The 57671-nt window shown below is 70.0% G+C and carries 40 protein-coding genes and 2 pseudogenes (2 of these 42 running past the window's edge); 24 read left to right on the forward strand and 18 right to left on the reverse strand.

The window, feature by feature from the left end:
• Both QRT03_RS23560 and QRT03_RS23565 read left to right on the forward strand, forming a co-directional pair.
• Nucleotides 1–59, forward strand: the final stretch of a protein-coding gene (locus QRT03_RS23560; RefSeq protein WP_286055528.1) for a glycosyltransferase family 4 protein. Its footprint begins 949 nt before the window's first position; the window shows 59 of its 1008 coding nt (coding positions 950–1008); the start codon falls outside the window, past its left edge; its stop codon occupies nt 57–59.
• Nucleotides 59–1309, forward strand: a complete 1251-nt coding sequence (locus QRT03_RS23565) for a lipopolysaccharide biosynthesis protein (protein ID WP_286055529.1) — start codon at nt 59–61, stop codon at nt 1307–1309. Before QRT03_RS23560 ends, QRT03_RS23565 begins: the two co-directional genes overlap by 1 nt.
• A gap of 5 nt (nt 1310–1314) precedes the next feature.
• Here the strand turns inward: QRT03_RS23565 and QRT03_RS23570 are convergent, their stop codons facing one another.
• Nucleotides 1315–2661 (reverse strand): right-handed parallel beta-helix repeat-containing protein, encoded by a 1347-nt coding sequence (locus tag QRT03_RS23570; RefSeq protein WP_286055530.1) that lies wholly within the window; start codon nt 2659–2661, stop codon nt 1315–1317.
• 101 nt (nt 2662–2762) lie between these two features.
• Here QRT03_RS23570 and QRT03_RS23575 point away from each other — a divergent pair, with 101 nt between their 5' ends.
• The 16 genes from QRT03_RS23575 (at nt 2763) to QRT03_RS23640 (ending at nt 27808) form a co-directional block, all read left to right on the forward strand.
• Nucleotides 2763–4145: a hypothetical protein gene (locus tag QRT03_RS23575; protein WP_286055531.1), complete on the forward strand. Its 1383-nt coding sequence runs from the start codon at nt 2763–2765 to the stop codon at nt 4143–4145.
• A 412-nt stretch (nt 4146–4557) separates the two neighbouring features.
• The gene (locus tag QRT03_RS23580; RefSeq protein ID WP_286055533.1) at nt 4558–5973 is read left to right on the forward strand and encodes a S8 family serine peptidase; all 1416 of its coding nucleotides are present in this window, start codon (nt 4558–4560) and stop codon (nt 5971–5973) included.
• A gap of 37 nt (nt 5974–6010) precedes the next feature.
• Nucleotides 6011–6727, forward strand: a complete 717-nt coding sequence (locus QRT03_RS23585; RefSeq protein ID WP_286055534.1) for a hypothetical protein — start codon at nt 6011–6013, stop codon at nt 6725–6727.
• A 583-nt stretch (nt 6728–7310) separates the two neighbouring features.
• Nucleotides 7311–8807, forward strand: a complete 1497-nt coding sequence (locus QRT03_RS23590) for a sugar transferase (RefSeq protein ID WP_286055535.1) — start codon at nt 7311–7313, stop codon at nt 8805–8807.
• A 64-nt stretch (nt 8808–8871) separates the two neighbouring features.
• The gene (locus QRT03_RS23595) at nt 8872–10167 is read left to right on the forward strand and encodes a glycosyltransferase (RefSeq protein ID WP_286055536.1); all 1296 of its coding nucleotides are present in this window, start codon (nt 8872–8874) and stop codon (nt 10165–10167) included.
• On the forward strand, nt 10164–10787 hold the full coding sequence (locus tag QRT03_RS23600; RefSeq protein WP_286055537.1) for an LbetaH domain-containing protein: 624 nt from the start codon (nt 10164–10166) through the stop codon (nt 10785–10787). The genes QRT03_RS23595 and QRT03_RS23600 overlap by 4 nt, the downstream gene beginning before the upstream one ends.
• A gap of 40 nt (nt 10788–10827) precedes the next feature.
• Nucleotides 10828–11787, forward strand: coding sequence for a GDP-L-fucose synthase family protein (locus QRT03_RS23605; protein ID WP_286055538.1), 960 nt, complete (start codon nt 10828–10830; stop codon nt 11785–11787).
• Complete coding sequence (gene gmd / locus QRT03_RS23610) at nt 11784–12767, forward strand: GDP-mannose 4,6-dehydratase (protein ID WP_286055539.1); 984 nt, start codon at nt 11784–11786, stop codon at nt 12765–12767. Before QRT03_RS23605 ends, gmd begins: the two co-directional genes overlap by 4 nt.
• A 1050-nt stretch (nt 12768–13817) precedes the next feature.
• Nucleotides 13818–15068 carry a lipopolysaccharide biosynthesis protein gene (locus tag QRT03_RS32215; protein ID WP_425604897.1) on the forward strand — a complete coding sequence of 417 codons (1251 nt, stop codon included), beginning with the start codon at nt 13818–13820 and terminating at the stop codon, nt 15066–15068.
• Between the two features lie 61 nt (nt 15069–15129).
• Entirely contained in the window at nt 15130–16539 is a 1410-nt protein-coding gene (locus QRT03_RS32220; RefSeq protein WP_425604898.1) for a tyrosine-protein kinase domain-containing protein, read from the forward strand.
• Nucleotides 16540–16584: 45 nt separating this feature from the next.
• Nucleotides 16585–17397: a glycosyltransferase family 2 protein gene (locus QRT03_RS23615; protein ID WP_286055540.1), complete on the forward strand. Its 813-nt coding sequence runs from the start codon at nt 16585–16587 to the stop codon at nt 17395–17397.
• A complete protein-coding gene (locus QRT03_RS23620; protein ID WP_286055541.1) occupies nt 17397–18467 on the forward strand; it encodes a glycosyltransferase family 4 protein in 1071 nt (356 codons plus the stop codon). Before QRT03_RS23615 ends, QRT03_RS23620 begins: the two co-directional genes overlap by 1 nt.
• 1746 nt (nt 18468–20213) lie before the next feature.
• Nucleotides 20214–20873, forward strand: a complete 660-nt coding sequence (locus tag QRT03_RS23625; protein ID WP_286055542.1) for an O-antigen ligase family protein — start codon at nt 20214–20216, stop codon at nt 20871–20873.
• Nucleotides 20874–21579: 706 nt separating this feature from the next.
• Nucleotides 21580–22137 carry a hypothetical protein gene (locus QRT03_RS23630; protein WP_286055543.1) on the forward strand — a complete coding sequence of 186 codons (558 nt, stop codon included), beginning with the start codon at nt 21580–21582 and terminating at the stop codon, nt 22135–22137.
• Nucleotides 22138–22976: 839 nt separating this feature from the next.
• Nucleotides 22977–26348: an Ig-like domain-containing protein gene (locus tag QRT03_RS23635; RefSeq protein ID WP_286055544.1), complete on the forward strand. Its 3372-nt coding sequence runs from the start codon at nt 22977–22979 to the stop codon at nt 26346–26348.
• 5 nt (nt 26349–26353) lie between these two features.
• Nucleotides 26354–27808 (forward strand): sugar transferase, encoded by a 1455-nt coding sequence (locus QRT03_RS23640; protein ID WP_286055545.1) that lies wholly within the window; start codon nt 26354–26356, stop codon nt 27806–27808.
• 157 nt (nt 27809–27965) lie between these two features.
• Here QRT03_RS23640 and QRT03_RS23645 read toward each other — a convergent pair whose 3' ends face one another.
• From QRT03_RS23645 to QRT03_RS23665, 5 genes are read right to left on the reverse strand one after another with little or no spacing between them, the layout of a single operon-like run.
• Nucleotides 27966–28772: a hypothetical protein gene (locus QRT03_RS23645; RefSeq protein WP_286055546.1), complete on the reverse strand. Its 807-nt coding sequence runs from the start codon at nt 28770–28772 to the stop codon at nt 27966–27968.
• Between the two features lie 57 nt (nt 28773–28829).
• Nucleotides 28830–30155, reverse strand: coding sequence for a hypothetical protein (locus QRT03_RS23650; protein WP_286055547.1), 1326 nt, complete (start codon nt 30153–30155; stop codon nt 28830–28832).
• Nucleotides 30152–31003, reverse strand: coding sequence for a hypothetical protein (locus QRT03_RS23655; protein ID WP_286055548.1), 852 nt, complete (start codon nt 31001–31003; stop codon nt 30152–30154). Before QRT03_RS23655 ends, QRT03_RS23650 begins: the two co-directional genes overlap by 4 nt.
• 4 nt (nt 31004–31007) lie before the next feature.
• A complete protein-coding gene (locus QRT03_RS23660) occupies nt 31008–31859 on the reverse strand; it encodes a vWA domain-containing protein (RefSeq protein ID WP_286055549.1) in 852 nt (283 codons plus the stop codon).
• 26 nt (nt 31860–31885) lie between these two features.
• A complete protein-coding gene (locus tag QRT03_RS23665) occupies nt 31886–32086 on the reverse strand; it encodes a hypothetical protein (RefSeq protein WP_286055550.1) in 201 nt (66 codons plus the stop codon).
• Between QRT03_RS23665 and QRT03_RS23670 the strand changes: the two genes are divergently transcribed.
• Complete coding sequence (locus QRT03_RS23670) at nt 32070–32333, forward strand: hypothetical protein (protein ID WP_286055551.1); 264 nt, start codon at nt 32070–32072, stop codon at nt 32331–32333. The genes QRT03_RS23665 and QRT03_RS23670 overlap by 17 nt on opposite strands.
• Before the next feature lie 381 nt (nt 32334–32714).
• Here QRT03_RS23670 and QRT03_RS23675 read toward each other — a convergent pair whose 3' ends face one another.
• The 5 genes from QRT03_RS23675 to QRT03_RS23695 form a co-directional block, all read right to left on the reverse strand.
• Nucleotides 32715–33296, reverse strand: a complete 582-nt coding sequence (locus QRT03_RS23675) for a hypothetical protein (protein ID WP_286055552.1) — start codon at nt 33294–33296, stop codon at nt 32715–32717.
• A complete protein-coding gene (locus QRT03_RS23680; protein ID WP_286055553.1) occupies nt 33293–34936 on the reverse strand; it encodes a vWA domain-containing protein in 1644 nt (547 codons plus the stop codon). The genes QRT03_RS23675 and QRT03_RS23680 overlap by 4 nt, the downstream gene beginning before the upstream one ends.
• Nucleotides 34933–37452, reverse strand: a complete 2520-nt coding sequence (locus tag QRT03_RS23685; protein ID WP_286055554.1) for a hypothetical protein — start codon at nt 37450–37452, stop codon at nt 34933–34935. Before QRT03_RS23685 ends, QRT03_RS23680 begins: the two co-directional genes overlap by 4 nt.
• Nucleotides 37449–38339 carry a hypothetical protein gene (locus tag QRT03_RS23690; protein WP_286055555.1) on the reverse strand — a complete coding sequence of 297 codons (891 nt, stop codon included), beginning with the start codon at nt 38337–38339 and terminating at the stop codon, nt 37449–37451. Before QRT03_RS23690 ends, QRT03_RS23685 begins: the two co-directional genes overlap by 4 nt.
• A gap of 494 nt (nt 38340–38833) precedes the next feature.
• Complete coding sequence (locus QRT03_RS23695; RefSeq protein ID WP_286055557.1) at nt 38834–42685, reverse strand: protein kinase domain-containing protein; 3852 nt, start codon at nt 42683–42685, stop codon at nt 38834–38836.
• Between the two features lie 256 nt (nt 42686–42941).
• Between QRT03_RS23695 and QRT03_RS23700 the strand changes: the two genes are divergently transcribed.
• From QRT03_RS23700 to QRT03_RS23710, 3 genes are read left to right on the forward strand one after another with little or no spacing between them, the layout of a single operon-like run.
• Nucleotides 42942–44078, forward strand: a complete 1137-nt coding sequence (locus QRT03_RS23700) for a TolB family protein (RefSeq protein WP_286055558.1) — start codon at nt 42942–42944, stop codon at nt 44076–44078.
• Nucleotides 44069–44494 (forward strand): hypothetical protein, encoded by a 426-nt coding sequence (locus QRT03_RS23705; protein WP_286055559.1) that lies wholly within the window; start codon nt 44069–44071, stop codon nt 44492–44494. Before QRT03_RS23700 ends, QRT03_RS23705 begins: the two co-directional genes overlap by 10 nt.
• Before the next feature lie 55 nt (nt 44495–44549).
• A complete protein-coding gene (locus tag QRT03_RS23710; protein WP_286055560.1) occupies nt 44550–46328 on the forward strand; it encodes a hypothetical protein in 1779 nt (592 codons plus the stop codon).
• On the opposite strand, the pseudogene QRT03_RS32225 reads toward QRT03_RS23710, so the two are convergent.
• A pseudogene (locus QRT03_RS32225) lies at nt 46273–46632 on the reverse strand (ATP-binding protein); the annotation flags it as partial. The gene QRT03_RS23710 and the pseudogene QRT03_RS32225 sit on opposite strands and share 56 nt — an antisense overlap.
• 224 nt (nt 46633–46856) lie before the next feature.
• Between QRT03_RS32225 and QRT03_RS23715 the strand changes: the two are divergent.
• Nucleotides 46857–46952, forward strand: a pseudogene (locus QRT03_RS23715) (sugar transferase); the annotation flags it as partial.
• A 1570-nt stretch (nt 46953–48522) separates the two neighbouring features.
• Here QRT03_RS23715 and QRT03_RS23720 read toward each other — a convergent pair.
• Nucleotides 48523–49284: a class I SAM-dependent methyltransferase gene (locus QRT03_RS23720; RefSeq protein ID WP_286055561.1), complete on the reverse strand. Its 762-nt coding sequence runs from the start codon at nt 49282–49284 to the stop codon at nt 48523–48525.
• A gap of 98 nt (nt 49285–49382) precedes the next feature.
• Between QRT03_RS23720 and QRT03_RS23725 the strand changes: the two genes are divergently transcribed.
• The gene (locus tag QRT03_RS23725; RefSeq protein WP_286055562.1) at nt 49383–50342 is read left to right on the forward strand and encodes a methyltransferase domain-containing protein; all 960 of its coding nucleotides are present in this window, start codon (nt 49383–49385) and stop codon (nt 50340–50342) included.
• Between the two features lie 10 nt (nt 50343–50352).
• On the opposite strand, the gene QRT03_RS23730 is transcribed toward QRT03_RS23725, so the two are convergent.
• The 5 genes in view from QRT03_RS23730 to QRT03_RS23750 are tightly spaced (at most 8 nt apart) and all read right to left on the reverse strand, a layout consistent with a single transcriptional unit that may run on beyond the window.
• The gene (locus QRT03_RS23730) at nt 50353–52581 is read right to left on the reverse strand and encodes a glycosyltransferase (RefSeq protein ID WP_286055563.1); all 2229 of its coding nucleotides are present in this window, start codon (nt 52579–52581) and stop codon (nt 50353–50355) included.
• Complete coding sequence (locus QRT03_RS23735; protein WP_286055564.1) at nt 52578–54044, reverse strand: O-antigen ligase family protein; 1467 nt, start codon at nt 54042–54044, stop codon at nt 52578–52580. Before QRT03_RS23735 ends, QRT03_RS23730 begins: the two co-directional genes overlap by 4 nt.
• A gap of 8 nt (nt 54045–54052) precedes the next feature.
• Nucleotides 54053–55504, reverse strand: a complete 1452-nt coding sequence (locus QRT03_RS23740; protein WP_286055565.1) for a tyrosine-protein kinase family protein — start codon at nt 55502–55504, stop codon at nt 54053–54055.
• Entirely contained in the window at nt 55501–56724 is a 1224-nt protein-coding gene (locus QRT03_RS23745; RefSeq protein ID WP_286055566.1) for a glycosyltransferase family 4 protein, read from the reverse strand. The genes QRT03_RS23740 and QRT03_RS23745 overlap by 4 nt, the downstream gene beginning before the upstream one ends.
• Nucleotides 56705–57671, reverse strand: the 3' portion of a protein-coding gene (locus QRT03_RS23750) for a nucleotide sugar dehydrogenase (RefSeq protein ID WP_286055567.1). It continues 335 nt past the right edge of the window; the window shows 967 of its 1302 coding nt (coding positions 336–1302); its start codon lies beyond the right edge, outside the window — the gene reads right to left on this strand; the stop codon is at nt 56705–56707. Before QRT03_RS23750 ends, QRT03_RS23745 begins: the two co-directional genes overlap by 20 nt.

Below are 57671 nucleotides of genomic sequence, written 5' to 3' on the forward strand. Positions count from 1 at the left end.
CCGAGCAGCTCGAGAAGCTCTACCGTGCCCACGGCGTCGACATCCGCGTGAGCGGGTGATGGCGCTCCACCCGTTGGTACGGCGGATCGGTGGGTTCGCCGCCGTCCCGTTCGTCGGGGCGATCACCCCGCTGCTGCTCCTGCCCGTGATCGCGCGGGTCACGAGCGTGGAGGGCTGGGCTGCGGTCGCGCTCGGCCAGTCGGTCGGGGCGGTCGCGATGATCGTCGTGACGTTCGGCTGGAACCTGTCCGGCCCGTCGCGCACCGCGCAGGCGGACGACGACGGTCGGAGGGCGCTCTACCGCGAGGCGCTCGCGAGCCGACTGGCCGCGTTCGTCGTGGTGCTGCCGGTCGAGGCCGTCGTCGCGGCATTTCTCGCGCCCGAGGGCTTCCGGACGGTGGCCGTGCTGATGGCGCTCGCGGTGTCGGCGACCGGCCTGTCGCCGGCCTGGTACGCGATCGGCTCGGGGCAGGCGCGGACGCTGCTGATCTACGATGCGCTGCCCCGCGTGGCCGCCGCGGTCGTCGGGGCACCGCTGCTGGTGCTCGGGGCGCCGCTCGTGACCTACCCGATCCTGCTGCTCGCGGCGTCGCTCGGGACGACCGCGGTGCACGCCCGGAAGACGCTCGGACCTCCGTCCGTGCCGGGGGCACGGCGCGCGATGCGCACGGTCGCCGACCGGGCCACCCTGCGCATCCTCGTGCCCGACGCCGCGTCCGAGATCGCCTCGGGCTCATACTCGGCGGGCGCGGTGGCGCTGGTCGGGCTGGGCACGGGGGTCCGCGAGCTCGCGGTCTTCGCCGCCGGCGACCGGTTGTTCCGCCTGTCGCTCTACGCGATCTCGAGCCTGTGCAACGCGTTGCAGGGCTGGGTCGCCGAGCCGGTCGACCGCGCCACCTCGCGGCACCGCTTCCGCACCTCGCTCACCCTGCACTCGACCGTCGGAGTCGTCGGCGCCCTCCTGATCGTGGGCGCCGGGCCGTGGGCGAGCGGTGTGGTGTTCGGGGCGGACCTCGCCGTCGACCTCCCGACGGCGGCCGGCTTCGCGGTGGCCTTCCTGATGATCTCGCTGGAGACCTCCGTCGGGCGCCACTACCTCATCCCGCGGGGTTACCGCCGGACCTACCTCGCGGCCGTGACGTCAGCCGTGGTGGTCGGCGTCCCGGCGCTCGTCGGGTTCGCCCACCTCGCGGGCGCGCCGGGCGGGGCGTGGGCCGTCGCCGCCGCGGAGGGCACGATCTGCCTCGTCGTCCTCGCCGCGGCGATCACCGTCGCCCGCCGGGCCCTGGAGCTGGAGCCGGCCCGATGAACCGCCTACGGCAGCGACGTGTCGGCCTCGCCGACCGCCGACCCGGCCGCGGGGGGCACGACCTGACTGGTCGGCGCCAAGGTCGTCGAGCCGGGGCTGCGGAACAGATACCGCCGCACACCCCGCACGGTGCCGCACTCCAGCGTCGACTCCGTCAGCGCGGCGGGCACGTAGTAGACGGAGTCGACGCCGTTGATCTGGGGCGCGCGCACCGTGATCCGCTCCATCGTCGTGTCGTTGCCCGCGTAGTTGAGCCAGAACGCCGTCGTCCAGTTCCCGAGCGTCGCGTTCAGCACCGCGAGATCGTTGACCGCGCCGGCCAGGAACGCCGTCCCGCGCGTGGCCTGGCCGTCGACGGGGGAGAGGGTCGGGCGATCGACCGTGACGCCGCTGCTGTCGGTGTAGAACCCGGATCGCGTCGCGTTGCCGACCACGGTGCAGCGGGTGAAGGTGCTGGACACCTCGGTGCCCGAGGGCTGGGTCTGCGGCACCACCGCGTAGGCGTCGATGGTGGGGCCGGTGGTGGTGACGGTGCAGTTCTCCACCCGCACGCCGGTGCAGTCGCGCAGCAGGATGCCCGGATTCTTCGCGGCCTCCACGCGGTTGCCCCGCACCAGGGTGTTCACCGTGTGGATTCCGGACTCGATGCCGGTGTCGCCCACGTCGGTGATGACGTTGTCGAGGATCTGGTGGTCGCGCACGAAGGCGCGTGTCGGGGTGGAGCCCGACGACGCCGTCACGAAGATGGCGTTCTGCTCGTCGGTGCCGGCGAGGGTGTTGCCGCGGATCAGGGACGCGTCCCCGCCCGCATTCCCGACGATCACGCCGTTGTCACGACAGTTCGTGATGCGGCACGACTCGATCCGCGCCCGGGGATATCCGTAGACCGCGATGCCGTTCGAGGCGCTGTTCGACAGGTCCAGCCCGGTGATGGTCACGTCGGCGGCGGCGACGCGGATGACGTCCGAGCGCTCGCCGGCCGCGGTCCGGTTCCCGTCGACCGCCCCGCCCGGGAAGCCGCGCACGGTCGCGCCGTTGCCCCGCAGCGTGAGGAGCACGCCGCGGGCGTTCGGCTGCCGCACGATCGTGCCGCGGACGTCGAGGTCCACGCCCGCCGGGACGACCACACCCGCCGTCAGGAAGGTCTGACCGGCGGGGATCTCGACCGTGCCGCCGCCGGAGCGGGCGGTGCGGTCGATGAGGTCCTGCAGGTCGGAGCGGACGGCCACCCCGGCGAGGTTGCGCGAGGGGTAGACCGGCCGTGGGGCGGCGGGCAGGGCCGCACCGCACGACGGCAGGGCCGCCGCGAGCGCCGCCAGGGCCAGCAGCCGACGGCGGGAGAGGCTGTTCATCGCGACCTCCGGACGTGGCGCGGGGACGCACCACGTATGGACCCGCCCCCCGCGAGTGATCGCATCATGCACCATCGGGTGACATCGAGGGAGTCGAACCCGTGACCATTGCGGTACTGACCGTCGTCGGGCTGGTGCTCGCGGGCGGGTGGGTGGCCCTGTGCTGGCGGGCGGCGCACCTCGCCCTGCTGGTGATCCTCGTGGTGCTCATCGTCGGCAGCCACGTCCTCGCGCTCCTGCACACCCTGGGGATCGAGTCGGGTCCGCTGCGGGCGGCACTGGCGGTCAAGGACGTCCTCGCCTGGTCGATGCTGCTCCTGCTGGTGCTCCGCGCGGTCGTGACGCGGACGCGGATCGCGCCGGCGCTGCTCGTGATCGCCGCGCTGGCCGCGATCGTCGGCTTCCTCGTCTTCGGCACCTCGCCCGCGCCGCTCGGCGTGCGCCTGGAGTCGATCCGCGGGGCACTGGTCCCGTTCGTCTCGCTCGGGTGCGCGGCCTTCCTGACGACGGGTGAGCGGCGGCGGGCGGCGATCGGCTTCGTCGCGGTCACCGTGCCGGCGGCGGTCTACGCGCTGGTGGAGATGACGTTGCCGTCGTCCTACCTGCTCGGGGTCATCGGCGTCGGGCGGTTCTGGGTCGACGTCAAGGGCGTCCCGCTCTTCCTCGACCCGGCGACGGGACTGCCCGGCAACTTCTTCGTGACGTCGGGTTTCCCGCGGTTGACCGGCACGTTCGGGGACCCGCTCTCGGCAGGGACCATCATCGCCGCGGCTCTGGTCGTGGCGCTCGTCTACCGGGAGCGGCTGCGGGCACCGAACCTCTGCGCGGTGATCCTCACGGTGGCGCTGCTGCTCACGTTCACCCGCGGCGGGTGGATCGTCGCGGCCTTCGGGGTGGCGGCCCTGCTCGTGGTGCGGCTGGGTGTCGCCCGCGCTGCGGTGGTGGGCACGGCCGGGGCGGTCGTCGCGGGGGTCGTCGCCCTCGTGGTCACGCCGATCCGCACCTATCTCGAGGGCATCCTCGCCGGGCGGGACTCGTCGACCCTCGCCCACCAGGAGGCGCTCTCGGCCGCCGGACGGCTCCGGTTCACGCTGTGGGGACAGGGCTGGGGGACCGGGGGCACGGTCGCGCAGAACAGCTTCGCCGAGGCGGTCACCGCGGAGAGCACCTACGTCGCGCTGCTGACGCAGATCGGCTATGTCGGGACGCTGTTGCTCGCGCTGATCGTGGTCGCGCTCGTGGTGTCCGGGCTGCGGCACTCCCCGGTCGCGCCGGTCGGGGCGGCGATGCTCGTCGCGCTCGCGATCGGCGGGATCGTCAGCGAGAACATGCTGACCTTCACCGGGGCGTTCCCCGTGTTCGTCGGCGCGCTGCTGCTGACCGGGGCGCCGACGGCCGGGCCGGCCGATGACGGCTCGGTGGCGGTATCCGCTGCTCTGGCACCTCCGGCTCCGGACACGCCTCGGGCTCCGGTGCCGGCCTGACCGCGTCCGGCGCCCGCCGCGGCGCCGGGATCACGGGCCCGCGCATCGCCTCGAGCGCCTGCTCGTCGAGGGTGCCGTGGCGTGCCATCGCCACCCACGGCGCGGCCGCCCACGCGAGCCCCGCCACCACTGCCGCTCCGAGAACGAATTTCACAGTGCCCCCCAGTTCCCGTGCATCGTAAGGGTGAACGGGGGCGGCTGTTCTCACAATTGCGTGACCATCGGCGACCGGCACGCGCTGATTTCCGGCAAGCATCATGCTGTTCCGGACGCGGATCAATCCGTGGTAGAGGATCTCGGTCGTCCTGACCATTCCGCGAAGCCGTCAAGATCTGCGTAACAATGTCGTTGTTCCACTCGTTCAGCCCTCGACGACACCAACGGGTGACGCGAAGGGTTCCGGGGGGAATGAGTGGATCTACGTCCGACGGTCGGTGTCGGCTCGGGTCGGTGGGCGGTCGTCGTCGCGATGATGGCCGCGGCCGCGCTCCTGGTCGGTCTCGCCGGAACGAGCTCGGGGGCGCCGGCTCCGACGAAGCGCTACATCGTGGTGCTCAAGGAGACGGTGGCCGATCCCGCCGCGACCGCGGGCGCCCAGGCGCGGCCGACCCGATCCGTCGTCCGGAACGTGTTCGCCACCGCGGTGAAGGGCTACACGGCGGACATCCCCGCCGACTCCGTGGCGACGGTGGCCGGTGATCCGGCCACGCAGTTCGTCACCGAGGACCGCCCGATCAAGCGGCCCCGGGAACGCGCCCCGAAGCAGGCTCCTCCGACGGAGCCGTGCAACGGGAACTCCGTCCCGGGCTACTTCCGGTCCTGCTGGGCCCTGCGCGTCGGGGCGGATCGGTCGTCCGCGCGCTCCGGGGACGGTCAGGGCACGGTCAACGTGCGCACGGCGGTCGTCGACGACGGCATCGACCCGAACCACCCCGAGCTGAACGTCGTCGGCGGGACGGACTGCCTGAGCGGCACTGCCACAGGATCGCAGGTGGTCCGCGGCTCGCACGGCACCAACGTGAGCGGCGTCCTCGCGGCTCGCGACGACGAGTTCGGCGTCGTCGGGATCGCGCCCGGAGCCCCGCTGCTCGGGGTCAGCGTCTTCCCGGAGTCGGGGGACTCGGACACATCGACGATCCTCTGCGCGCTCGACTGGATCACCCGCACCCGGCTCGACCGCGACCGGGGCAACGACATCGAGATCGCCAACCTCAGCCTCGGTGACCCCGAGCTGCTCGACACCCCCGCCTGCGGCATCCGCGACCGCGACGCCCTCCACCTCGCGGTGTGCAAGGCGGTGGCCAGCGGAGTCCTGATCGTGGCGTCGGCCGGGAACGAGACGACCGGACTCCGTGCCCCCGGCACCTATCCCGAGGTGCTGACCGCGTCCGCCATCGGGGACTACGACGGCAGGCCGGGTGCCTTCGACGCGAGGGCCGACTGCTTCGGGTTCCCGTACCACGACATCTTCGGCGACAACGACGATGCGGCCGCCTACTTCAGCAACTTCGGGACGCGTCCGGTCGACCGCCTCCACACGGTCGCCGCGCCGGGGGCGTGCATCGTCACGACCAGGCCCGGGACGAACGCCGTCCTCGACATCGTCGACGGGACGAGCTTCTCGGCGCCGATCGTGTCCGGAACCGCGGCGGTGTGCCTGAGCAGCGGGAAGTGCCGCCGTGGCAACCCGCTCGGCACGCTCGCCCGCCTCGTCACCGACGCGAACGCCTACACCCTCGTCGACCGCCGTTACGGCTTCGCGGGCGACCCGGTGCGGCCTGTCCCCGGGCGCTACTACGGCCCGCTCGTCAACGTTGCCCGCTTCTGAGCACCGCTCCACCCTCGCCCCCGAGAGGACCCGCACCGTGAGCAAGTTCCTCGCCGTCGGCCTGGCCGTCGCGGCTCTCCTGCTCGGCGCCGTCGCCGTGATCAGTACGCCGAGCACGCCTTCCCGTCCGGTCGTGGAGCAGGACGTCGCCCTCACCGCAGCCAATCCGGCCCGGGCGCAGTGCGAGGGTCGCGAGATCCCGCGTCGGATCAACGACGTCGTCCGGAGCGGTCGCTACCGGGGACAGGCTCTCGCGACGGCGATCCGGCAGGCGATCGCCGACGCCCGGGCCGACTGCGCGCGCCGGTTCCCCGACAGCACGACGCCGCGCCCGACCACCACGACGCCACGGCCGACCACCACGACGCCACGGCCGACCACGACCACCACGACCCCGCCGGTGAACACCTGCCCGTCCGGGACAGCCGAGATCACGAACGGGACGATCGAGTTCCTGCAGTGCGGGACAGGCATCAGTTCCGGGGACTTCACCGCCAACGTCACAGCGCGATTCGGTCAGACCTTCGGCGATATCACGCTCTACTGCCCGGCCGGCAAGGTGATCATCCCGGACGGAGCGGGCTTCGACACCTCGGGCGGCGCGGGCCCCTACACCGGCACGGACGGGCAGCCGGAGGGCACGGGCCTCGTACGCAACGGGGAGGGCTACCGGGTGCACGCGAAGTCGTACGACCCCGAGCGGGACAACACCCTCAGGGTGAGCATCGAGTGCCGGCCGAAGGCGGCCGCGTAGCCAGTTTCCGAACCGGCCGCAGACGCGACATCTCATCGGGCGTCAGGTCACACCTGGGATGGTGGGCGTCCGGCATCGACGGGAGCGCGCTCGGCTCCTGGTCCTCGCTGATGAGTGAGTAGCGCTTGCGGCCTCCTTCGATGCTCCGTAGCGCCATGACACCCAGGGAGTGCGGCTCGACGTAGGCACGGCCCGTGCTGCTGTGGGTGTCGCCCGCGTGTGGCTCCGGGAACGCCGTGACCTCGTCGTGCTCTGACGCGCCGTGACATCGATCTTCGAGTAACTCGTTCGGCCGTACGGCCCTGCCGAGATCGGCGTTCGGACACTCCGGGTAGCAACCGTTGCCGCTGTGACGGCCACCGACGAGTGAACTGGGTCGCAGTAGCGTCAGCCTCGTACGGCGTGTCGGGCGGACACGCCGCAACGCCGGTTTGGACCCGGTAACGGAGTGATCCCTGGATCTCGATGTCGCAATCGAGAGCGCACCAACGGATGACGGCGGGGTGCTGCAGGCAAACGGGGGAGACCTCGAGGGCCTGCAGGTCACGAACTGGCCGTCCGTGACTATGGGGGGTCACCAGACGTGAGCACGGACATCGGGTTCGCAGGGAGCCGGCAGCACGCCGACATCCCGGCGCCGCGGTCCCCGCAGGGCGCGTCGGTTGGGGGACCGGCGCCCACCCGCCCCTGGCGCGCGGTGCTCCTGCGCGCGGTGGTCGCTTCCGACCTCGGCATCGTTCTCGGCGTCGCCGCTGTCGCCACCGTCCTCGGTATCGCCACCCGCTCCTGGGACCTCGACGCCGCTGCCCTGTCGAGCTGCATCGGTGCAGGAATCGCTCTGACGCTGATGGCCGCGATGCGCTGCTGGGACCCGCAGGTGATCGGCCAGGGCGCCGAGGAGTTCAACCGCCTCGTCCGCGCCTTCGTCGGGGCCTCGCTGGTCCTGGCGTTCATCGGCTACATGGCCAAGGCGAACGACCTGCGGCCTTGGGTCATCGGTGTCCTGCCGGTCACCGGGCTCGCGATTCTCGGCGGCCGCTACCTCATCCGCCGCGTGCTGCACACCGCACGCCGCGAGGACCTCTGCATGTCCTCGGTCCTGGTGATCGGCACCGAGCAGGGCATCACCGATCTGGTGACCCGGACCCTGCGGGTCCCGCACCACGGCTGGACCGTCGTTGCCGCCTGCACCTCCACCGGCGAGGCCTCCGACGGCTCCACCTCCGTGGCCGGCGTCCCGGTGGTCGGCGACCTCGACGGCGTCGCCCGCCAGGTCGCCGAGCTCGGCATCGACGTGGTCGCCGTGGCCCCGACCCCCGGCTGGACCCCGAAGCGGCTCCAGGCCCTGGCCTGGAAGCTCGAGGGCACCGGCGCCGACCTGGTCGTCGACCCGGGCCTCATGGAGATCGGCGGACCTCGCCTGCACGTCGCCCCGGTCGACGGCCTCCCGATGCTCCGCCTCACCGAGCCCCGCTTCGACGGCGTGACCCGCGCGGTCAAGGCCGGCATCGACCGCCTTGGCGCCGCCGCGCTGCTCCTCGTCCTCGCCCCGGTCTTCCTGACGATCGCTGTGCTCATCAAGCGCGACGGCGGTCCGGTCTTCTACCGCCAGGAGCGCGTCGGCCTCAATGGCGAGCACTTCCGGATGGTGAAGTTCCGCTCGATGGTCGTGAATGCGGATCATATGGTCGCGAAGCTTTCCGCCGACAACGAGGCAGCGGGCCCGCTCTTCAAGATGAAGCGCGACCCGCGCGTCACCGCCATCGGCTCGACGCTCCGCCGCCTCTCGCTCGACGAGCTCCCGCAGCTGTTCAACGTGCTCGGTGGCTCGATGTCCCTGGTCGGGCCCCGCCCGCCGCTCGCCCGCGAGGTCGCCGAGTACGCGACCGACGCCCGGCGCAAGCTCCTGGTCCGCCCCGGAATGACCGGCCTCTGGCAGGTCAGCGGGCGCTCGGACCTCACCTGGGACGAGTCGGTGCGACTCGACCTGCGCTACGTCGAGAACTGGTCGCCGGCCCTCGATATGAACATTCTCTGGAAGACCGTCGGAGCCGTCACTCGCGGCCGCGGCGCGTACTGACTCGCAATTCTTTAACGCACACACCAATTCTTCGGGGGAGACACCTGTGTCCGAATCGCTGCGAGTGACCATCCTCGGGCTCAACTACGCGCCCGAGCCCACCGGGATCGCGCCCTACACGACCGGCATGGCGCACTTCTTGGCCGACGCCGGCCACGACGTCCACGTGGTGACCGGGCTGCCGCACTACCCGCACTGGAAGGTCGCCGACGGCTACCGCGGCGGCTCGCAGGAGATGGACGGGAACGTCCGTGTCACCCGCGTCTCGCACCCGGTCCCGGCGGTGCCGACCGGCAAGGCCCGCATCGCTATGGAGGCCGCGTTCGCCGCGCGCGCCTGCCGCGCCGTCGGCACCGCCCCCGACGTACTGCTCGCCGTCAGCCCGGCGCTGCTCACCGTGGGTGCCGCGCTTCGCTGGAAGTCCAGCCGCACCGCGGTGGGCGTGATCAGCCAGGACCTGTACAGCCGTGCGATCGCCGAGACCGGTGCCATGGGTGGCCGAGGAGCGAAGAGCGCCGAGAGCCTCGAGCGCAATCTCTTCCGGCGCGCCGACGGCGTCGTCGCCATCCACGAGAGCTTCCGCCGCTCGCTGGTCCGCCTCGGCGTCGACGAGCGGCGTGTCACGACCATCCGCAACTGGACCCACCTCAAGGGTGCCTCGGGTGACCCGCAGGCCCTGCGCCGCGAGCTCGGGTGGCGCGACGACGAGATCATTGCCCTGCACGCCGGCAACATGGGTGCCAAGCAGGGCCTGGAGAACGTCATCAATGCCGCCCGTGCCGCCGAGCAGCTCGGCCTCCCGGTGCGCTTCGTGCTCTTGGGCACCGGGAATCAGCGCGCGACGCTCGAGCACCTCGGTCGCGGCATCTCCACGTTGCAGTTCATCGACCCCCTTCCCTCGGACAAATTCGAGAGGGCGATGGCTGCAGCCGACGTCCTGGTGCTGAACGAGAAGCCCGGCGTTGAGGAGATGTGCGTCCCCTCGAAGCTCACCTCCTACTTCGCCTCCGGTCGGCCCGTCGTCGCCGCGACGAGCCCGAAGAGCGCGGCCACGTCCGAGGTGCAGGTCTCAGGCGGCGGGGTCTGCGTGCCCCCGGGTGACGAGCGGGAGCTCCTCGAGGCCGTGCTGCGGCTCGGCGCGGACCAGGAGGAAGGGCTCGCCCTCGGCTTCCGTGGTCAGCTGTTCGCCCGCGACGCGTTGGCGGAGGACGCGGCACGGAGTTCGTACCTCGGGTGGGTCGACCACCTGGCCGAGCGAGTGGTCGGGCCGCGCATCCCGGCTCCTCGCCGCGCCGCCTTCCGCCGCGTGGCCCGCACCGCCCCCATCTCCAACGACGTGCTTGCGGACGGTGTGCGATGACCTCACGACGACTGCAAGACTTCACCGGAGCCGGCTACGACAAGGGCCGGTCCACCGCCTGGCAGATGACCTGGTGGATCGTCTCGCACATCGTCTTCCAGGCGTGGTGGTGCCCCGCCCGCCTCCGCCCCGCGATCCTCCGCGCGTTCGGCGCCCAGGTCGGGCCGGGCTGCAACATCCGCAACGGCGTCAAGATTCACTGGCCGTGGAAGCTCGAGATCGGCGACCACTGCTGGATCGGCGAGGAGGCGTGGCTCCTCAACCTCGAGCCCATCTACATCGGCGACCAGGTCTGCATCTCCCAGCAGGCCTTCCTCTGCACCGGCTCCCACCGGCGCCGTGACCCCAACTTCGAGTACGACAACGCGCCCATCATTGTCGGCGACGGTGCATGGATCGCCCTTCGCGCCATCGTGCTCCGAGGAGCAGCGGTCCCAGCGGACGGTCTCGTGCCGGCCGGCGCCGTCTTCCAGCGCGAGGTCGCAGCGAACATCACCCGTCCGAGGACCTCCGAGGAGTCGGAGAACCTGACCCGGGGTATCGACGCGCCAGACGTCGCACTACGTTGGGCCGGCGCGACGAGCAATGTTGCTGGTTCATCACGCGGGGGACGCTCTTAGGGGTGCGATGAGCACACAAAGTAAGGCACTGTCACGTGACGTGACCGTGCTGGTGGCCGGGTCGGGTGGCCTGGTGGGGTCGGCGGTGGTGCGGGCGCTGGGGGCGGCGGGGTTCTCCGATGTGGTGGGGGCGCGGTCGGCGCAGGTGGATCTGCGGGACGCGGACGCGGCGCGGGAGTTCGTGACGGCGACGGCGCCCGCGGTGGTGGTGGACGCGGCGGCCCGGGTGGGCGGGATCGCGGCGAACAACGCGCGGCCGGTGGAGTTCCTGCACGACAACCTGCGGATCCAGGCGAACCTGCTGGACGCGGCGCATGCGGCGGACGTGTCGCGGGTGTTGTTCCTGGGGTCGTCGTGCATCTATCCGAAGTTCGCCGAGCAGCCGATCCGGGAGGACTCGCTGCTGACAGGGCCGTTGGAGGCCACGAACGACGCGTACGCGATCGCGAAGATCGCGGGGATCATGGGTGTGCAGTCCTACCGTCGGGAGTACGACCGGCGGTGGATCTCGGCGATGCCGACGAACCTGTACGGGCCGGGGGACAACTTCGACCTGGAGTCCTCGCACGTGCTGCCGGCGTTGATCCGGAAGTTCCACGAGGCCCACGTCGCCGGTGATGCGACGGTGACGGTGTGGGGCACGGGGACGCCGCGGCGGGAGTTCCTGCACGTCGATGACCTGGCGGCGGCGTGTGTGCACCTGCTGGAGGCCTACGACGACCCGGCGCCGATCAACGTCGGCACGGGTGAGGACGTGACGATCGCGGAGCTGGCGTCGCTGGTGGCGGCGACCGTGGGGTTCTCCGGGGAGATCGTGTACGACACGTCGCGGCCGGACGGGACGCCGCGCAAGGTGCTGGACGTCTCGAAGATCGCCTCGACGGGGTGGAAGCCGCGGATCGGGCTGGCCGAGGGCCTCGCATCGACCTATCGCTGGTACTTGGACAATGTCGCCGGCGAGGGGGCCGGTGCTGAGCAGATGTCGGGGGTTGTGAAATGAAGCGCGCCATCATTACGGGGATCACCGGGCAGGACGGGTCGTACCTGACGGAGCTGTTGCTCTCGAAGGGTTACGAGGTGCACGGGATCATCCGGCGTTCCTCGACGTTCAACACCGGCCGCATCGAGCACCTGTACCAGGACCCGCACGACCCGGAGCAGCGTCTGGTGCTGCACTACGGCGACCTCACCGACTCCAGCCGTCTGGTGACGTTGATCGAGAAGGTCCGGCCCGACGAGGTGTACCACCTGGCGGCCCAGTCGCATGTGCGCGTGAGCTTCGACGAGCCGGAGTACACCGGCAACACCACCGGGGTGGGCACCACCCGGCTGCTCGAGGCCATCCGCATGGTCGGGATCGACACCCGCTACTACCAGGCGAGTTCGTCGGAGATGTTCGGTGCGACCCCGCCGCCGCAGAACGAGGACACCCCGTTCTACCCGCGCTCCCCCTATGGGGCGGCGAAGGTCTACGGCTACTGGATGGCCCGGAACTACCGTGAGGCGCACGGGATGTTCGCGGTGAACGGGATCCTGTTCAACCACGAGTCCCCGCGCCGTGGGGAGACGTTCGTGACCCGCAAGATCGCCCGCGCCGCGGCGGCGATCGCGCAGGGCAAGGAGCAGTTCGTCTACCTGGGGAACCTGGACGCGATCCGGGACTGGGGGTACGCCGCGGAGTACGTCGAGGGCATGTGGCGGATGCTGCAGGCCGACCAGGGTGACGACTACGTGCTGGCGACCGGGACCGCGACCACGGTGCGCGAGTGGGTCCAGTACTGCTTCGACCACGTCAACCTCGACTGGGAGAAGCACGTCCGGTTCGACGAGACCTACCTGCGCCCCACCGAGGTCGACGCCCTGATCGGCGACGCGTCCAAGGCCGAGAAGATCCTGGGCTGGAAGGCGCAGACCATGCCCGACGAGCTCGCCCGCATCATGGTCGAGGCGGAACTCGTCGACCGCATCGACAGTGTATGAATTCGCTCGCGGGTAAACGATTCAGTCTCACCGTACTCTACCCCGCTCTGGCCTGGTACTTCTTACATTATGGCTTCTTCCCAGGTTTCCGAACGCGTAGCTACTCAGCAGCCGGGTTCAATTCGATTTACGACGGGGGGATCTACCGTTACCGACTCGTCGGGGTCGCACTTGTGCGTGCTGTCGACGGTACGCTTGGCGCGGAGGCGAGGAAGTACTTAGGGGCACGTCCCGCTTGGATGTACACGCTAGCGCCACAGCTTGACTCCGGCCTCTACCTGTCAATGTTTGTTGTTGGTGCAGCGTCACTCCTAGTGACAGCCCAATGCCTTTACAAGCTCCTTCTGTCGGTACCGGGTGAGGAGCGGGAGTCTCTCTACTGCGTGCTTATCGCCGTTGTCGTCCTTACTTCGTACATCATTACTCCCTACGATCAACTAGCATATGCGATGCTTGTGCTTTCCGCATACCTATTCCTGAGCGCTGGACAGTACTCGACCTACGCGCTAGGCGCGGTGGTCGTTATAGGGACCCTGACTCGGGAGACTCAGGCGCTCTCGCTGGTCTTCGGTGTCGTCTCGCTCTTCCTGGTCGACCAGCAGCGGCAGGGTGCTCACCTGGTCAAGTTGGGCGTTGCGTTTGCGGCTTTCGTAGTTACATACCTGTCACTTCGCGCGAGTCTCGGCTGGCAGGCCGGAGTCGTCCAAGACGTCACGGCTGGGGACCAAGGTCTGTTTGCTAACGTCAGTCTGTTGTCAGCAGTTGTAATCGCAGTAATGGTTCAACGGCTAGCGAGCTCCCGGAACACCGGAAGCTTATGGGTCTGCGCGACCACGTATCTCTTGAGTACTCCGTATCTTGTAACGCTTGCTATTGGCGGTTCGTACCGAGAAGTCCGTCTAATCACGCCGCTTCTGCTTATACAGGCCATTCTCGTCCATCTTGCTGCTAGTAGACACTCGAACAGCGCCGCGGAGTGGTTGGCGGCTTGGCGGAGGAAATCCCCTACGAACCGAGGCGCGGAGAAGGGCCAAGCTGGTGCGGCAGATGATGCATCAGTCTGACTTTGCGCAAGAGGAACCCTCGCGTTTACGGGTCCTATTGCAACGAGTCGTGGGCATCGCGCTTTCTACAGTCGCGGCGCAAGCGTTGACGGGCTTAGTTTTTGTAGTGGCAGCCAGGAACCTAAGCCCGGGTGAGTTTGGAGTAACCGCCGTCCTCATCTCAATAGGCGCTATCTCGGCTGTTTTTCTTGACGGTGGCTTGAACCTCAGTCACGTCAAGGAAATTTCGGCTGGTGCCAGAAGCGTCGGGAAATCCCAAGACTTAAATAGGGCTAAGCGGCCCATGGTACTAGCCGCGGCGTGTGTCGAAGGATTCGTCCTCTTTCTGCTTCAGTTCCCGTGGCCTCTGATCCTTGTGTTTGTTCTGCAACTGTGGTTTCTTTGGGAGTCACAAAGCGCGAACGCTCTACTCCGAGCGAAGGAACTCTTTCGACGAAGCGCAGTTGGTCAAATCGCAGGCCGTCTCGCAGGCCTCGTGAGCACGCTGATATTCGGATCACTTCTGTTTAGAGCAGAGTACCTACTCGTCGCACTCGCCATTGGCTATCTAACCGAAGCGATCTTGGATCGCGTACTATTACCTCGCGACTGCAAGAAGACAAAGGTCGAACCTACTTCGCTAAGAGCACTTGCGTCTACCCATAGAGCTTCACTTTCGTACGGTATGACATCCTTATCCGCGTCAACCCAGCAATTAGACACCCCCATGGTCGCGGCGGGCGCAGGTGCTGTTGAAGCTGGAGTCTACGCCGCGGCCGGACGTTTGATCGGACCGCTAAACTTTGCGGGTGCGGCATTGGCGATGGTCGCACTACCTTGGCTTTCTCGAGAGCAGTCTGACGAAGACCGTCGACACCTTGAAGAACGTAGAGTGGTGCGGCTTGCGGTCTTCCTTGCGCTGTTACCGCTCGCCGCTGGCGCTGTGGGGTACCTCGCTCTGCCATACATATTAGGAGCGGAATACGCGGGGTCAGGCGCGACTTTCTCGGTCCTTGCATGCGGCGCCGCCGTCTCGACGCTAAATCAAGCTCCCGCTACGGCTCTCCAAGCTCGCGGCCGCCAGAGAGTTGTTGCGTTCTCCGTCGCAATCGGACTATCTGTGGGGGTTTTGGGGACTCTTGCCTTCGCCTATTTAGGTGGGGCAGTTCTCGCCGCCTTTGCTCTTTTGGTAAGTCAGACGTTGATTCTTTTCGCGCTTGCCCTTCAGCTTCGTGCATCCCGAGCAAGGGAGCGATAAGTTGACTCAACGAGACACGGTGACCAGGAACAACACCATCACTCGAAAGAAGGAACCGCCCGTGGACATCGCGAGCACGTTCTCTGAACTTCGTCGCCGATGGGTCGTTATACTTATCGTAACGCTGGCAGCGACCGCAGCCGCGACGGCAGTGGCCGTTGTGCGATCGCCGCTCTACTCTGCACGCGTGACTCTCTATGTTTCTGCGTCACCGGGGAATAGTCCCACTACAGCATATCAGGGCAGCCTATTGTCCCAACAGCGAGTCACGTCCTATACCGAGCTGGTTAGTAATCCGAGGATCACGAGCGACGTGGCAGAGAAGGTTGGAGATACGAGCCCGGACGCGATTGCTCGTGCCCTCGCAGCAACGAGCGAGACAGATTCTGTCTTGATCGAACTATCCGCCACAGACCCTTCACCAGAGCGTGCTGCGCTTATAGCAAACACGGCCGCGCAGTCATTCTCGGCTCTCGTGAACGATCTTGAAAAGCCCCCAGGTCCCAATGAACCACAGGCGGTTTCACTTCGGCAAGTCGAAACTGCCCTGCCCCCGGACCAACAGTCGTCGGTTGGACGCGGGACTCAAATCTTGCTCGGAGTACTTGTCGGACTCGCGCTTGGGGTAGGAACGGCGTTAGTCCTAAGTCGTATCGATCGAAAGGTCAGGGGGCGCAGTCAACTCGAGCTCGTGACAGGTCGTCCCGTGCTCGCAGTTCTTCCTTGGAGCCCTGAGGTGGCAGATGCGAGTCCTGGATCGACTGACGTAGCAAGCCACTGGAACGAGGCAATACGTCAGTGGCGCACGAATCTCCAGTTCATGGACGTCGATGGAGGGAGACGCGTCGTCGCACTGACTAGTTCGGTGGCCGGCGAAGGTAAGACGACGTCAGCGGCGTACTTGGCTTGGTCGATGTCCTTAACAGGACAGCGCGTCCTCTTGGTTGAGGCGGACCTGCGGCGACCTAGACTCGCTCGGCTCTTCGGTCTTCACGGTGACGTGGGCCTGACTACGCTTCTTGTAGGTCGGGCATCTTTTGAGGACGTGGTGCAGCGAAGCGGTCGTCCCAACTTGGACCTTATTGCTTCAGGTCAACTGCCGCCGAATCCGAGTGAGCTCTTGGCGTCTCAGAATATGCGGGATCTGCTTAAGCATGCTGGGCAACGTTATGACGCCGTAGTTGTAGACACCGCGCCCCTGTTGGCCGTATCTGACACGGCTGCGTTAGCGCCAGCATGTGACGGAGTCGTTCTGATCTGCCGGCAAGATTCGACGACCATTGATCAAGTAGAAGAGTCACTCGATGCGCTCAGCGCGGTGTCGGTCGGCGCGATGGGCTCCACTCTCACGATGGCTGCCATGCGAGATAGGGCCGGATATTACGCAGACTACACCTCCGGCAGCCAGAGCAACGATACCGCAGAAGTCGGCCCCTTACTGTCGAAGAAGCCTACACCTCGACCAAGGTAGGAATCCCTGATGACATTAGAGCCCATCCCGGCGTGCGCAATAGTGATGACCAAGAACGAGGAACTGGTGATCGAGCGAACGGTCAGGTCGTTACGTAGATTCGCTCAGATCCTTGTCGTTGATTCTAATAGCACGGATCAAACGTCCACCTTGGCAACGAAAGCTGGGGCAGACGTAATTCAATTCGAGTGGAACGGTAGGTATCCAAAGAAGAAGCAATGGTCCATGGACCACACTTTCATCAAATTTGATTGGGTGTTCTTTGTCGACGCGGACGAGTACCCCTCTGCTGCGTTAGTTGAGGACATTGCACTCAAGTGCCGCGAGTCAACATCGGTGGCCGCCTGGGAAGCTGCACTCGAGTACTCCTTTGACGGCAAGGTTCTTCGTCATGGTCATACTGTTCGCAAGACCGTGCTCCTCGATCGGTCGCGCTGCAGATTCCCTGAAGTACACGATTTAGAGGTCGCCAATATGTGGGAAGTTGAAGGGCACTACCAGCCGAGAGTCAGTGGGCGAATCGGTGCGCTCCGTGGCTTCTTGCAACACGAGGATCGGGATCCACTATACGACTATTTTGGACGCCATAATAGATACTCGGATTGGGAAGCATATCTCAGAACGAATAGGGACATGCAGATGTCTGTCCGCGCGACACGAAGCAGGGCGGGGCGATTGTTCGACGCCGTCCCGTTCAAACCAATTTTCTTCTTTCTCTATTCTTACATACTGCGGCAGGGATTTCTCGACGGCCGTCCAGGATTCAACTATGCGGTCGCACTCAGCTTCTACTACTGGCAGATATCTCTTAAGGCTCGAGAGCTGATTCGAGTGCGCGAAGAGGGAGGCCTGCGCTAATGGCTGCTGAAGTGCTCGGCGCTATGTATCTTGCCACGATGCCCCAGTATCGGCAAGCCTGCATATCCTGTCTCGATGAACAGATGGGACCAACAGTTCGCTATTATGTAGGCGAAGCGAACATGGACCCGTCTGTTAGGACCAACATTGTTTCGAATAATGTGGTCTATGTTCGAGATTACCGACTGCTCGGCGGTCGGTTAATGGTGATGTTTGGTAAGTGGGTCGAGGCAGCAACCCTCCGAACTCTTATCCTCGATCTCAATCCTCGAAACCTCACCGTATGGATCATTCTCTTCGGTAGGATCTTGCTGCGTCGTCGGACTATCTTTTGGGGACATCTGCATCCACGGGAAGGCAGGCTAAGCAGAACAGCACGGTTGCGCCGGGCCGTCCGAAAACTTGGCGACGGGATGATATGTTACAGTTACGAACAACAGAAAGAGGCATTAGAGGAGTTGCCTCGCCAACCTGTATGGGTGGCCCCTAATGCGCTGTACTTGGAAGGCGATATCAAAGCAGGACCGGGCGTGCATCGAGATTCGATTGTCTATGTAGGTAGACTTGCGCCCGCGAAGAAGGTGGAGCTAGCGCTGCATGCCTTCTCGCAAGTTCTTGCGGCGCACCCTGGTCTTCGCTTCGTGATCGTCGGAGACGGCTCAGAGCGGTCTCGTCTCGAGGCCGCGGTTCGAAAGCTTGGGCTGTCCGGTTCGGTGGAATTTGTAGGCTGGATAGCGGACGTAGGTGAGCTGTCTGCGATCTACGATCGCGCCATCGTCTCTGTATGCCCCGGCTATGCTGGACTAAGCCTCACGCAGAGTCTAGGGTTCGGCGTTCCTCATATTGTTTCAAGAGATGAACCTCACTCACCCGAGATTGAACTCGAGAGCACAGGAGGGGTCATATATTTCGAGACCGATGACGTAGCCGCCCTGGCTCGTACTATCGAGGAAGTCGTCCTAACGCCTCCAGAACGTGAAACTCGCGAGAAGTTCAGTGCGCACGTTCGAGCTACCTACTCGGCTGAGAAGATGGCGGACGGCCTGAGGGAGGCGCTGAGTTCATTATGATAAAGAACGGTGCTTGCGCTCGTATCTATCTTTGGTGCCCAAATCATTCTGGCCACCGCCTTTCGTATGCTCGTTATATAGCTGAAGCAGCGCTGTGTAGCGGTATTGATGTCATCTTGTTAATATCGTCTTCAGCTAGGACGTCTGCGGAATTCGATGTGCATCTTCGTGCTATCGAACCGAGAATTTCGGTTAGAACTGGGCTGACGTTGAAACGAGCACTGGAAATGAAGCGCTCGGACTCCGATAGTCGGCTGATCATTCCAGACGGAGACGTCCATATGGTGGAGCTGGCATGCGGCACACGCACGCTCGCCGGAGTTTCCGTTCTCCTGATGCGGGCCAACGTAGGTGCAGGACTTAGGGCCATGGCGGTCGGATTCGTCAAGCGAATCCTTGGCCTTGTGATTGGTTTCCGTGGTGGTTCTATTCGAGTGCTCGTTTCCGCGCTCTCTTCGGGAAGCCGATGCGAGGTGCAGGACCCAGTCGCAGTGTCGAACGATTTGCAAACTGGTTTCCGGAGAAGTATCGCCAGTACTCGCGAGCCTCGGCTCTTTTGGTTCGGAATACTGGGCTCCGTAACCACTCGAAAGAACGTCGTAACTACTCTGCGTGCTGCTCGTGAGTTGGACCGTCCGGTTGGCCTTCTTGTTGCGGGCTCGATTGAGCCACAGGTCTTGCAACAACTTCAGACGGAAAACACGCAGAAAGTAGACCTTGAAATCGTAGATGAGGTGCTGAGTCACTGCGATCTCGACGGTATAATCAAGTATTCGGTCGACTGCGTCGTCTTGGCGCACTCGAACGAAGGACCTAGTGGTCTTTTTGGCAAGTGCGCCGCGCTTGGAACGCAGACTCTCGCGGCCGGTGCTATTAGCCTTCAGAAGGATGCGTCGCTATGGCCGGACGGTTCCATGTGGGTGAGCCTAACGGTCGCGGACCTTCGGGATGGAATGGAGAGGGCACTCGCCCGATCAGCACCGGAGCCCGTATCCGTGTGCGACCCAATGACCTTCGGCCGAACAATGATCGGCTGCAATGTTTGAAGGGCGTCGCGGAGCGAGCGTCGTTCTCCTTGCCATTGCTGCAAGTTGCGTAGCGGCTGTGGTCGTAGCCCAGTCGCTTGCTCTCTTTATCATTGGGCTAATTGTTCTCATCTTAACGAGCGCCATGTATCGCGTGACGGGCTCACTGTCGGGCGCCCTCCTCATGCTCGCTTTCCCGCTGTCGCGCCCGAATATCTTAGGAGAGCAATACGCACTCGTTGCAGTTGCGATTGTCCTCTTGGCCGCCAGCGCGTCGGCTGTTCGGAAGACTCCTGCTCGTTTGACGACATCCGTTATGCCTCCGTGGTGGATAGTCGCCGTATTGGGCAGCACTGGCATATATGTAGTCGGTAGGTCTGCGCTGGTAGACTCGATAGCTCAGTTCGATTTGGAAGCGCGAGGGTGGCTCTCGACGGTCGTCGTTCTGTTTGGAACTGCCGTAGTCCTAAGAAACTCGGACGATCGCGACGGGTTGGCGAAAGGGATGGTGGCTCTTATTGGAGTCCTATGTGCCTCGTATGTCATCACTCTGGCCATCTGGGTGGTAGGCGGCCTTGGGTCTGCTCGGCTCGGGACGTTTCCTGTTGGCAGAATTGGTCCTCAGCCCGTCTATTTCCCCTTCACGGTGACTGCGAGCAGGCTGAGCATTTTCGGTTTGAGCGTTCCGAGATTTACTGGTCTCGGAAGAGAGCCGGGCTGGATGGCCATGTACGCAGGTTTCTCTTACTTCATGGCGGTGCGGATCGGCTGGACATCCTTCTGGCTTCGACTAGTGTTAGTGGTCGGTCTCTTAGGCACCCTTTCCACAGGCGGGTTTGCGGTTTTCGTTGTCGTGGTGGTCGTGCAGTACGTAGTGTCTAAGCGGCATCAGAATGCCGCTACACTGTATATAGGGATTTTTTCCGGCAGTGTTGCTATTGGCTTAGCGGTCTGGGTTGCGGTCTCAGCACCGGGTCTTGGACTCGACGCCAAGCAAGATGTGAACGCGAGTTCGTTATCGGAACGTAACGACGCCACGTCTGCAGGACTGAACGCTATTGTGGAGCACCCGTTCGGTGGTGGTTCGGCGCAAAATGTAGGTGGAGTGAATCTCGTCGCTTCTGTAGCGGTTTATGGCATCCCGTTTGTCGTGCTGATTTGTTTGGCTTTTGCGTGGTCTCTGATTGTTGTCAAACGGGGATCGAGTAGCGGTGATGTAGGGGCTATTTTAGTGCTGTTCCTGACCTTAGCTACGTCACAACCACCAGCAGGTGCGACGTGGGTTTTTGTGAGCCTCATGGTTGTTGCGACTCGCCTGGACGGATGTCCGAGAGGCGCTCCTGCACGCTATCTCGCGGTTCCAGAACGAGGAGTTGCGTAGCTCAGACTGATTCTCGGTATCGTTTGTGTTCGTCCTTCTTTGAAACATTGGCGGTGATGCCGCATCTAGGCACGTCTAGCGTGGCTTCCTCGGGAAATCTAACTGTTGATATGGTGTCGGGGTTTCCTTCTTCTGATCCGCCGGGAGCGCGTCTAGCTTTCACCAGATTGACGGTTGGCCGAAAGTGCGTCCGAGCGCAGAACCTTGGAATGTTCCCGTCAGTACCCACATTCTGCGGAACCAACAGTGAGCCGTGACTTTCAAAGAGATCCTCGGGGGCGATGCGAGGGGCCGGCCGTAGTCGGAGTGACCGGAGCCCGTGGCGCTGGCTGGCTGTCCTGAGGTTGGCGAGGAGCCGGGATGTCGCGCTCTCCGTGCCATTGACCCAGAGTGCGGGAGTCAATTTGTTCCGCGGCGGGCGATGTCGACGCACGGCGCGGCGACCCACGCGAGGGCGGCGACCGCCGCGGCTCCGAGCAGTGCGGTGGTGATTCGGTGCCCTGACATGTCGTGCGCCCCCCGGGCGCGGAGTTTTCCCTGGACTCCACGCTCTGGGCCGCCGAGGTAGGCCACCGAGGGTGGGCGGGGAACGGCCGAACGGGAGAGGCCGTGCGGCCGTTCCGGCGACGCGAAGTGTGTTCGTAGTGCTCGCTGCACGGCAGGGTGGATCGCCGCGGGGTGGGAGCGAGCGGACTGGGGGGAGCCGGTGGCCGGTGTGCGCGAGTTCCGTCGTGACGACCTCGCCGTGGTCGGGGTGCTGTACGAGGAGATCATCCGCTCTGGTATGCGGACGCCCCCGCCGGAGCTCGGCGGCTACGTCGAGCGGACCCTGCTCGAGCCTACGTGGGCCACGCCCGAGGTGTCCTCGCTGGTCCACGAAGCCGACGACGGCGAGACCCTCGGCTTCACCGCGTCCTATCCGCTTCGGCTCGTGGTCGAGGGACGGCCGGCGCGAGCGCTGGTGAGCGGGAGCCTCGTCGTCAGCCCGCGGGCAGCGGGTGCCGGGGCTCTGTTGACGCGCAAGCAGCTGTGCGGAGTCCAGGAGCTCGCGCTAACCGACGGTGCCAATGACGCGACACTGGGGCTGTGGCCGGCGCTCGACGGGCAGCCGATGCTGCACCGGGCGGTCGAGGCGCACCGCACGTTGCGGCCTGGGTCGGAGGCAGGCGTGGTCCTCACGGGCCACGGACATCCCCCGTCGGTGCAGCGAATCGGGGGCGCGGAGATGGGTCCTCGACTTCACGCGACGGCGGGTCGCCCCTAATGACGTCGAGCTGGAGGCGGCCCCGGTCGGCACCCGCCCGGAGCAATCCACCCCCGAGGTTCTGCTCGAGGCGATCGGAGCCGCGCGGTTCCGGGTCTGCCGGACTACGGTCCACGCCTACCTGACGCGGCTCTTCGCCCGCCTCGAGGGGTCGCCGCCCCTGCGGGGCCCGGTGGTCCGTCAGCTCGTGCTCCGTCCCCACAACGGGCGCCCCAGTGGCTGGTTCGCGTACCACCTAACCCCGGCCGGGCGGCGGATGTCCTCGTAGCCGTCGGGCTGCCGGGGCGGGTCGGGCGCATGTTCGACCACCTGCTCGTCGACGCCTGACGACTTAGTGCGCACGGGGTGTAGGTCAGACCACGTCTTCGTTCGACGATCTGCGCCCGAGTCTCAAACACCGGCAACCCAACGGTTCTCCTCGCCGAGTTCGGCGTCGTCGCGGTGGGCGGCGACCCGGAGCGCGTGGCACGACGGCGGAACCACAGATTGCGCTATGCCCACGACGACGACCGCTCCGCCGCTTGCCTCGTCGCGTGGACCCTCGGTGCCTGAAGACCGGGGCTGCGCTCCGCAGCGATCGACTCACCCAAGGTCATCAATCCGTTCGCCGAGACCCTTTCGTCATCCGGATAGACCACTCTTCAGGGGAAACGACGTGACTGATCGTCGCGATGGGCCCTGTGGGGGACGAATTCCATCGGGGGGACGAACGCATGAAGAGGTCGGGCGGGGCGAGGAACGCCGTCAGGACGCACGAGGCCGCCAAGGCCCGCAAGGCGGCACGGAAGGCGAAGAGGGTCGCTCACGTCACCGCAACCTCGCGAACGGTGCAGGCGTCGGTGGCGGTAGCGATCGGCGCGGGAGTTCTGCTGCACGGCGGTCCGGTGTCGGGCCCGGACGCCTCGGCGCCGGTCCTCGTGCGCACCGTGGCCCTGACCTCGCAGGACGGGGCCGGCGACGAGCAGTCGGAGGCCGACACCGCGGGATCGGCGTCGGACGAGGAGGCGGCGGCCTCCTCTGGCGACTCCGAGGGGGAGGGCTCGAGCGCCGGCGGCTCGGGCGCGAGCGGCTCCATGGAGCAGGACAGCGCTCCGACGACGACCGCCGAGCAGGCCGAGACCCCGTCCGCCCCTGAGTCGGACCCGGAGCCGACGTCCTCGCCGGCTGCGCCGGCCCGGACGACTACCCCGACGATCGAGCCCACGGCAACTCCCAGCACCCCGACTCCGGCGCCCGCCGCCGCATCCGCTCCGGCGGCGGCGATCCCGCAGACCGCCGCCGAGGTCGCGCCGGTGGTGTCGCCCGCGGCCGTCGTGGCCGCGCCCGGGTCCGCATCCGCGCCGGTCACGGTGTTCCGAGGGGCTGCGGTCCCCGCCGGTCGACCCGACGGCACACCGCAGGACCTCCCGGCCGCCGTGCGTACGGCGACGTCGACGGGTCGCGTGACCCACGCCGTCGCGCAGAACCTGCTGACGAGGATCGCCCTCGGCCTGGCCGGTGTCCTGCCGACGGCTCCGGCGGGCGGTGGACCCGTCGCCCCGGCCGCTCCGACCAGCGCCCTGCTGCTGGCGCAGTGGGCGCTCTTCCGTCGTGGCGGCTCGCTGTTCAACCAGAGCCCCGTCAGCCGGCCGGCCCAGGCGCCGTCGAGCACGGGGCAGATCGTCGGGGACCTGCACGCGACCGACCCCGACGGCGACCGGCTGACCTACACCGTCGTCTCCGACGGCGCCCACGGCCACGTCGTCGTGAAGGCGAACGGGACCTTCACCTACACCCCGGACCCCGCATTCGCGAAGACCGGCGGGACCGACTCCTTCACCGTCGTCATCCGCGACAACGACGCGGCCGCCCCGGGCCCGGGCCGCTACACCGACCTGCTGCGCGGCGTGCTGTCCCGCCACCACCCGGTGCTCGCGTCCCGGCTGTTCGGTCCCCACGCGGTCACGATCACGGTGCCGGTGACCGTGACCCCGAGCGGGCCCAACACCCCGCCGGTCGTGTCGCCGACTCCTCCGGCCTCGACGGTCGACCGCGGCACGGGAGCGGTCCGCGGGAGCCTGGGCGTGCAGGACCCGGACGGCGACCGGCTCACCTACACCGTCCAGCAGCCGACGGGCATCGGCACGGTGGTGGTCGACCAGACCACCGGCACGTATACCTTCACGCCCGACGCCGCCGCCCGGCGGGCAGCAGCAGGATCGGTCGGCGGCGACTTCGTGACGTTCACGGTGTTCGTCTCGGACGGTCAGGGCGACCCGCTGCCGGTGACGGTCACCGCCGCCATCGACCCCGGCCCGGCCGAGGTCGTCGCCGGGCTCCCGGTCGGGGTGGGCACCTCGACGATGTACGCGAGCCCCGACGGGCGGCGCATCTACGCCGTCGGTCAGGCCGGGACGCCCACCGTGCTGCCCTTCGCGTCGGCGCGCGCAGCCGTCCAGCGCGCGGCCGTGGCACCGACAGGCTCAACGATCTCGATCATCGACGCCGGGAGCAACACGCTCATCAGCACGGTGACCCTGCCGGGCAACGCGGACCAGTTCGTCTTCAGCCCGGACGGTTCCCACGCCTTCGTGACGTCCTGGGAGAGCTACGTCCGCGACAGCCCCGCCACGATCACGGTCATCGACGTCGCGACCGACACCGTCGTCGCCACGATTGAGGCCGAGAACCTGCGCGGCGACCTCTACTTCAGCCCCGACGGGCGCACGGCCTACGTGACCGACCGGACGAACGGCGAGGTCGGCGTCATCACGGTGCTGGACCTGGACGACGACACCACGACGACGATCGAGGTGCCCTACCCCCAGCAGCTCTTCTTCAGCCCCGACGGCCGCCGGGCCTACAACGCGAGTGCTTCCGAACGGCGGACGTACATCATCGACACGTCCGACCATCACGTGATCGGCAGCGTGCCCGGCTACGGGCCGGTGCGGTTCGACCCGGACGGCACCCACGCCTACGTCGTCGACTACCGCTCCGAGAACAGCTCCGTCACGGTGATCGACATCGGTACGGACTCCGTTGCGGCGATCGTGCCGCTCGGCTCGTACCCCTCGGGAATCCAGTTCGGTTCCGGCGGACGGTTCGCCTACGTCAGCGACAACACCTGGGGCGGCGACGAGACGCTCACGATCATCGACACGTCGGACTTCTCCTCCCGGACGGTCGACCTGGGCGAGGACCCGAGCGAGCTGCAGCTCGCCCCCGCCGGCAACCGCGGCTACATCGTCGACCGCGACGCCGGCACCGTGACGATCATCGACACGGAGAACGGGGTCGTGCTCGACGCGGTCGACACGACCGACGAGGAGTACAGCTACATCCGCGAGTGGGCGTTCAGCCCCGACGGCTCCCGGTTCTACATCTCCGACAGCGGCCGGACGACGATCATCAACACCGTCGACGACACCGTCACCGTCGTGCCCGGGGACGGCCGACTGGGCTTCACCCCGGACGGTTCCGCGGCCTATCTGCTCGGCTACGACAACGACGGCGGGACGACGCTGCAGCTCGTCAGCACCGCCGACGACAGCGTGCGCGCCTTCAGCGTCCCCGTCTCCTACGCCAGCTCCGTGTTCTTCACCGCCGACGCCACCCGGGCGTACTTCCAGACCTACGACGGCGTGCTGACGGTGCTGGACACGACCACCGGTACGACGAGGGCGGTCCCGGTGGGCCAGCCCGTCTACCAGCCGCAGTTCAGCCCGGACGGTCTCCAGCTGTACGTGGGCGGCTACGACGCCTACGGCGGTCCGTACGGCAGCCCGTCCGGCGAGGCCAGCGTGGTCGTCCTGAGCACCGTCGACGACACGGTGTGGACCGTGCCGTTGCGCGAATATCCCTCCTACGTGACCTTCAGCCCCGACGGCACCCACGCGTACGTGACGAGCGAGCGCGGTCCCACGGGCACGAAGGTGACGGTCATCGATCGCTCCGACGGGAGCTACACGACGTTCGACACGAGCCCCTACGCCTCGGACGTCGCGTTCAGCCCGGACGGTCGCTTCGGTTACATCACCGGCAACGAGGAGGTCACCTTCATCGACCTGTCCGACGGCGCCCGCTCGGTCGTGCCCGCGTCCGTCGTCAACGGCGTCCGGTTCAGCGCCGACGGCCGGCACGCCTACATCCTCGACTCGCGCGGCGGCACCGCGGTGGTCGTCGCCCTCGACGAGCCGGCCGGCACCACCGACCCGCAGACGCAGGTGTAGCGCTCGTGGGCACCGTCGAGGTCGTCCCGGGCGCGGGTGCTGCCTCGGCGGCGCGCTGGTGGCACGCGCGCGTGCGGTGGGACGTCCGCTACCGCCGCGGCGTGATCACCTCGGACGTCGTGAGCGTGCTCGCGGTGGTGGGGGCCAGCACATGGCTGCACGTGCGGGGAGGGCCGGGCGGAGCCTGGCCGCGTGAGGTGGGCTGGGCGATGGGCCCGGCCGTCGTCGTCCTGGTCGTCGTGGCCCTCGGGCTGTGTCGGGCGTGGGACCGCAGCGTGCTCGGGTCGGGCTCCGAGGAGTTCACCCGGGTGGCGCGGGCGTACGCGTCGGGCGCGGTGGCGCTCGCGTTCGCCGGCGTCGCGCTGGGCGCCGACCCCGTCCGGCCCTGGGTGTTCGCGGTCCTCCCGGTTGCCGCCTTCGTGACGGTGCTGGGGCGCTACACCCTGCGCCGCGGACTGCACCGTCGCCGGCGACGCGGCACGTGCATGTACGACGTGCTGGCAGTGGGGTCCGTGGCGGCGGTGGAGGACCTCGTCCTGCGCACCCGTCGGGTGCCGTTCCACGGCTGGACCGTCGCCGCGGCCTGTGTCGCCGAGAACGGGGCGGGTCCCGACGTCGAGGGCGTGGCCCTGGTCGGCGGCCTCGAGGACGCGGTCGACCGGGCCCGCGCGCTCGGAGCGCGGATCGTGGCGGTCGTTCCCGCGCCGGACTGGACTCCACAGCGCCTGCGCCGGCTCGCCTGGGAGCTCGAGGAGACCGGCGCGGAACTCGTGGTCGATCCGGGCCTCATGGAGATCGGAGGGCCCAGGCTGCACGTCACGCCGGTGGACGGGCTGCCGATGCTGCGGCTCTCCGCGCCCCGGCTGTCGGGGGTCGCGCGCATGCTCAAGTACGGCACGGATCGGCTGTTCGCCGCGGTGCTGCTCCTGGTGCTGTCCCCGGTGCTCCTCGTCGTGGCCACACTGGTTGCCGCTGGGGGAGGCCCGGTGTTCTACCGGCAGACCCGAAGCGGACAGAACGGCCGCACGTTCCGGATGATCAAGTTCCGGACGATGCACGAGGGTGCGGACCAGGTGATCTTGGAGGGCAACGACGGGGCCGGGCCGCTGTTCAAGCTCCGCGACGATCCGCGCGTGACACCGGTCGGCGCCGTGTTGCGGCGCTGGTCGCTCGACGAGCTGCCGCAGCTGGTCAATATCCTCGCCGGGTCCATGTCGCTGGTCGGGCCGCGCCCGCCGTTGCCGCGTGAGGTGGAGAGCTACGGCGACGAGGCCCGGCGCCGGCTCCTGGTTCGGCCGGGGCTCACGGGCCTGTGGCAGGTCAACGGCCGCTCGGACCTCTCCTGGGACGACTCCGTGCGCCTCGATCTGCGCTACGTGGAGAACTGGTCGCCGATGCTGGACCTGGTGATCCTCTGGAAGACGGTGTGGGCCGTCCTGCGGGGGACCGGGGCGTACTGACGAGCCGCTCGAGGATTCACGTCGACCTCGTCGTCGGCGAAGGGGATCTCTCCGACGCAGTCGGGCGTCTGCCGGCCGTTGCTTGAGCGCCGTCGCGAGATCGGCGAGCGCTGTCCGTGCGAGCTCCAGCCGCGGCTGGAGCGCCTGTTGCGGCTGGTCAGCCCGTGTGCCACCCGAACGCGGTGCCGATGAAGAACCCGTCCGCGACCTCCTTGACGACCAGTGCGTTGATCTGTTGCTGCTTTCCCGACGACGAGAGCCCGGAGCTGGTGTTCGTGAAGCAGATGACCTGGCCCACCTCAGGGAGGAAGCTCGGCCCGGAAGCCTCGGCGCGGAGGCGGAGTGCTTCGTCGCAGGCCTCGGGAGTGGGTGGGTTGACCTGCGTGAACGCGACGTTGTCGTTGCCGCCGTTGACCTCTATGACGCCAGGGCGCGGGCGTGCGCAGTTCGAGAACCCGAAATCGTAGTCCGGGAGGCTCGGCCCCGTCTGGGGAATGTCCATGTCGACCGTCGAACTGCTGCTGCAATCGCCTCTGGCGACTCTCAGGTCCACCGGCTCGTAGGCGATGGAGGGTGCGGGCGCCGAAGTCGTGCCCGGGGACGTCGTCGGCGTGGGAGGGGATCCGGTCGGCGACGTACTCGGACTGGCCGTGGTGGTCGTGGGAGGTGCAGCGGTGATCTGACCGCGGCCGCCGCTCAGCAGGCCGATGAGGATCCCGATGATCAGAACCAGGACCACGACCAGGAGGAGCATGAGGACGAGATAGCGAGCGCGGACGAAGGATGTCGTCCGAGTCCTGCCGTTCGACGAGTACTCGTGCCTGATGACCATCGGCAGGTTCGCGCGCTGCGTGTCGACCTGGGTCTGCCGCAACTCGAGATCGTCGCGGCGCGAGCCACGACGTTCGCGGTCGTCATCACCGGGCTTCGACGATTCCCCGTCCCGGGAACGTCCTTCGGGCAACGGTCCTCCTTCTGAATCCTGCGATCGTCGCGTTGCTGACTGGTCGGCCGGGCCGGATCAACTCAGTTGACTCAGCCAGACCGCGACCCCGAGCCCGATCACCATCACGACCATGATCGCGAGCAGGAGAATCGTCAGGACGCGCTTGTACCTGGGCGGCCGGGCGACCTCGTCGGTGCTCCCCCCCGTCGCGGACTCGGGCGGCGCGACCTTGCCCGGGTGTCGCCGCCCGGGTCGCGGTGTTCGATCAGGAGACGGACCGGTCGTGCTCGTCGCCGCCTGCTGGTACCACCAGGTGGGGGGCTCCGTCGGCTGGGCGGGGGACTCGGTCGGCTGGGCGGGGGGCTTCTCGTACCGCTTCTCCGCGCGCGGCGGCGGACCGGGAGTCGGCTCCGGTGCGTCGAAGCGGCTCGGATCCACGATGGCGTTCTCCCACCACGGATTCGTCGGGCCGGCCGGTGCCGGGCGCGGCGGGGGGATGGTCGGGTTGATGAGCGCCTCGAGCCCGCAGTCCACAGGGCGCCCGGACGAGCAGAGTTCGACGAGTCGGGCCTTGAGCCGACCGACCTCGGCGTCGCGGAGCCGGTCGAGGTCGTGCCAGATCCCCGAGTCGAAAGGGCCGGTGAAGTCCGGCGCGCTGAAGATCAGGTTGCGATCCGTGTAGTACTTCTCCCACAGGTCCGGCTCTCGACTCAGTGCGGTGAGCGAGAGGTGGATGACCAGAGCGGGGAAGGTGTCCATGTACGGACCCCACCGGCGGCCGGGATCGGGAGGCTGGTATGCGTCGTGGCCCTGCTCGGCGGGTGCGCCCAGGTGGTCGATGGAGGGCAACCAGACGCCGTCGAAGTCGACGAGGCGCAGATCGGTTCCGTCGACCAGGACGTTCCCGTGCTGGAGGTCCCCGTGGGCGATTCCGGCAGTTTGCAGCCGTGCGACGCAGTCGCGCCAGCTCTGGGCCAGGTGGGCGAGACCGGTGGTGTCACCGTGCTCGACCAGACCGTCGACGTGGTCGTCGAGCACGGAGCCGGGCAGCCAGTCCATCCGCACCAGCGGCCACCAGAGGTCACGGATGTGCACGCCGCTGTCCACCCACCGGGCGCTCGGGATGATCGTGCCGAGACCGTTGGAGGACAGGGAGGCGCCGAGCGCTGTGTACCGCTCGCGGCCCGACTCGCTGGGTCTCGTGAAGAAGCGCACCGCCTCGGGCCGCCCGCCGACCTCGGCGCGGAAGACCACGGCGCTGCCACCCGTGCTGGCGGCGGGGACGCTCTCACCGGGCGGGGTCGGGAAGACGGCCGCGCGTAGGTCACCGGGCCCGAACACGCGGCCGGGGGACTGCACGGCGAGCCGATAGTCCGTGGCGAGCGGCCAGGTCGTGTTCACGGTGAGGCCACCTGTCCGAGTGTCGGGAGGCAGACCGCGACGGTGTCCGGCGGTCGTGCGACGATCCGCATCCGCAGGAGGGTGGAGTCATCGTTGTCCATCGCCCCGGACCCACGCTCGCCCTCGACGAGCTCTGCGAACTCCTCGGGCTCGCTCAGCGCGGCCAACAACTCCCACACCTCGCGGCGGCGCCCGGGGTCGGCGTCGGCGCGCAACAGCCACGCCGCGACCGCGTCGGTCGCGACGTAGAGGCGGTCCCCGAGGCGCAGGTCGCCCGACCAGAAGGTCGTGCACTCGACCATCCGCTCGAGATGGACGCTCCTCGAGGAGAGCGCCTGCGGGCTGGTCCCGAAGTCGCCGGGCGCGAGCGGTGGTACGTGCCGGAGACGTTCGTGGTCACGGACCTGGAAGAGCACGGTGTCGCCGATCCCGAGGGCGGTCCACTGCGGCCGGTCGGAGTCGAGGAGGTCGATCTCCCCTGCGAGGAAGGTGGCATACGAGGCCGACTCCTCGAACTTGCGGCGCGCCCAGGAGTGCGGGAAGACCCGGTCCACCTCGGCCCAGCGCGTCTGCATCTCCTCGTACCACTGGTGGACGGCGGTCTCGGTGGGTGCGCAGAGCCACCAGGGTTCGTACTCCGTGGACGGAGCGAACGATCGCGCGAGCTGGCGAGCCCAGCCGCCGGGGTCGTAGCCGTCGGTGGCTCCGTCCGCCACCGCGAACCGTGCGCGTCCGCCGGATCGGGCGACATCGGCCCCGGCTCGCTTCATCGTGCTGAAGGCGTCCTCGTACTCGTCGGGCTCGTTCCCGCCCTTGACGAGGTGGAACGCGTCGATCATGACGTGCATCGCGTCACCGCCGACCCAGGTCCGGCCTGGTGCCGATCGTCAGGAACTTGACCAGGGTCGGGAAGTCGGCGTTGAAGCTGAACGCCCGACCTCCCTCTGGCACCGAGAAGCCCGTCTCGTGCTTCTCGGCTGTGGCGACGAAGGTCGGTGGGAGTTCGCTGGAGATGCCGAACAGGAGGGGGCCGGGCTCCGGAAGGCCGTCGGCGGACGCCGGGAAGTTCGCGGGCGGCTCCTCGTCGGGGGAGATGAAGATGTTGAACAGCAGGGGCGGGCCGTCCTCCGTCGCGAGGGACCGCAACCGTGCCGCCCAGTCGACCAACGGCGTGTCCTGGTAGCGGTCGGTGACGATGCCGTCGGTGATGTTGATGATGATCGGCGGGAAGGAGGTCCGGTGCCGACCGACCCACTCGTGCACGTGCTCGCCCGCCACCGCGATGGCCTCGCACATCGGCGTCCGGAAGCCCCACAACGGGTCGACCCAGACCTTGGCCCGGCCCGCCGGTGCGCCGGCGTCCGTGGACGGGACCTCCACCTCACGGGCCCACCCGTCCGCGATCTCGGGGACGGGGACGAGCCCCCGCCCGCGCAGCGTGTCGCCGGCCCACGCGCTCTCGACACCCTCGGTGCGATCGGACTTCATGCCGTACCCGAAGACTCCGATGTCGTAGTAGTGCCGCACCCGGACTCCGCCCGGGTTCGCCATCATCACGAGGTTGTCGATCGTGCGGTTCAGCGCCCGCGCGGCTCCGGTCGCGAGCGTGCCGCCCTGCGGCCAGGCGCGGCGCATCGAGTCCGAGCGATCGATGAGGAAGACGATGCAGCCGGGGGTGCGTCGGGAGAAGCTGGTCGTGTACATCCGTCGCCTTTCGGGGAGCGTGTCGATCAGGAGCCGGGCGACCGCACCGGTGGCCAGCCCTCGCCCGGGCGCCAGTCCCAGTGAGCGCGGCAGGTCTGACATCTGAAGCCGTAGCGGTTGCCCTGCGCGGCGATGTCGAGCGCGTAGCCGGCGCATTCCGGGCACACCGCGAGCTGTGTGGGGTGCTCGTAGCCGGCGAGGGCCCGCAGCGTGCGGGACGGCGGCAACGTCGGGGCCTGCTTCGTCGGCTTCGAGCTCGTCGAGCGCGCGGGCGACGCCGGGGCCTCCCACCAGGGCTTCCCGACGAGTGCGTGGGTCGGAGGCGGGGCGGAGGTCGCCGGGGGAGCCGGCGTCGGGGGAGGCGCCGAGCCCGTCGGGACGGGGAACCGGCTGGTCGCCTCGGTCGCTCCCGGGAGCGGCGGCCGGCTGCTCCCGCCCGAGCCGCGGACGACCGGGAGAGCTCCCGGCTCGTGAGCCTCGGGTCGCCGGGTGTCGTTGCTCCCTCCCGTGGCGGCGCCGGGGGACGGCGTCGTGGGCGGAGCAGGGACCGGCGCCTCTCGTGGTGTGGACGGCCCGGTGACAGCGCCCGACGGGCCCCAGCCCGGGTCCGATCTCGGGGCGGGTCGCTGACGGGATGCCCAGTCGGTGAAGAGAAGGGATGTCACGATGCCGAGGAACACGGCGGCGGCGGCGGCGACGACACCTGCGACGAACGTCGGGCGTGCACCGGCTGCGAGGGCCACGAGCACCCCGAGAAGCGTGCCCGCCAGGACCAACGGGACCACGACGGCCGTCGTGGAGAGGGGAGCCCCCTCCCGCGCGGAGTTCTTCGCGGAGTCCTTGGTCGTCATGTGCTCAGCCATCTCGGAAGCTCACCTCGAAAGGCGTGGTCGCCCGCTCGTCCTGGCACGTTTCCGGGAGGGCGTCCCGGACCCAGCAGATGCGGTCGATCTGGAACGTGCCGATATCGATGTCTGCTCGGCCGTCCGGCCCCAGTTGCGTGTTGAGGACCTGGTCGGTACCGCGGAGGTGCACGACGACCTTCGCGCCGGGACCGGCCGCGTCCGGGCCTGCGGGGACACGGGGGAGACCGAGCGAGAGGAGACGTCTCGCGGGTGCCGGGGCGGCCGCCGCGGTCGACGCGGCAGGTGCGCCCGCCTCTGCGGGGGGTGACGGCACCGAGGTGGGCGCCGGGGTGCCGTCCGGCCCGGTCGCCCGGTTGTCGTCGGCGGGGAAGGCCAGGCCGGCGATCGCGAGGCACACCGCACCGATCACGACGCCGAGCGCGAGCACGCTCGCGACGATCGCCCAGGTCGGCAGGGGATCGTCGTGGGGATGCGTTCGCCCGGGAGGAGCCGGCGCCTCCTCCGTCGTCCTGCCCTTCGCCGTCCAGGCGTCGGCGTAGTCCCGTACGGGCCGCTGGTCGTCGGTGCTCATCGGCGGATCCGCTCCGTGGTCGAGTCGGAGGTGTGTTCGGCGGAGACCGACCCGAGCCGGTGCTGGACCTCGAGACCCAGCACCAGCCGGCGCCCGTTCTCCGGCAGGTCGATCGAGGCGCTGCGTGGCGTGCCGGCGACGTCACCGGCGGAGCGGGGCCGGACGTGGACCCGGAGTCGGACGACCCGTCCGGTCCGGTGCCGCCGTCCGCGGACCGAGATCCGGACGTCGGCCCCCGGCACGTCGAGTCGTCCGGGCTCCTCGTCGTCGGTCGACAGGTGGTGCCGACGACGGTGGAGATCGAGCCGGCCCCCGGCGGTGCGGGCCTGCGGTCCGGTGACGACGACCGTCACCGTGCCGCGCAGCCGGGGCGACAGGAGGGCCGCTGCGAGGCCGACGATTCCGACGAGCACGAGCAGCAGCAACCACCACCCCAGGCCGAGGCCGACCGGGGCGGTCCCGGCCATGGTCCCGGTGGCGTCCACGAGGTCGCCGTCCGTCGGGGCCTGGTCGGGCCGGCCCACCAGCGCGGCGAGCCCGTTCGCGGTGTTCGAGACGACGTGCCCCGACAGCACGAGGTCGGTGGAGTAGGTCCCCGAACCGGGAACGAGCGAGGTGCGGAAGGGCACCGTCCACGACAGCCGGACGGGGAGAACCTGCGATCCCCCCGCGGGCAGGTTCACCACGTCGGGCAGGGGCGTGGACCGCACGTCGAACCCGTCCTCCGAGGTGAGCTTCGGATCCTCGAGCGTGACGGGGAAGACGGGTGAGGTGTTGGTGATGACGACCCCGATGGTGGTCGCGCCCGATCCGAGGTCGACGTCGGAGAACGACGGAGGCCACGACACCCGCACCCCGGGGCCAGGCATCCGGTCGAGGAGCGGGGCCGCCTGCTGCAGCCGGACGTCCTGGTCGAGGCGGCCGAGGTAGTCCTTCAGTGATCCCTCGCCCGCGACCGTCAGGTCCTGGGTCTGCGGGAGCGCGCTCGCCATCAACTCGCTGCCGGTGCGACCCGAGAGGGGGATGCTGAAGGCGCGCAGCGGCCGGGCCCGGCCGGCCCGCTCGGCCCTCGCGCGCAGGTCCGCCCAGCCCGGGGAGGATGCGTCGACATAGCGGCTGGTCGGTGCCGCGGCCTGGGTGCCGTCAGTGAGCAGCACGACGGACGTCGTCTGGCCGGCAGGCACGCCGTCGACCTCGCGGAGGGCGAGATCGAGCCCGGCTCCGACGTCGGTGTTCGCGCCGGTCGCCTCCGGGAGCCGCGCCGACACGTCACCGACGGCAGAGACCTCGGTCAGGGGCACGATCGTCGACGCCCGTTCGGCGAACCCGACGACCGCGAGCCGGTCGCCCGGGCACAGCGCATCCACGAACGAGCGCATCGCCACGCGCACCTCGTCGTAGCGCCCACCGGTCTGCATCGACCGGGAGAGGTCGACGGCGAACACGTAGGAGACGGCCGGGCGCGGCGTCCCGACCGAGTCCAGCAGTGCAGCCGGCGTCACGCTCCCCGCCGCCACGTCGGGCAGGGGTGGTCCGTCGCAGCCGTGCGTGGGAGCGGCGGACGCCGGGCCGATCGCGAGCAGCGCAGCGAGGAGGACGAGAGCCGTGGTCGTGCACGCGGCCACGAGGGGTCGGGTCATGAGGCTCCTCCGGGGCGCCAGAACCGAGCGCGACGCTGCTCGGTGTGCGGTGTCCTGGTCGACGGGCCGTGTCCGGCGCGCGCGCGATGGAGTCGTTCGAGCGCGAGCTCACGCGACCGGTCCAGTGCCTCGAGGGCGGCGTGCCGGTCGTCGCGGTCGGCCAGGAGCTGTGCGATGCGCGCGTTCAATCGGCGCAGTTCGTCCTCGTGCTCCTGGCGCTCGGGCGCACCGTCCGCCTGTTCGATGGCGCGAGCCAGGGCACGGGGGACGTCGGCGGCGACCTGGTCGCCGAACCCGCCGTCGCGCGCGTGTGCGACGGTCTCGGCGAACCAGGTCGACACCGCCGAGGCCGCGACGTCGTGGTCGTCCACCATGAGCCGCGCCGTGGCGTCCCAGAGGTCGACCAGTCCTCGAGCGCCTCCGTGCCCCACCCGCCCGGCGAGCGCCCCGACCCAGAGCCCGCGGCCGTCGGCGGGTTCGTGAGCGAGCAGTCCGGCGAGGAGCGCGGCCAGTTCGCCCGTCGGGCGGTCCCGGGACACCGCGAGGCGTAGCCGTGCCAGGTCGCGCCACCACGCGATCCCGCCTCGCTCGTCGTCCGGGGTCCAGGCGCCGGGCAGTTCGTCGAGGCGGGCGACGAGGCGGCCGTCGTCGGCGGCGAGGGCCCGGCGGAGCACGGTCGGACGCCAGTCGGGCACGGGTTCGGCGGCCGTGCCGGCCAGTATTCGGGCGCGCTGGTCGGCGTCGTCGGAGGCGGACAGTCGCTGGTCGACCACGGCTTCGAACGCCCGTCGCGGCATGCCCTCGCAGGCCTGGCGCACCGCCGCGACGTAGCGGACGCCGTCGTCGACGGGCTCTGGAGGGAGGGCGACGTGCCCGCATACCCGGAGGGCGTCGAGCCGTCCCGCGACCTGGTCGTCGGCGCCGGCCGACGTGGCGAGGCGTCGCCGCAACGCCGCTGACCCGTCGGTGGGCCCGTCCTCGAGGACCGGGACGAGTCCGGTCCAGGCGGACGGGAGGAGCAGGTCGAGCCGGTCCAGCTCGTGCGCGCCGGCGAACAGGATCGCGGCCAGCCGGGGAGCGCGGTGATCGTCCCCGAGGAGCCCGAGAGGATCGGGTTCCGGGCGGCGTCCCTCGATCAGACAACGGAGGGCGAGCACCCAGTGAGGGGTGCGTTGGGAGCCCCCGTCGAGCCACTCCACGAGGCCCGCGAGCTGTGTCACGGGCGGTCGGCCGAGCAGGCCCGTCATGGCGTCGAGGTCCTCGCACCAGCGCTCACGCAGCCGTTCCCACCGGGGGAAGCCGCGGTCGGCGAGCAGGTCGGCCACCAGCACGGCGAGGTCGGGCGGGCACGTGCCGAGAGGCCCCAGCACGTCACGCAGGAACACCTCGAGGTCCCCGTGCTCCTCGGCCGCGTCGACGAACGCCAGGACCTGTTCCCGGCCCGGCCGTGGAGCGTCGGGATCCGTGAGGGCCCGCTGCAGGTCCGGGCCCCAGAGTGGGCTGAGCAGCCGGAGTTCCTCGCGACCGGCTCCCTCGAGCGCGCAGCGGAACACGGCGCGGCGGAGCGCCGGGTCGACGGCGGGTGGCCCCTGTCGGCGCAGCGCGCGACGGGCGCGGACCGAGTCGCCGTGTCCGGCGCGCACATCGGCCGTCACGGCCCGGAGGAGGTCGAACTCGATCGCGACGTCGAGCGCGTGCTGGGGGGAGCCGAAGTCGACCGCCGTCGTGTGCGCGGCGAGCCACTCCCGCAGTTCGTCGGCGCGACCTTCGGCAATGTAGCCGCCGGCGACGTCGAGGTAACGTCGAGCGATGACGCTGCGTGGTGGGCCCGGGACACGGCCGGGGGACACCTCGGGAACCGACCTGGCCACCCCGCGGTCGGAGAAGCAGAGGCGCTGGGGCCGATGGGCGGGATCGACCGCGTAGGTGGTCAGCGTCAGCGCTGCTCGGTACCCCGCCGGGAGGGCGGAGGCGACCGCCTCCGCCACCGCGAGCCGCCCGAGCATGTCGAGGTCGGCGTCCGCGACGACGACCCGTCCCTCCAGGAGCAGGGCGGCCACGGCGACGGCCCAGGCCGGATCGACACCGGGGGCCGGTGGTGCGTCATCGGTGATCTCCAGGTCCAGGGCTTCACCCGGTGCGGGCAGCACGGCTCTCCCCACCGCATCGGCCCAGGCCGGGTAGCCGACCCCGGCCAGCGCGCTCCCGGCCACCACCGCGATGGTGGTGGTCGCGATCGCCCGCCGATCGCGGTCGCGCTCGCCCGACCAGCGCATCAGAGCAAGCGAGAGCCACGGATCCTCGCCGCCGTGGCATCCGACGGACGCCCACGGGAGGGAGTCGGGCCGCCCGGGGGCTTCGGTCTCGGGCGTGCCGGGCGCGTTCTCGGCCAGGTACCGGCCGAGCTGGAGGGCGTCGCCGGTTCCCGACGCCAGGATCCGGTAGTCGCTCTGATCGCCCGGGGCCTTGCCCTCGACCGCCCAGTGGGCCTCGACGGTGCGCATCGTCGTGCTCATCGCCGGCCCCTGCTGATGGCGTGCTGGAGGTCGACGAGCGGCTCGAGGACGTTCACCGGGCGGGGCGTGCTGCGCAGCACGTACTGTCCGCCGCGGACCTGCAGGTTGTCCGGGTCGTCGAGGTCCACCGCGCCGTCCGGCGCGTGGAAGCCGACCGCCGAGGTCACGTAGAAGTGGGTCCGGGACGGACTGAAGTTGGCCAGGATCTGATTGCGGATGGCCGAGGCCGCGCGCGCCCGCCGATCACGGCACAACCACTCGAAGAAGTCCCGGGCGTGGACGTCGGCCACCCTCGGGGCGAAGGGTGGTCGCGCGTCCTGGGTGAGCCACAGCCCTCGACGTGCGTCGTGCACCATCGGCACGTTGTCGAGCTTGGCGACGCAGACGGCGAGGTGGTGGGGGAGTCGCCCATCTGGGTGCAGGTCATGCTGCATCCTGCTGAGCAGGGCGGTCATGGTCGCTCCGAAGAATGCCACCGCGTCCTGGTGGACGAATTCGCGCTGGGCGTCGAAGAGATAGACGAGCGCGTCGGAGCCGGCCAGCATCTCGATCAGGTCGGGCTCGGGGTTCTGGAACTCCGAACCCGGCCGGTCGGTCATCCGGACGTCGATCGTCCGTGTCCGCCTGAAGCGGGTGCCGGGCCGCCGCAGCTTCCAGTGGATGTCCCGCCGGGCACGGGTCGCGGTGGGGAGGACCTGATCGCGCAGGATGCTCTGGTTCGCGTTGTCCAGGAACCGGCGCGACTCGTCATCGACCGGGATCACCATCCACCCCGCCTCGTACGCCGCGAGCGGGAGGGTCCAGAGGAAGGTGCTCTTGCCGCTCGACGTCCCGCCCCAGAGCGTGGTGGTGGGTTGCTCGTCGTCAGCGGGCTGGATCGGGGGCACGGGCGGTGCGCCGGAACCTCCCCGGGAGGGCGGATCGGGATCCGGGACGGGAGCACCTCGGCCGGGACCGCTCGGCGTGCCGGGGTTCGTGGGAAGAGGTGCGATCGGGGACCGCAGTCCGGCCTCCGGGGTCCGTGGCTCGACGCGGGCGGGGCTCGGCTCGGCGGCGGCGGACTCCTCCGGGGGGAGGGACGGACCGCGACGGAACGGCCCACTGCGCTCTGGGCCCTCGTGTGGGGTAACGGGGCTCCCCGGAGCCTCGGCTGCTGCTCCGGCCTCACCGCCGGTCGCCCACCAGGGGTCGGCGGCCGAGGGCGACGTCGTCTGCGACGGGACCGGCCCGCCCGCGACGTCCTCCGTCTCGGCCGTCTCGGCCGTCTCCACCGGCGGGTCCGGCACCGGCGCGTCCCCCGTCGACGGGTCGGGCGGGGACGCCGGCTCGGACGAGGCCCGGCCCTGCTCCCACCACGGGGTCGATGCGCTGTCGTCCGTGCTCACGTCCGGCCGCCCGTCCCGGCGTGGGGCGGCCCGGCGAGGGCGAGCTCGAGGCGCCCCGACGGAGCCGTGGGGCCCGGAGCGACCGCAGCGACGAGGTCGGCGACCGGGCAGTCGTCCAGCGACCACCTGGCGGTCGAACCCAACCGGTTCCACACCCGACGGGTGAGGTCGCGCGGCGCGGTGGGGTCGTCCTCGGCGGTGACGAAACGAGGCTCGTCGACGACGGCGACATGTCGCACGGCAGCTCCCAGGTGCTCCAGGTGGTCCTCCCACCGGGTCTTGTGCGGGCAGACCCGGGCGCGCTCCTCGAGCTGCGGGAACACGGCCGGGGGCCGGCTGCCCAGGACGAGCAGCGCCCGCTCCGAGCCACCTGCCCACGCAGCACCCGCAGCCTCGCGGAGCGCGTCGTCCAGGGCCGACCCGTGGGTGTCCAGGCCAGGTCGTGACGTCCAGCCCATCGCGGTCGCGCCGGCGCGGCCCGGCGGTCCGAACGCGACGATCTGCAGTTCGTCACGCCACGCCCCTCGTTCGGCGACGTGGTCGTCGTACCCGACGACTCCGAGCCGGACCCGCCCGGGCAGGTACGCGGCACGCTTCTCGAGAGCCCCGGCCACGGCGCCGACCAGGGACAGACGTCGTGCGACGACGTCGGGCGGGCCGCCCAGCTCGACGGCTACGAGGACGTCGACCGGGGAGACGGAACGGTGCACCGCAGGCAAGGAGGGCCGGGGGTCCTCGGCGAAGGGAGCCGACGGGAGCCGGCGGGACTCCCCGGACCCGACCACGAGGTCGAGGTGGACGTCGGTCCCCGCCACCAGCCGTACCTGGACCTCGCCCTCGCCGGCGGGGAGGTCGTCGATCCGACCGATCCCGACGAGCGGCCAGGAGACCGGAGCCTCGCGCCCGGCACGCGCGACCGGGAGGTAGATCGCACCCTCCGAACCGGCCGCGCGTCGGATCCACACCGACGTGGACGCGAACCCCGACCACGGCGTGGCGCCGGCAGGGAAGAGCGGGACGCTCGAGGCGCGGACGCCTCCGTCGCTGCCGACCTGCGCGACCACGAGGTGATGGGCCCACCGGAGCGGAGCGTTCGCGCACAGCTGGCCGGCGTAGGCGTCGAGGTCGAGGTGCCGGGGAGGCCGGACGACGTCGGCGCGGGGTGGCCTTCCGACCCGGAGAGCCTCGACGACCCGATCCGGGAAGGCCCACCCGGCTGCCCGCCGGATCACGGCGAGATCGGTGCGTGGGTCGTCGAGGGCGAGCTCGTCGCGGATCGACCCGGCGAGCACGCGGACGGTCGACGCCGACGGGTCCGACCCGCCGTCGACGATCCCGCCCGCGAGCAGGTACCTCCGCAGAGTGGCGTCTCCACCGGCCTCGACGAGGTCCCGGAGCGGCCACGGACCGGCGTTCGAGCCGACGAGCGGCACACCGTTCGTGTCGCGCCGGAGGACCCGGGCGCGGACGGACTCCTCGTCGATCTCGACGAGGACGACCCGATCGACCTCGCCGTAGACCAGCCGGGCGACCGTGTCCTCCACGGCGCCGGCGAGATGACCCTGTGCTGCGCGGTCCTCGTCGGCGCGTCGGACGTGGTCGCGCGCCCGAGCCAGCTCGACGTCGGGCTCGGACGAGCCGCTCGGTCGGCAGTGGATCAGAACCGCACCGGAGGAGGCCCGCACGGCGGCGGCGAGGTCGTGATCGCGCTGCCGGGCGGGCGTGGCGGGGTCCGCCGTGCTGTGACGGCACTCCGGGCACCACCCGCCGGAGACAGACCAGCGGCAGATCGGACACCGTGCGGCCACGTGCCGATCGGCGGGGGGCATGCGGTGCAGGCGCACGGTGCGCCCCGACTCCGCCGGGGTCGTGCGGGGGGCCGTGTACTCCACCGTTCCACCCGGGCGTCCGGCGGGGAGGTCGACGACCGCGACCGCTCCGTCGCTGCGGCCGACCAGCAGGACGTCCCCGTCGACGGCCACCGGGACCTCGACGGGGGCGCCGACCCGCGCGACCACCGTCGGCTCGGCGTCGTCGAGGTCCAGGGCGAGAACCTCGCCCTCGAGCGTCCCCACGAACAGCCGACCGTGCCCCAGAGCGACGGAGCGCCGTACCGCGACGCCGAGCTCCCGCCGGCTGCGCTCCCCGCCGGCTCCGGCCACCACCGTCGTGCCGTCCAATGCGACGACCATCGCGACGGCGCCCCGGGCGACCACTGCGGCGGCCGGCGTGGCGGTCGACACCGTGGTCAGAGCGGTCCCGTCAGCCCTCAGCAGTCGGAGCGAGCCGTCAGCGGTCGCGACCGCGACGACATCGGCGGAGGCCGCGAGCGCGAGCACCCGGTCGCCGGCCGGGACGGTCCAGGAGCGGTCACGGGCGCGGAGGTCGACCGCGTGCACGACTCCGTCCGCGGTCGCCACGACCACGCGGGACCGACCCGCGTCCGCGATGGCGTCGACGGGAGCTCCGAGAGCCCATTCGGCGAGCAGGCCCCGGCCCTTCCCGGAGAAGGCACAGAGCACCCCGCCGGCACCACCCGCGACGACCCATCCGCCGACCGTCCGGAGCTGCGTCACGGGGCCACCGACCCACAGCCGGTCCACGGTCGCGCCGGAGACGAGATCGAGGACGTGGACGAAGCCGTCCTCGGCCCCCACGAACACCGACGAGGCCATGACGCCGAGTGCGCGCCCGTCGAGATGCCGTCGCCAGCGGCGCGGATCCCGGCCGTCCCCCGCGTCCACGCACACCTCTCCGCCGCGCGTCAGGACGACGAGGCGGTGGTCGTCGGCCACGGCGACGGCGGCCGGTCCGTCTCCGAAACGGCACGCCGGGCCGCGCGGCCGCCGCGTGGCGGACAGTGGCGGCGCCAGGACCTCGCTCGGCAGAGCTCGCGTACCCCCGGGACCTCCCGCGGTCCCCGGCGGCGTCGTCGGTCGGGTCGGCTCCGGCTCGGGCGCGCCGACGGCTCCCCGCAGGGCGATGTCGTCCCGATCCTGCTGATCGAGCTGGGTGGTCGCTTCTGCCGGGAGCGCCTCGGTGAGCGACCGCGTCGTCAGCAGGGCGCGGGCGAGCTCGGCGAACTCGCCCGCGGTGGGGCGGCGATCAGGATCGGCATCGGTCGCCGTCCTGAGGAGGGGCCGCAGGACGTCGGGGACCCCGTCGAACTCGATGGGGCCGATCCCGACGATCTGCTCGCCCTGCACGGCGACCTTGCGGGGGAAGTCCTTCCGCAACGGATAGATCAGCGCGGCCGCCAGCTCGAACACGTCGGCCTTGCGGTCGTCGACGGTGTAGCCGTTCCCGGCCCGCTCCGGAGCCAGGTACGTCGGGGTCCCGACCAGATAGCCGGACCGGGTCAGACCGGGCTGACCGTCGGAGCGGGACAGCCCGAAGTCGATCATCAACGGTCGTTCGCGCGTGACGAGGACGTTCTCCGGCTTCAGGTCGCGGTGGGCCGTCGTCCGGTGCAGGTACTCCAACGTCTCACCGAGGGCGACCGCCAGGTGCAGCACGGCCTGCGACGGAAAGGGACGCGAGCAGCGGTCCACGAGCTGGCGCAGGGAGAGACCACCGACGTACGTCGTCGCGAACCACGGGGGTTCCTCGCTGAGGCCGGAGGCGAGCAACGTCGGGATGCCGGGGTGCTCGAACCTCTCGAGGAGCCCCACCTCGCGACGGAAGCGGGCGAGCACCTCGCCGTCGCTGCCCTGTCGGTCGAGCACCTTGACGGCGGCCCGTGCGCCCGTGGCGTCGTCGACGGCGACGTGCACCGTGCCGTAGGCGCCGGCGTCGAGCCTCCGGACCTGGCGGAAACGCCCGTACTTCGGCGAACCCCCCTGACCCACCGCTACCCCCCACATCGCGTCGCCTGCTCTGGCGCACTCGACGAAGGGCGACACCGATGAGGTCGCCCGACTTCCCCCCGAAAGCAGCGTGATCGACAGTAAGTCAGATCTCTGCGAGAAGAACCATCTCCTTCACCCGTTGAGACCAGCTTAGAAGTAGGGCGGACGACTCTCCGTGCTATTCCTTTTGCGTTCGTGATCGTCTACGGTCGCCCCTCGATCGGGGGATCGGATCTTTCATCGGGGGGAGGCGGCCGTGGGCCGTCTGGTCGTGATCGCACTCGCCGCGCTGCTGGTGGCCGGATGCGCGGGTGCGACTCCCGCGGAGCCGGGCGGGCCCACGGGGACGGCGAGCGACGGACCTCCGCCCGGTCTTGTCGGCGTGCGCAACGCGGCCGTGACGGTGGCGTGCTCGAACGAGGGCCTCTCGGGCCCCTGGTCGTTCACGATCGCGGCGACGGACGCGTCGTCCGGCGCGCCCGTTCGCGAGCTGCGGTTCACGCTTCCGAAGGGCACCGAACCCGCGTTCCCCTGCGCCGACGGCAGGGGCAACGTCGCGTCCGCCGGCCTCGTGCCCTCCTACGCGTTCCGCCAGGTCTTCGACGCGGACTTCCGCAAGATCGCAGTCACCTCGTCCGACGCCCGGACCAGCGGCCGGCGGGTCGGCGTCCTGGACATCGCCACCGGCCAGGTCACCGATCTCTCACCCGCTCGGTCGGACTTCGCCGCCGCGCCCCAGGACCACAGCGCCGTCTTCGCCGACGACGGGAGGGTGTGGTTCGCCTCGGACACCACGCGCACCGTCACCTCGGTCGCCCCGGACGGGTCCGGCCTCAGGGACGAAGGACCAACCGGCTACACCAATGGTGTCGCCATGCTCGGGTCCGGGGACCTCGGGCTGGTCGTCGCTCCGCGTTCCCACACGGCGTTCGCGTTGGCCGCCGGGGGCGACGGCTTCGTGGCGCCGTCGCCCGACGGGTCCGTGTTCGCCTCCGTGGAGCAGGCCCCTCTGACCGGCGAGTCGGGTCCGCTCGAGCTGCGGCGCTCGGAGGACGACGGCGGGAGTGCGGTCCCGCTCTCCGGGGACTTCGGGCGGGTGGAACGGTGGGTCGACGGGACGAGGTTGCTCGGCGTCGCCTCGGCGGGGCAGGGAACGACCATCACCCTGGCGGAGCTGGGCCCCGGGCGGCGGGCGGCGACCGCGCGTTCCATCACGCCGGCCACCGACCGGTACAACGCCAGTCCGGTCGCGTCCCCCGACGGCTCCTCGGTGATGTTCCTGTCGTTCAGGGCGAACCGCGCGGCCCTCTACCGGGTGCCGATCGGCGGCGGAGAGCCCGTGGTCGTGGCGCCCGATGTGGCCACCTCGAACTACCTCCTCGAATGGCGGTGAGCGAGGTGTCGCTCATCGAGCTCGGATGTCGCGGCTTGCCCGGCGTCGTCGCCGTGGTGCTGCTCGCGTCGTCGGGGTGCAGCGCCGCCATTCCGCCTCCCGAGCCCTCGCCGGCGGCGAGCAGCACCGTTCCTCCTCCCGCCCGGTCACCCCTCGACCAGCTGCGGGCCTGCATCGAGCAGGCGCAGACGGCGTCCTCGCCCGCGGCTGCCCAGAGCGAGCTCGAGCGGTGCCAGACGCAGTTCGAGACGGCGTCGAGCGCGGTCGACGCCCGGCGCGCGGCGTTCGAGGCGTTGCAGGCCTGCTTCGCCGACGCGCAGCGGGCGGCCTCTCCCGCTGAAGCCCAGCAGCGCCTGAAGGCATGCCAGGAGGCGTTCGCCGCCGCTTCCGGTCGAGGTGGCACCACCAGTGGGTAGCGCGAGCACACGGACGGACGCGGGACGAGGCCGGGTCCTCCGGATCCTGGTCTCGGTGGTTCTCGTCCTCGCGCTCGGCGCGGGCTGCGCGAGTTCCGTGGACGACGACCAGACGGTAGGAGTGGGCCCGGCTGGAGGTCGCATCGGTTCCGCATCGGGTCCGGCGCAGGTGGACGTCCCACCGGGGCTCGCCACGCGACCGGGTTCGATCCGGATCACCGCGACCCAGCCCGGCCCGGGGATAGGCCCGGGAGCGCTGGCAGATGCCGCCGTGGCCCTGGGGCCGGCCGTGCGCATCGATCCCGACGTGGAACTGGGTGGCGCATCGGTCCGTCTGCCGGTCGACATCGGCGCTCTGCCGACGGCGAACGGCCGCACCGCGACGCCCGCCAACGTGTTCGTGGCCGAGTTCAACGAGGTCTTCCAGGCGTGGGTCCCGCTCGCGTCGACCTTCGACCCAGCGACCGGGCAGGTCGTCGCGAAAGCGCCGCACTTCTCCTGGTTCCAGGAGTACGTGGTCGATCCGGCATCGCGCGAATGGACGGCTCTGAAGTCCGGCTTGGACGCGGTCATGGACAGCGCCGCCTACCGGGTCTTCGTGAACCCGGACAAGAAGGAGATCGATTGTCCGCCCGATGACGGCCGGTGGGACGTCCGGGTTCCGGAACCAGAGGTCGAGGCGTGTGTCGCCACCGGACCTGACGGTCGCCCGGAACTCCGGGTGGAGAACGGTCTGCGATACGGGGCCTATCTGCAACTTCCTCGTGGGGCCGACACCGCACCCGTGAACGGGACCAAGTTGGTCTCCCTCATCGTCGGTGCTTTCCACGGACCTCTGGATCAGCAGTACGTCGAGGGGCGGGGGATCGTCGCCTTCCCACTACCGCGTGGCGCGGAGACCCGCGGGCTCTCGTTTCCCTTCGAGATCGACGGAGTCGCGCTGACACTCTCCACCGTCCTGGCGGTCCTCGGGTGGATCCCGTCGGCCCGGACCTACGAGGAGGTGCTCGGGAGGGTCGTCAGCAGCGGTGTGCTCGTCCGTCTCACCGACGACAGGGTCACCATCACGTCGTTCGTCCGAGAACTCACCGTGGCGGTGAAGCGCGAGAGCCCCGCGGTCCCGGGATACGCGGAGAGCGCTCAGGTGATCAACGATGTCATGAACTGTGCGGCGGCGCAGGTCGAGCGATCGGGAGGGGACCTCGAGCGCGTCCTGAGCGTGGTGAAGGGCTGCGCCGGCTACGCGTTGACCGCCATTCGCGATCAGCTTCGCCGTAACGTCGGAGATGTGCTGTCCGTGGTCAACTCCTTCCCGGACACCGTCGAGGCACTCGGCGGACTCATCGACCTGGGGCGGACGGGCGGCGGGCTGCGCGAGCCCTTCGCCATCTCCGTGCGTCCGCGTGTACGGGACGATCTCCGGGCCGTCGACTGGTCGTCGGTGGTCCGTGATCCTGAGTGCGACGTGGTCGATGGAGAACCTCGCATCGAGACGCGCGGCACAACGTTCGCCGACCTGACCGGCGACAATGCTGTCGACGCGATCGTCGTGGCGACCTGTCCCTCGCCCACTTCTTCCAACCCCGAGAACCTGTATCTGTTCGACGGGACGTCTCCTCCGTCCTCACCGAGGCTCCTGGCGCGTTTCCCGGGTGATCGCAATCTGTATCTACGGAACTCGCAGGTCACGGTCGCCGGTCGTACGGCCACCGTCCGGGCCGACAACGTCAGCCCGTCCGGCTCGTTGTGCTGCCCGGACCAGCGGTATCAGCAGTCCTTCACCTGGTCGAGCGCGACGCTTCGTCCTGGTCAGCGGACCCTGATGCCACTCTGACCCGGCTCAGGGGGCTATGCGGGCGACGTCGGCCCGTCCTTCGCGCGATCGAGAGGCTGCCGCGGTGACGTTCTCTCGCCATCGCAAAGCTGCCCGTTCCACCAGCTGTCGACGGCCAGTTCGTGGTCCCCGCTGGTCGCAGGCGAGAAGCCCCGGTCCGAGGGTGTTCAGTTGCTTGTGGCTGGCTCGGGCCCTTAGCGCGGGCTCGGCGCATGCGGTAGGACTCGCCGTCGGTGTCGACGACGTAGGCGTGGTGCAGGAGTCGGTCGAGCAGGCTGACCGCGGTAGCGGGTTCGGATAGGAACCGGCCCCATCGAGGTCGGCCAACGGGATGTGCTCGGTCCCGTGAAGACGACCAGGACGCTGGCGAACCCGAACCCGGAGATGAGGACGTTCAGGCCGGCGGCAGGGAGAGGAGCACCCGCGGGGTCCGCAGGACCTCAGCGGCGACCCCTACCCGGCCACTCGCGGGGACCTCACCTGGCCACCCGCGAAGACCTCCACCTGGCCGATACCCGGAACTTCTTCATGGCTACGGATAGTTGGTCGCTCGACGAGATTCCGCGGCTGGCCAACGTTCTTGCCGGGTTCATGTCGCTGGTCGGGCCGCGGCCGCCGTGGCCGCGTGAGGTCGAGGTACTGACGGGGCGTGGTTCAGCCCCGGCTCCGGCGACCCCGGGCGATGCGCCGGGGGAGCCGGCGGAGCCCGGTCGAGCGGGTGGACTCGGCGGTCTCGCCGGTGACGATGGTGGTGGACTGCTGCGTCATGGTGTGCTCCTCGGGTCTTTCTGGCGGTTCTGCTGACACGAAGAAGTCTGCTGCGACGGGCCGATGAGTCCCATGCCCTGCGTGGTGAGGGTCCTGAGCGGTGAAGGGCAGGGTTCTCTCACCCCGAGGTAAGGCAAGCGAGGACGGAGCCTGGCGGTGGCGACTCTGCGAGCGACTCAGCACCGCCGGCCGAGTGCCTCGCGAAACCGCTTCCAGCGGAACCGGATCTCGGGATAGCACTGCTCGCACCGTTGTCCCGGCAACCTCTCAGCTGCCGATCCGGCGGCCGCGGGTCCGGCGTGTGCAGCGGCTCAGCATGGTGCATTCACCTCGTTTCGGTCATCTCGTCTGGAGCGTCAGGGCAGGCGGCGGCCGCGGGTGCGGCGCGGGAATCGCGTAAGCATGTGAACCTCCTCGTTCTCTGTTGGTGCGCGCTTCTCAGCCACCGGTCCGGCGGCTGCGAGTGGTGCGGCGGCCGAGCCGGCGGAGCTCGGTGGAGCGGGTGGGCTCGGCGGTCTCGCCGGTGATGATGGCGGTGGAGTGCTGGTTCGTCGGTGCTCCCTGGTTGGGTGGGCCGTCGTGCTGCTCAGGTCGTTCAGGGGGCACGGCGGCCGCGGGCGCGGCGCTGGACGGTCATCAGCATGGTCGTTCACCTCGTTCCAGATCGGGGTGTCGGATGAGAGTGGTGATTCAGGGGGAGCGGCGGCCGCGGGTGCGGCGCGGGAATCGAGTGAGCATCGTCGTCACCTCCATCGCAGTTCTCTGACGGGAAGGATCTCGAGCGAACGTCTCAGCCGGAGTTCCGCCGGCCGCGGGTGGTGCGACGGTTGAGCCGGCGGAGCCCGGTGGAGCGGGTCGGCTCGGCGGCGTCGCCGGTGATGATGGTGGTGGAGTGCTGGTTCACCGGTGCTCCCTGGTCCGGCGGGCCGTCGTGCTGACAGGGAGAAGTCTGCTGGCAGTCCGAGGCGCAGCCCATGCCCCTGGCGGTGAGGGTCTACGGCGGTCCCGGTCAGGCTTTCCTGACCGGAAGGTAAGGCCGGCGGACCAGGGGGCGGAACGCCGAGAGCCCCGCTCCGGACCACGTGGCGTGGCCCGGAGCGGGGCTCCCGGTGGCATCGTTGGTTCAGGGGGTACGGCGACCGCGGGTGCGGCGCTGGACGCGAGTCAGCATGGTCGTTCACCTCGTTCCCGATGATGGTTCCGGCTCGGAGTGATGGATCAGGGGAAGCGGCGGCCGCGGGTGCGTCGCGAAATCGTCGTGAACATCCTCGTCACCTCCGTCGAATTCCTCTGCGGTGTTGGTGACAACGATGACGCGAATGGGAATGGCGCACCATGGACGTGCGGGTGAGGAAGCCGTGCCCGCGGGGTGCGGGTCTTCTTACCCTGCGGACAGGGACTCGGCGGTGAGGAGGCGGGCCGTCTTTCAGGGCCGGGCGTTCTCCCGGCGTGCCACCAGTACTCGGTTCCACAGGGTCCGGTAGACGCCGAGCAACACCGGCGCCGCACGGACGGCGCGATGGACAGCCCGCCCTCGCGAGGACTCCGTGTGCGTCAGGAACAGGTCCTCGCGGAACTCGACCGTCGCGAAGCGACGCTCGAACAACCGGCGGACGGTCGCGGTCGTCGGGTAGTTCGTCTGCTCGCGCAGCCACGTGTAGTTGAACCTGGCGACGTCGCGGTAGTGCTCGCCCCGCTGATACTGGTTGCGCACCCCGAGGCGGGCCCACAGCAGCAGCCACGGATAGCTGCGGTGCACCGTCGCCAGCGGCACGAAGAGGTGGCCCTCCACCGGCATCCACCGCCCGGGGAAGATGTGCATCGACATGCCGCCAGGCTTCTGCACCCGGTGGCTCTCGCGCACGAGGTCCTCGTAGTCCATGACGTGCTCGAGGACCTCGCTGGAGAGGATCAGGTCGAATTCCCCGTCCTCGAACGGCAGCCGGTAGGGCGTGAGATCGATCTGCCGGACCAGGCCCTCGTCGAACCGGTCGCGGGCCGCCACGCTGTCGCGGAGCACGGTCTCCGCCCCGACGGCGTCGTAGCCGGCGTCGCGGAGCGCGCTCACCGTGGCGCCCTCGCCACACCCGAGGTCGAGGATGCGGGCGCCGGGCCGGAGGTCGAAGCCCGCTGCCTGGACGATCCGGAGCTGATGCCGGACACGGTAGGGGAGCCCGGAGGGGGTCATGCTGGCCTCTCGCCGGGCCGTGGGCCGTCGTTACGGCACGGGCAGGTGCCCGAGGCCGTGCTTCCCGGGGTTCGGGGCCGGGCTGGGATGCTGCACGGGTGAACGTCGCGTCGACCGTCCGGCGTGGGATCGAGCGATGGACGGCGCCCACGGTCCCGGCGCACCTCGCCCGGAACTGGCGTGCACCGGACACCGAGGGTCTCGTGGTCCTGGAGAGTGCCTTCGAGGCCACGGGGTACCGCACCGACGGGACGGAGACGGGCGCAGCCGACCACGTGTCCGGGCGGCTGGAGCTGGCCCGGAGGGACATCGTGCCGTGGCTCGACGACGCCGTGCGGCTGTCGGGTGCCACCGTGCTGGAGATCGGGTGCGGCACGGGGAGTACGACCGTCGCCCTCGCCGAGCAGGGAGCGGCCGTGGTCGGGCTGGACCTGCTCCCGGAACGTGTCGAGATCGCGAGGGCGCGATGCGCGGCTCACGGGGTCCGCGCGCAGGTCGACGTCGCGAACGCGGCGGATCTGCCCGGTCGGTACGCCGGCCGTGAGATCGACCTCGTCGTCCTGTCGGCGGTCCTCGAGCACATGACGCTCGACGAACGCCTCGCCGCGATGGCGGCCAGTTGGCGCATGCTGCGTCCGGGCGCCCACTGGTGCGTCCTGGACACCCCGAATCGGCTGTGGGTGCACGACAGGCACACCGCGCACCTCCCGTTCTTCCACTGGCTGCCCGACGAGCTCGCGGTCCGGTACGCGGATCGCAGCCGACGCCCGGAGGTGGCCGCCCTCGCCGCGACGCCCGTTCCGGATGCCGTCGCGGATCTCGCCCGGCAGGGCCGCGGGGTCAGCTACCACGAGTTCGAGCTGGCGATGGCGCCGCTCGACGAGCTCGAGGTGGTGTCCACGCTCCCCACGTACCGGGACCGTCGCAGTGCCGCTCGCCGCCTGCTGCGGACGCTGGCCCCGGAGCGCCGCGTGGAGCGGCTGCTGCGCTCCGCGGGACCGCCTGCTCCTGGGGCCTTCTTCCAGGAGAGCCTGAATCTGGTGCTGCGCCGCTCGTGAGCCGCGAGCCTCAGCGCACCAGCCCCTCGACGAGCCGCGTGTAGCGCTCCGCCATCGCCGTGTCGGTGAACTCGGCCTCGGCGCGGTCGCGGCTGCGCGCGCCGAGCGCGGTCCGTGCCGCAGGGTCACGCAGGAGCCCACCGAGCCGGTCGGCGAGCGCGGCCTCGTCGCCGACCGCGACGAGGTGGCCGTTGACGCCGTCGGTCACGAGGTCGGCGACCGCGCCGCAGTTCGTGGCCACGACCGGGAGACCGGCGTGCATGGCTTCGACGACGGCGAGGGGGAACGCCTCGGTGCGCGACGAGAGCGCGAAGACGTCGAACGCGGGCAGGAGCCGGACGACGTCGGTCCGGCCGCCGGTCAGCAGTACGCGGTCGTCGACGCCGAGGTGAGCGGCGAGTAGCCGCAGTGCACCCTCCCGTGGCCCCGCTCCGACGACGACCAGACGTGCCCGGGGATGGTCCACGGCGAGCTTCGCGAACGCCCGCAACAACGTGTCGTGGTCCTTCTCCGGGACGAGTCGGCCCACCGTGGCGATGACGACGTCGTCCATGCCGAGGCCGAGCTCCTCGCGCACGGCGTCGGGCGAGTGCCGTCCGGGAGGCGGCGGGACCGTCACACCGTTCGGGATGACGTGCACGGGCGCCGACCGCCACGGTCGGGAGCCGACGCCCTCGGCGGCCCCGAGGTACCGCTCGTGACCCTGCGAGAGGACGACGAGGGCCCGCGTCGACGCGAGGGTCTCGACGACGTGCCGGGGCAGGCACCGGCCTCCCGGGGGATTCGGACCCATCGTGTGCACCGTGACCACGTCCGGCGTCCCGGTGATCCGCGCGGCGGCCCGGGTGAGGGCCATCGCCCCACGGTGATGGTTGGCGACCAGCGCCACGTCGGCGTCCTGGTACAGACGCCGGACCAGCGCTGCGGCTGTCCGTGGGTCGCGGGACGGGCGGCCGAGCACCTCCACCGGGCAGCCCGCGGCGCGGAAGTCGGCAGCCAGCTCACCGCCGCGGCGCAGGCAGATCATCCGCACGGCGACCCGTGCCGGGTCGAGGGCCCGGACGAGGGCGAGCAGGACCGTCTCGGCACCCCCGCGATCGACCTCGTCGAGCACGAGGGTCAGCCGGACCGGGGGACGGGCGAGCCGCGTCAAGGCGTTCTCCGCGCGCCTCGTCGAGACCTCGAGGTCGACGTGTCGGGCGACGTGGCGCTGTCCGGCGCGCCCGAGCTCCCGTCTCCGGACGGGATCGTCCAGCACCGTGAGCAGGGCATCGGCGAGAGCCCCGACGTCACCTGCGGGCACGAGCAGCCCCGTCGAGCCGTGGTCGACCATCTCGGGGACCCCACCGACCGCCGTCGCGACCACGGGGAGGCCGGACGACATCGCCTCGAGCAGGGCCTGCGGGGCGCACTCCTCGCGTGAGGACAGCAGCCCGACGTCGGCCGCCCCGAGCAGGTCTGCGATGTCGCTCCTGGTCCCCGTGAGGACGACGTCCTCCGAGACCCCGAGCTCGACGGCGAGCCGCTCGAGATCCTCGCGCAGGGGCCCGTCACCGACGAGGAGCAGTCGGGCCCGGGCGCGCGCCGCCCGGACGCGCGCGAAGGCCCGCAGAGCGGTCGCATGGTCCTTCTGGTGGGTCAGCCGGGCGACGAGAACCACGACCTCGGTGTCCGGTGCGAATCCGAGGCAGCCCCGGACCGTCATCGACGGCGTCGTCGCCGGTGCTGATGCGACACCGGGCGGCACGATGCACACCTGGTCGTCGCGCCACCCGAGTCGCGCGAAGTAGGGCCGCTGGGCCTCGACGAGGCCGAGGACGCCCGCGCTGTGCCGGTTGGCGAGGCGGTCGAACAGCCGGCGGGCCAGGGCCCGGGGCACGTGGTCGCGGGAGTCGTGCACCCAGGTGCTCGCGGGGATGCCGAGCAGCAGGGCCACCGTCCGGGCCAGGACGTCGGCGCTGTACCCCCGCGTCACCACGAGCCCCGGCCTTTCCCGCCGCAGGAGACGAAGGAGGTCCAGCGCGGCGAGGAGTGCGGCACGCTTGCGACGCTGCAGGGCCCGGGCCGGGACCCCTGCGGCCGCGAGCTGGGGGAAGAGGGCGCCCGCCTCGCCGACGCACACCACCGACGGGCTGACACGGGCACGGTCCAGAGTGCTGACCAGGGACACGAGGTGCCGTTCCGCTCCTCCGACCGCGAGGTCGGGCACGACGAACAGCACGGGCAACGGGCGGGTCACCGCGGCGCTCCGATCCGAATCCGTTCCAGGCGCGGGGCGATCGGCTCCGGGCGCGGCCGGCCGGGCCCGACGGCCAGCCCCGCGAGCAGGAACGCCAGCGTCCAGGCGAAGTCGAGGAAGCGGATGTCGACGGTGAAGCCGACGACGATGACCACGAGCACGGCGAGCAGCGCGGTGTCCGCCGTGGCGCGGGTCGGGCCGCGGCGGGCCGCGAGGACGCGGCGCAGGATCAGGACCAGGACCGCGATCCACAGGAGGAGCCCGAGCACCCCGAGTTCCACGACGACGGCGAGCTCCGTCTCGTGGGAGGCGATCCCGAAGCCGCGGCGCCAGTCGACCGCGGTGGACCACTGCTCGTGGTAGAGCGTGTTGACCTGCGGGAAGCGACCGATTCCCCAGCCGAGGAGGGGTTCGGAGCCGACCGCCCGCACGGCTGTGGCGATGATGTTCAGCCGGTCGTCGATCTCGCTGGTCGTCCCCACGCCACCGGCGGCCCGGTCCGTCCCGGTGAACGCGGCCCAGTTCGCGACGATGCCCGCGACGGCGACGGCCAGGATCACGGCGGCGCCACGCCGGTACGCGTGCGACACCAGCGGGGCGGCGAGCAGGGCGAGGCCGGTGACGAGCCAGACGGCCCGCGTGTGCGTCAGGTAGATGCCGTAGACCGCCCCCACGGCGACCACGTGCGCGATCCAGCGTTCCCGACGCGGACGGGACGCCTCCCCACCGAGCCGCAGGCACAGCAGGAGCCCGACGACGAACAGCACTCCGTTGGTCACCGGTTGGTCGAACACACCCACCGCTCGGTCCGGCCAGCTCGGGGACTCGACGACGGAGCGCGGCAGCACGAACGCGCTCAGGCCGTGGAACTGCATCACGGCGATGAGCGCGGAGTACGCGGTCGCCGCGACGACCCACCAGGAGAACGCCGACACGACCCGCGGATCGCCACCGCCGGCCCGACCGAGCAGGTAGGCGGTGAAGGGGAAGGCGATGCCGGTCACGATCAGCACCGGGACCGACTGCGGCCCGCCCCGCGGGTTCAGCGCGGCCAGGGCGTGCGGGGACAACCAGGACGCGACGTTGACGGCGAGGTAGAGCCCCATCGCGATCTCCGGCGCCCCGAGCCGGGGGAACGCCAGCCGGCCACGGAGGACCGCGACGAGCAGACCCGCGACCGCCACGAGCAGGAGGAGCCCGGGAAGCGGCACGTCCAGGGCCTGCTCGTGGATGGCACTCCGGAGGAAGGCCGTCGTCATGAGGAGCAGCAGCGCCGCGGCGGGCTCGACGAGGGCCAGGATCACGACGGCCCCACCCAGCCCGGCCAACAGCAGGACCGGGCCGGCCGTGTGCGGGGCGAGCACGCCGGCGACCGCGACCGCGACCGCCGCGCCCAGACCCACCGCCCGGTCCCGGAGCGGGAGCGCCGACCGCACCCGGTCGGCTCTCCGGAGCAGGAGCACGGTCGGGATCATCCCTCGATCCGGTGCGGAACTGCGGCAGGTCGCGGCACGGGGACCGCGGACCGCGTGGCCATCGGCTCGGGAGCGAGATGCCCGCCGTCGCGGTCGGCCGCGGCCGGTGTCCCCGGCGGCCGGACCACCAGGACCACACCGAGGATCTGTGCACCGGCGCGCTCCGCACGGGCGATGGCCAGGCGGGCGTCCGCGGCCCGCGTGACGCCCTGCTCGACGACGAGCAGCACTCGGTCCGCGGCGGCGCAGAGCACGGTGCCCGCTGCCGACGTGGCCGGCGACGGCACCTCGGCGACCACCAGGTCGGCGAGGGTCCGCGCGCGGCGCAGCAGCTCGGCGGCACCCTCCCGTGAGCACACCACCTCCAGGTCGTCCCTCGGGTTGCCGTGGGGGACCGTCCACACTCCCTCGGCGGCGACGACGGTGTCTGCGAGGTCGACGGCCTCGTCGCGCTCGAGCACCTCTGCGACCCCGGGCGCGCCGATGGGGGCCCGAGCGCCGCGATCGGCCTGGATCAGGAGCACACCGCCACGTTGGCGGCTGCGCATCCGGGCCAGGGACGAGGCGACCAGCGCGGCGAGCCCGCTGCCCTCGTCGGCCGGTGCCACGGCGAGCGCGCCGGGGACGGGCAGGTCGGGCAGGGCGAGGACATCGGCCAACGAGCGGTGGCCGGCGGGGTCCGCCCCGTCACGCACGACCGCGAGCACCTCGCGTCCGAGCCGGGACCGGGCCTCGAGGGGGGTGCTCAGGCGGGTCTCCACCAGGCCGAGGGCCAACGCCAGCGCGACCCCGCCGACGACGCCGCCCAGCAGCGCCAGGACGAGCGTCCGGGTGGAGCCGGTGGCGTTCTCCGTGACGCCGGCGTCGAGCTGGAGGTCCTTGAGCTGGTTCGTGGTGTTCGACTGCACCGTGGTCAGCTGCGCCTGGAGGGAGTTGATCTGGTCGGTCGCCGCGCGCCGGTCCGGGCTCGTCGGCGACAAGGACGCCAGCCGGCCCTGCGCGGCCTGCAACTGCGTCGTCAGCTCCGCGGCCGCCGCCACGCGGTCGGGGGTGAGGTTGTTCCGCACGTCGTCGCGGTAGGTCGAGGCGAGCCGGGTGGCGGCCGACGCCGCCAGCTCCGGGTCCGGGGCGACGGCCTCGACGTAGATGATCGGGCTGCCCGCGGCCAGACGCGCGCTGAAGGTGACGTCGGGCCCCAGCCCCAGCCGTTGTGCCAGGACCTGCTGCTGGGACGGCTGGTTGAACAGGTCGACGTACCCGCGCCCGAGCACGGCGTCCTGGTCCGGGGAACGGTTCTGCGACACGATCGCGAGGGCCGCGCGGCCGGTGAATCCCTCGGGTCGGACCAGCACCCCGACGAGGGCGGCGAGCGCGGCGACCACGGCGATGGCGGCGACGAGCACCCACCGCCGACGGACCCGTTCGAGGTGCACGGCCAGGTGGTTCACGGCTGCCCCTTCCCGCACGCCTGCGCGTACCCCGCCAGCAGCGCCTCCTTCGAGGACTCCCAGGACAGATCCCCGCGGACCCGCGCCTGCCCCGCCTCGCCCATGCGGCGTCGCCGCTCGGGATCGTCCAGCAGGGCGTCGACGAGGGCCGCGAAGTCCTCGGGATCACCGGGGCGGGCGTAGACCGCGGCCTCGCCCGCGGAGATGCGGGACTCGGTGAGGTCGACGCTGACCGTCGGGCGACCCATGGCCATGTACTCCACGATCTTGTTCATCGTCGACACGTCGTTCAACGGGTTGAGCGGGTCGGGTGCGAGGCAGACCGCGGCGGTGGACAGGACCGATCGCACGCGTTCGTCGGACACCCGGCCGGTGAAGGTGACACGGTCGGCGAGGCCGTACTCGCGGACCAGGGCCTCCGCGGCCGGGCGGGCGTCCCCGGAGCCGACCATGACGGCGTGCCAGTCGTCCCGGCGCTCGGCGAGACGGGCCAGGGCGTGGACGGCGTGGTCGACCCCGTCCTGCGGGCCCATCACACCGAGGTAGCACAGGACGTGTCGGGCGCCGCGGCCCAGCGACGGATCGGGCGGTCCCGGCCACAGCCGGTCGGGGGCCGGGGCACTGCGCACCACGTGCACCCGCCGTGGGTCGACGCGCCCGCGGCCCACCGCGATCGCCCGGTAGCTCTCGTTGGTCGACAGCACGACGTCCGCACTCCGGAAGGTCAGCCACTCCAGCGCCCGCAGGGCCCGGTAGACGACGTCCTGCCGAGCACCGAAGCGGCTCAGGTAGAGCTCGGGGGAGAGATCGTGGTGGTCGAACACCACCCGGGCGCCGGTGATCCGCAGCAGGAGCGCGACCGGGAAGAGCAGGTCGGGCGGGTTGCACAGGTGGACCACGTCGATCCGGCCGCGCAGGCGCAGACGCACGGCGAGGCGCAGGGTGTGGAGGAGCGCGACGGAGTACTCGCGGAGATAGCCCGCGGCACGGCCGGCCGTCGCCAGGGGGTAGCGGTACACCCGGACCCCGTCCACGTCGGCCTCCGGCTCGCTGTCGTAGCCCCCCGGCCCGTCCGGACCCCGCGGACAGATCACCTCGACCGTCCAGCCGTGCTCGTGCAGGCAGCGCGCCTCCTGGGCGACGCGGCGGTCGAACGGGACCGAGAGGTTCTCGACGATCAGGAGGGCGCGTCGTCCGACCTCACCCGACGAGCTCGCCACGGCCGTCGCCTCCCGCCCGGGTCAGGGCGTCGGGCAGCCCGACGAGGTCGACGAGGGCGGGCAGGTGGTGGGCCGCGGAGAGTGCGGCGAGGACCGCGTCGTCGCGGCGGGCGACGACCAACGTGTCCGCGTGGGCGAGCAGGTCGTCCAGCGAGCCGACGACGACCTCGGCCATGGTCCCCGCGGAGTCGGGCGGGACGGCCGGGTCCCAGGCGCGCACGTCGAAGCCACGCGTCCGCAGGCGTCCGCACAGCTCGAGCAACGGGCTCCCACGCAGGTCGGAGGTCCCGGCCTTGAAGGCGAGCCCGACCACGCCGACACGGCGGTGCCCCCGCGCGGCGACGTCGTCGACGGTGCGGTCCAGGTGGGCCTCGTTCGCCGGCAGCACGTGCTCGAGCAGCGGCAGCGTGATGTTGGCCTGCTCGGCGTCGTGGAGCAGGGCCCGCAGGTCCTTGGGCAGGCAGGAGCCGCCGAAGGCGAACCCGGGCCGGAGGTAGGCCTCGGACAGGTTGAGCGCCCGGTCGGCGAGGAAGACCTCGACGAGTTCGTCCGTGTCGACGAGCAGCCGCCGGGCGACCGACCCGAGCTCGTTCGCGAACGCGACCTTGAGGGCGTGAAAGGCGTTGTCCGCGTACTTCGACATCTCCGCCGTGGCGGGGGAGACGCACAGGACGGGAGCCGTCGTCCCCGGATAGAGCGCCATGACGGCCTCGGCGCTCTGCGCATCGAACCCACCGACGACCAGGCGCGACGGCGAGCGGAAGTCGGCGACGCTCGACCCCTCCCGGAGGAACTCGGGGTGCACGGCCACTCCGAAGCCGACACCCGCGACGAGTCCCGAGGACTTCTCCAGACGCGGGACGAGCAGCCGGGCGCACGTCCCGGGCAGCATGGTGCTCCGGAAGACGACGGTGTGCCGGATGTTCCCGCCCTCCGCGGCGTGCTCC

It is taken from the genome of Actinomycetospora termitidis (genome assembly GCF_030286555.1).
GTDB classification, from domain to species: domain Bacteria; phylum Actinomycetota; class Actinomycetes; order Mycobacteriales; family Pseudonocardiaceae; genus Actinomycetospora; species Actinomycetospora termitidis.

What these genes read in the sequence shown, in the direction of transcription:
- QRT03_RS23565 (WP_286055529.1), top strand. Translation starts at nt 59, where the DNA reads ATGGCGCTCCACCCGTTGGTACGGCGGATCGGTGGGTTCGCCGCCGTC.
- QRT03_RS23570 (WP_286055530.1), bottom strand. Translation starts at nt 2,661, where the DNA reads ATGAACAGCCTCTCCCGCCGTCGGCTGCTGGCCCTGGCGGCGCTCGCG.
- QRT03_RS23600 (WP_286055537.1), top strand. Translation starts at nt 10,164, where the DNA reads ATGACCTCACGACGACTGCAAGACTTCACCGGAGCCGGCTACGACAAG.
- gmd (WP_286055539.1), top strand. Translation starts at nt 11,784, where the DNA reads ATGAAGCGCGCCATCATTACGGGGATCACCGGGCAGGACGGGTCGTAC.
- QRT03_RS32215 (WP_425604897.1), top strand. Translation starts at nt 13,818, where the DNA reads ATGCATCAGTCTGACTTTGCGCAAGAGGAACCCTCGCGTTTACGGGTC.
- QRT03_RS23615 (WP_286055540.1), top strand. Translation starts at nt 16,585, where the DNA reads ATGACCAAGAACGAGGAACTGGTGATCGAGCGAACGGTCAGGTCGTTA.
- QRT03_RS23620 (WP_286055541.1), top strand. Translation starts at nt 17,397, where the DNA reads ATGGCTGCTGAAGTGCTCGGCGCTATGTATCTTGCCACGATGCCCCAG.
- QRT03_RS23625 (WP_286055542.1), top strand. Translation starts at nt 20,214, where the DNA reads ATGGCCATGTACGCAGGTTTCTCTTACTTCATGGCGGTGCGGATCGGC.
- QRT03_RS23655 (WP_286055548.1), bottom strand. Translation starts at nt 31,003, where the DNA reads ATGCACGTCATGATCGACGCGTTCCACCTCGTCAAGGGCGGGAACGAG.
- QRT03_RS23660 (WP_286055549.1), bottom strand. Translation starts at nt 31,859, where the DNA reads ATGTACACGACCAGCTTCTCCCGACGCACCCCCGGCTGCATCGTCTTC.
- QRT03_RS23675 (WP_286055552.1), bottom strand. Translation starts at nt 33,296, where the DNA reads ATGAGCACCGACGACCAGCGGCCCGTACGGGACTACGCCGACGCCTGG.
- QRT03_RS23680 (WP_286055553.1), bottom strand. Translation starts at nt 34,936, where the DNA reads ATGACCCGACCCCTCGTGGCCGCGTGCACGACCACGGCTCTCGTCCTC.
- QRT03_RS23685 (WP_286055554.1), bottom strand. Translation starts at nt 37,452, where the DNA reads ATGAGCACGACGATGCGCACCGTCGAGGCCCACTGGGCGGTCGAGGGC.
- QRT03_RS23705 (WP_286055559.1), top strand. Translation starts at nt 44,069, where the DNA reads ATGGCGGTGAGCGAGGTGTCGCTCATCGAGCTCGGATGTCGCGGCTTG.
- QRT03_RS23720 (WP_286055561.1), bottom strand. Translation starts at nt 49,284, where the DNA reads ATGACCCCCTCCGGGCTCCCCTACCGTGTCCGGCATCAGCTCCGGATC.